This window comes from Salipiger sp. H15, from assembly GCF_040409955.1.
In the GTDB taxonomy this organism is placed as follows: domain Bacteria; phylum Pseudomonadota; class Alphaproteobacteria; order Rhodobacterales; family Rhodobacteraceae; genus Salipiger.
Window position 1 is genome coordinate 1,325,313 of record NZ_CP123384.1, and the last position, 52,647, is coordinate 1,377,959.

The following is a 52,647-nucleotide window of genomic DNA, read 5'->3' on the forward strand; positions in this document are numbered from 1 at the left end:
CCAGATGCCGCAGCACAGGTGAACCGGGATCGCGCCGACGACGTCGTCGATCTTCAGCTTGTCGAGGAACGGCACCGCGAAGACCACGAGCACGCCGCCGATGGCGCCGATGATGGTGGCCGCGCCGAGGCCCGGGGTGAGCGGCTCTGCGGTGATCGACACGAGGCCGGCCAGCGCGCCGTTCAGCACCATGGTGATGTCGGCCTTCTTGTAGAGCAGTTGCGTGGCGATCATCGCCGCGATGGCACCGCCGGCGGCTGCCGCGTTGGTGTTGGCGAAGATGCGGGAGATGTCAGCAACGTTGGCAGCGGTGTCCATGTAGAGCTGCGAGCCGCCGTTGAAGCCGAACCAGCCGAGCCACAGGATGAACGTGCCGAGGGTTGCGAGCGGCAGGTTGGAGCCCGGGAACGGGGTCACACGGCCGTCCTTGTACTTGCCGAGGCGCGGGCCGAGCACGAGGGCACCGGCGAGGGCTGCCCAGCCACCGGTCGAGTGCACGACGGTCGAGCCGGCGAAGTCGAGGAAGTCGGTCACGCCTTCGGTGCCCGGTGCCAGGAAGCCGCCGCCCCATTTCCAGGAGGCCTCGATCGGGTAGATGAAGCCGGCGAGGGCGACGCAGAACAGCAGGAACGGCCAGAGCTTGATGCGCTCGGCGAGGGAGCCGGAGACGATCGAGCAGGTGGTGGCGCAGAACATCAGCTGGAAGAAGAAGTCCGAGCCGACCGACGCGTAGGTGAGGTCGGTCTGGGTGTCGGCGAGGCCGACCGGCTCGAGCACGGTCGTCGAGAAGGCACCGAGGATGCCGTCGATCGACCAGCCGTCGCCCGGGTACATCAGGTTGTAGCCGACGAGGTAGTACATGACCGCGGCGATGGCGAAGAGCGCGACGTTCTTCATCAGCTGCATGGTCACGTTCTTCTGGCGCACGAGGCCGGCTTCGAGCATCGCGAAGCCGCAGCCCATGAACATGACCAGGAAGCCGGTCACGAGGAACATGAAGGTGGTGAGGATGTAGCCGATCTCTTCGTTCGGCGGCGTGACATCGGCGTCCTGCGCGAAGCCAAGGCTCGGCAGCGCGATCAGCGCGGCGACCGGAGCCAGCGTCTTGAGAAGTTTCATATCTTTGTTGTCCCTATCTGTCGGCCCGCCGCTCTCAGAGCGCGTCCGCATTGGTCTCGCCAGTCCGCACCCGCACGGCCTGCTGCACGTCGAGCACGAAAATCTTGCCGTCACCGATCTTGCCGGTCTGCGCGGTCTGCGTGATCGTCTCGACGACCTGGTCGGCCATCGAGCTTGCGACCACGATCTCGAGCTTGATCTTCGGAACGAAGTTCACCGCGTATTCGGCGCCGCGATAGATTTCCGTGTGACCGGACTGCGAGCCGAAGCCCTTGATTTCCGTGACCATCATGCCGCGCACGCCGATTGCGGTGAGCGCCTCGCGCACCTCCTCGAGCTTGAACGGCTTGATCGTTGCAATGATCAGTTTCACCTTGGTCCCTTTCGGTTCTTGCGGATCGCAGATGCGCACCGCATCTCCTCGTATGTGCATGGGCAGAAAGCCGCTGCCCGGGCGTCATTGGAAGGGAAAGCCCCTTGTGGGGACCCCGCTGCGCTCCTATGGAGGTCAGAAAATGAGCGAAAAAAGCGGATTTGTCTAAAATTTATGCAGACCAAAAAGACAAATATGTGACCGTTTCCCGGTCAACATCAGGCGGCAAACCCGTTATCCTCCCCCAAAACAGAGCGAAGGCCGGGCAGAGAGAAATGAGTGATTCAGGGCGGGGCAAGGGCCGTTTGGTGGCCGATCGCCGCTATCCCAATGGTGGCCAGAAGGGCGGCCAGACCGCCACCGGCAGGAGCCAGGGCGCAAGACCCTCCCGAAGTGGCAGCGCAGGTGGCGCAGGAGCAGGAAGCGGACGCCGGCGCACGCCGCCGCGGCGCCCGGCGAAGAGGCGGAACTTTCTCGTGGCTTTCGTGTTGGGCATCGTGTCTTTCGTGCTGAGCATCCTCTGGCGCATCACCTGGCGGGTCACCGCCGTGGTTGCGGTTCTCCTCGCCCTCGGCGTGGGCTATTTCTATACAAAGCTTCCCCCGGTGACCGAGTTGCTGGACGGGCGGGCGCGCGGGTCGGTCACGCTGATCGACCGCAACGGCGCGATCTTTGCCTGGCGCGGCGACCAGTTCGGCGGCGCGGTGACCGCGACGAGCGTGTCCAAGCACCTCAAGAACGCGGTGATCGCCACCGAGGACAAACGCTTCTACCACCATTTCGGCGTCTCGCCGCGCGGCGTCGCCAGCGCCATCCGCATCAACCTCGCCGAGGGGCGCGGCCCGCTCTCCGGCCACGGCGGCTCGACCATCACCCAGCAGACGGCGAAACTGCTCTGCATCGGCGTGGAATACGATCCGAGCGCCTGGAAATCCGAGGCCGACTACGTCTCGGACTGCCGCCAGTCCTCGCTGGCGCGCAAGGGCAAGGAAGCGCTCTACGCCATGGCGATGGAGCTGAAGTACACCAAGGACGAGATCCTCTCGATCTACCTCAACCGCGCCTACATGGGCGGCGGGGCCTACGGGGCGGAAGCCGCGGCCGAGCGCTATTTCGGCAAGAACGCCGCGACGCTCAACCCGCAGGAATCGGCGATCATCGCCGGGCTGCTGACCGCGCCCTCGACGCTTGCCCCCACCGCCGACCTCGAGCGCTCGCAGAAGCGCGCCGCGACCGTGCTGCGGCTGATGCGCGACCAGGGCTTCCTCAGCGCCGCCGAGGAAGAGCAGGCGCAGGCGCATCCCGCGACCCTGTCGGCCGAAGCGCAGGCCAAGACCGGCGGCTATTTCGCCGACTGGGTGATGTCGACCGGGCCCGAGTATTTCACCCGCGACACCATGGAAGACGTGGTGATCCGCACCACGCTCGATCCGAGGCTGCAGAAGGCCGCCGAGGACGCGATGAACGAGGTCTACACCAGCAAGGTCAAGGAAGGCTCCAAGGCCGAGGCGGCGATCGTCGTCATGTCCGCCGACGGCGCGGTGCGCGCCATGGTCGGCGGCCGCAAGACCGGCATCTCGGGCGGGTTCAACCGCGCCACGCAGGCCAAGCGGCAGACCGGTTCGGCCTTCAAGCCGTTCATCTACGCCACCGCGCTCGAACTGGGGCATTCGCCCTATGACACGGTGGTGGACGAGCCCTTCTGCATGAACATCCCCGGCTCGGGGCAATGGTGCCCGCAGAACTACTCGAAGTCCTACAAGGGCCGGGTGACGATGACCGATGCGCTGGCGCATTCGCTGAACATCCCGGCGGTGAAGATCTCCGAGTTGGTCGGGCGCGACCTCGTCAGCAAGGTCGCCTCGGGCTTCGGCATCAAGTCCGAGCTCAACACCTCGCCGGCCATGGCGCTCGGCACCTCCGAGGCCTCGCTGCTGGAAATGACCGGCGCCTATGCCGGCATCCTCAACGGCGGCTCGGCGGTGACTCCCTACGGGCTCGTCGACCTGCGCCTCAAGGGCGACAACGAGGTGCTCATGGGCACCGGCGGCGGCATCCGCGAGCGGGTGATCCAGCCCGAGGCCGCGGGCCAGCTGATCTGGATGATGGAGCACGTGGTCACCGAGGGCACCGGCGGACGGGCGCAGCTGCCCGGCCGCGAGGTGGCCGGCAAGACCGGCACATCGAACGACGCGCGCGACGCCTGGTTCATCGGCTTCACCGCCGATTACGTGGTCGGCGTCTGGATGGGCAACGACGACAACTCGCCGCTCACCGGGGTCACCGGCGGCGGCCTGCCGGCGGAGATCTGGCGCGAGACCATGCTGCGGGTCACCGACGGAACCGAGGTCAAGCCGCTGCCCGACGTCGAGCCCGAGGCACCGCAACGCGTGGCCCAGCCGCAGCCGCAGGCGCAGCGCGAGCCGCAGCGGGTGCGCCGCGACAACATCATCCAGCAGGTCATCCGCGATCTTCTGGGGGGGCGCTGAGGGCAGCAACTTCCTTCGAAGGAAGTTGCAAAAGCCTTCGAAGGCTTTTGCCCCGGGCTTGACCTGAGCCGCACAGGCGGACATGAGAGGCGAAATCCCGCAAAAGGAGCCGCCCTCATGTCCGCAGCCGCGTCCGACGACCGCCTGATCGTAGCCCTCGACGTGCCCAACGCCCTTGAGGGGCTGAGAATCGCCGAAGAGATCGGCGACGCCGTCTCCTTCTACAAGATCGGCCTTGGCATGCTCACCGGCGGCGGGCTGGCGCTGGCCAACGAGCTCAAGCAGGAGCACGGCAAGCGCATCTTCCTCGACATGAAGTTCTTCGACATCGGCCAGACGGTCGAGAACGCGGTGCGGGGCATCGCGCAGTTCGACCTCGACTTCCTCACGGTGCACGGCGATCCGCACGTGGTGCGCGCCGCCAAGGAAGGTGCGTCGGGCAAGGACCTGAAGATCCTCGCGGTGACCATCCTCACCTCGCTCGACCGGGCCGATCTGGATGCCAGCCTGATCCTGCCGGGCGACATCGAGGACCTGGTGGTCGAGCGCGCCGCCCGCGCCTTCGAGGCGGGGGCCGACGGCATCATCGCCTCGCCGAACGAGGCGGCGCGCATCCGCGCGCTGCCCGAGGCCGAGGGCCGGCTCATCGTGACGCCGGGCGTGCGCCCGGCAGGCAGCGCTGACGACGACCAGAAGCGTATCGCCACGCCCGCGAGCGCCATCGCCGCCGGGGCCGACCACATCGTCGTCGGCCGCCCGATCTGGCGCGCCCCCTCGCCGCGCGCCGCGGCGCTGGCGATCAATGCCGAGCTCGCCTCGCCGCAGGCGCAGCGCCCGAACAAGTCTTGATCGAAAGGCCGCGCGGGGCTAACCAGACGTCATGACACGTCCGATGCCCCTCGCGAATCTCTGGTGGCCCGCCTGACATAGGCGGCCGGACACATCATGTTTTCCAATCAGGCCGCCGCATCGGGCGGCCTTTTTGATGAACGAGATCCCATCAAGTCCCCCATGCGGCGACCTCCCTGTCCAGACACGGAGACCCCCATGGACCAGACCACCCTGACCCGACCCGAGACCGCCGACGCCTCCACGGCGCGGCCGGTCATCCTCACCGGCGACCGCACCACCGGCCCGCTGCACATCGGCCATTACGCCGGCTCGCTGAAGAACCGGCTGGCGCTGCAGGACACGCACCAGCAGTTCCTGCTGCTCGCCGACACGCAGGCGCTGACCGACAATGCCCATGACATCGGCAAGGTGCGGCGCAACGTGCTCGAGGTGGCCTGCGACTATCTCGCTGTGGGCATCGACCCCGGCAAGACCACGATCTGCCTGCAGTCGCACCTGCCGGCGCTGGCCGAGCTGTCGATGCTCTACCTCAACTTCGTCACCGTCGCCCGGCTCGAGCGCAACCCGACGATCAAGGACGAGATCCGCGCGCGCGGCTTCGGGCGCGACATCCCCGCCGGGTTCCTCTGCTATCCCGCCGCGCAGGCCGCCGACATCACCGCCTTCAAGGCCACGGTCGTGCCGGTGGGCGAGGACCAGGCGCCGCTCATCGAGCAGTGCAACGAGATCGTCCGGCGGGTGAACGCCGCGGCGGGGCGCGAGGTGCTGCCCGAGGCGCAGGCGCTGATCCCCGAGGCGGGCCGCCTGCCGGGCATCGACGGGCGCGCCAAGATGAGCAAGTCGGGCGGCAACGCGATCACGCTTTCCGCCTCGGAGGACGAGATCAGTCGCGCGGTGCGGGCGATGTTCACCGACCCGGATCACCTGCGGGTCGAGGATCCGGGCAGGGTCGAGGGCAACGTCGTCTTCACCTACCTCGACGCCTTCGACGCGGAGAGGGCCGAGGTCGCCGAGCTGAAGGAGCACTATCGGCGCGGCGGGCTTGGCGACGCGGTGCTGAAGCGGCGGCTCGAGGACATCCTGCAGGCGCTGCTCGCGCCGATCCGTGCGCGGCGGGCCGAGGTTGCCTCGGATCCCGCGCATCTGCACCGGATCATCCTCGAGGGCACGCAGGCGGCGCGCGAGGTCACCGAGGCGACCAAGCGCGAGGTGATGGACGCGCTGGGGCTGTTCCGGCTCTGAACGGGCGGGGCGGGGGGAGCGGCGCGGCTCCCCCTCAGTCCTCGTTGATGTCCCGGTGCCAGATCTTCGTCTGGCCCTCGCGCACGCCCATGAAGCGGCGCAGCAGTGCCCAGGCGAGCACCGCCAGCACCGCGCAGATCAGCAGCAGCATCGGCCAGCCGGTCGTGAGCCCCAGCAGCAGCAGCAGGCCCACCACCGCCGCGCCGATGGCGAAACCGAGGAAGACGAAGGCCGGGCTCAGCACCTCGAGCACGAGGAGCACCACCGCCGCCGCCATCCACACCCACCAGTGCTGGATCATGGCTTGCGTCCCTTCAGCAGGGTGAAGGCGTCGGCGAAGGCGTCGAGCGCGTTCGACGGCAGCACGATGGTCTGCTTGCCGTCGCCCTTGCCGAGCGCCACCAGCGCCTCGACCTGTTTCAGCGCCACCTGGTACTGCGCCGCCTCGAGCCCGTTCTTGGCGATCGCCTCGGCGACGACCTGCGTGGCATAGGCCTCGGCCTCGGCCGAGATGCGGCGGGCCTTGGCGGTCTGCTCGGCGGCGTAGAGATCGGCGTCGGCGGCCAACTCGACGGCGCGCTTGCGGCCCTCGGCCTCGGTCACCTGGGCGCGGCGGGCGCGCTCGGCGTTGAGCTGCTGCAGCATCGCCTCGCGGGTCTGCTGGTCAAGGTTCACGTCGAGGATCTCGGCCCGCGTCACCTCGATCCCCCAGTCATCCACCGCGTCCTCGACGTTGCCCTTGATCGTGGCGATCAGCGCGGCGCGGTTCGACTGCACCTCGTCGAGCTCCATCTTGCCGATCTCGGCGCGCACGATGCCCGCGACGGTGGTGGCGATGGCGGCATCCACGTCGCGGATGCGGTAGACGGTCTTTTCCGGCTCGAGGATGCGGTAGAAGACCGAGGTTTCGACCTGCACCAGCACGTTGTCGGCGGTGATCGCGTCCTGGCTGGCGGTGGGCAGCTGGCGCTCGAGGATCGAGACCTTGTGCGCGACGCGGTCGAGGAACGGCACGATGAAGTTGATCCCCGGCCCGAGCACGGCGCGGAGCCGGCCGAAACGCTCGACCACGTGCTTCTCGGCCTGCGGCACGATCCGCACCCCGAGGATCACGCAGAGGATCACGAAGGCGGCGAGCAGCAGAACCACGAGGTTCCCGCCCACCAGATCCAGTATCAGCTCGTCCGCACCCATCACCCGTCACTCCCCGGCACGGCGCGGCCCCGGCGTGGCACGCGCGATCAACAGTTGCTGAGGGGGCGCTGCCCCCTCGGCGCTGGCGCGCCTCACCCCCGGCGTATTTTGCAAGAGAAGAAGCGGCTTGCGCCGACTATGCCCTGCCGGATGCCGCATGGGAAAGGGGTTTTGCAAGGGCGGTGCGGGCAGGGGCGGACGGACCCGCGGGGCGCGGATGGGAACTGGCCGCGCGATCCTCGCGTTGTCCCCGCAACAGGAGAAACGCCATGACCGAGATGCGCACACAGATCGGCGATATGCGCTACAACGCCGCCGAGCAACAGTTCGAGGCCCTCGTGACCTTCCATTCCGATGCCGGGAGGGTCCGGGTTGCCAGCAGTTTCAGGGCCCCGGTGACCACCCAGCCCGACGCCGCGGAGCGGATCCTGGTCTCGCGCGCGCTGGCGCTGCTCGACCGCGAGGGCACGCTGCAGGCACGTACGCCGCCGCTGCCCTCGGAGCGGCAGCGCCGCCCGCGCGAGGCAGAGCCCCGGCGGATGCGTCTCGCCTGGCTGGCGCTGTTCCGCGCCGCCTGAGGCGGGACCTCAGCCGACCGTCGCGCGCTCGTCCATGTAGCCGCGCAGCACGATGCGGAAATGCGGGATCGCGTCCTCGCGCGCGATGAACTCGTCCGGACTCATCATCAGCCAGCCCTCGCCCTCGCCGCCCCAGACGATGTCGCCGCGGCGCTCGGCGGGCAGGTGCGCGGCGTAGTACCAGAGCCCGTCGCGCAGGTGTTCCCAGACCAGCGCCTCGGGCGGAAGCGACAGTCCGACCTCCTCGAGGGTTTCGCGCAGGGCGCAGTCGATGCCGCTCTCGCCGGGCTCGCGCGCACCGCCGGGAAAGTCGAGGTAGCCGGGCCAAGGGATACCCTCGGTGTGGTCGCGGCGCAGGATCAGCAGATCGTCACCGAGAAACAGGATCAGTTTGGCGCCTCTGAACTCCATCATGCCTCCTGGCAATGGCACTGGGGGCCGGGAATGGCCTATACTGCCGAGGTAACACCTGTTGCCGGAATTGCCACCCATGCCCGCGCTCTGCCGCGACTGCCTGACCGAATTCGACCATGGATCGCGCTGCCCGGCCTGTGGCCGCCCGCGGATCGTGCGCCATGACGAGCTCTGGGATCTGTCCATCGCCCACATGGATTGCGATGCGTTCTACGCCACGGTGGAGAAGCGCGAGAACCCCGAGCTGGCCGACAAGCCGGTGATCGTCGGCGGCGGCAAGCGTGGCGTGGTCTCGACCGCCTGCTACATCGCCCGCATCCGTGGCGTGCGCTCGGCCATGCCGATGTTCCAGGCGCTGAAGCTCTGCCCCGACGCGGTGGTGGTCAAGCCGCGCATGGAACTCTACGCAGAGGTCTCGCGGCAGATCCGCGCGCTGATGGAGGAGCTGACCCCGGCGATCGAGCCGCTGTCGCTCGACGAGGCCTTCCTCGACCTTTCCGGCACGGCGCGGCTGCACGGCCATCCGCCCGCGGTGATGATGGCGCGGCTGGTCAAGCGGATGCGCGAGGAGCTGGGGGTAACCGGCTCGGTCGGGCTCTCGCACAACAAGTTCCTCGCCAAGATCGCCTCGGATCTCGACAAGCCGCACGGGTTCTCGGTGATCGGGAGGGCCGAGACCGCGGCCTTCCTCCGGCCGAAGTCGGTGCGGCTGATCTGGGGCGTCGGCATGGCCTCGCAGGAGGCGCTGGAGCGGGCGGGCATCCGCACCTTCGAGGACCTGCTGCGCTGGGAGCAGCGCGACCTCATCGCGCGCTTCGGCTCGATGGGGCAGCGGCTCTGGCACCTCGCGCGCGGCGAGGACACGCGGCGGGTGACGCGCGACGCGCCGATCAAGTCGATCTCGAACGAGACCACTTTCAACGAGGACACCGGCGATCACGACCTGCTCGACGGGCACCTCTGGCGGATGTGCGAGAAGGTCTCGGACCGGGCCAAGGCCAAGGGGCTGGCCGGCCGGGTGGTGACGCTGAAGGTCAAGCGCGCCGATTTCAAGCTGATCACCCGGCGCCAGTCGCTCGACGATCCGACGCAGATGGCCGACCGCATCTACCGCGTGGCGCGCGGCATGCTCGACGGGCTCGAGCGGCAGGGGCCGTGGCGGCTGCTGGGGGCGGGGATTTCCGATCTGGTGCCCGCCGGGCAGGCCGACCGGGGCGGCGACCTGCTCGATCCCGATGCGGGCAGGCGCGCGGCGGCGGAGCGGGCGACGGATGCGATCCGCGCCCGGTTCGGCGATGCGGCGATCGTGAAGGGGCGCGCGCTGCGCTGACGGGACCTAGCTGCCGCGGGTGAGCAGCTCGTCCTCCTCGTCCTCGGGATCGTAGCCGAGCGCCTCGAGCCCGGCCTCGAGGTTGTCGGCAAGGTGCGGCGTGCCGATCAGGTAGTCGGCAGTCGGGGTCGAGGCCTCGGAGAGGGCGGTGCCGTAGGCCTCCTCCCATTCGTCGGCGTCGAAGGCCTCGCGGCCGATCCACATCACCGCGACGAGCGCGGCCTGTTCCTCTTCGCTCATGCGGTCGATGAAGCCGCGCAGCTCGCCCTCGGCCCGGTCGATCTCGCGGGCCATCAGGATCACGGCGGCAACCGTGCGGACGCTGATCTCTTCCATGGCGCGTCTCCTTTCTCGCCCACAGCCTGCCGCAAAGCGTACACCCCGACCTTGATCTGCGACAAGCGGGGCGTGGAGGGCAGGGGGTGCGGAGCGGAGCGCGTCAGTTCGGGAGCGCGAGCGCCCGGCCGAGGAAGTCGAGCGCGCCGTCGGCCAGCTGGTCATGCACCGCCCGGCGCTCGTCGGCGCTGCTGGCGCAGAGCTCGGGATCGCCGCCTTCCTCTTCCAGCAGCTTGGCGCCGTTGGGGGTGCAGCGGGCGAAGAAGTCGTAGGGATCGGCGCCTTCGAGCGGGACCACCTCGATGCCGGTCTGCGCGGCGACGCGCGCCTCGCCCGGCAGCGGCTGGTCGAGGCCGAAGATCCGCACGCTGGCCGCCTGCGGGGCAAGGCTGTCGGTGCGGAACTCGGCAAGGTACTCGGGGGCCACGGCCATCACCGCGCGCACGCGCGGGTCGCGGCGCGGCAGGGTCAGCGCCTGCGGATCGACGCTGGCCGGGTCGATGCCGCCGCTCGCGAACCAGTCGCAGTCGGTCGAGGGATGCGCGGTGAAGCAGTTCCGGACATAGGCGGCCTCGTCGATCATCCCGCCGGCGAGCATCATCGCCGCGGTGCCGCCAAGCGCCACCCCGGCGACCGCGACGCGGCTCTCGTCGATGCGCATCTGCCAGTCGGGATCGCTCAGCAGCAGGTCGAGCGCCTGACCCAGCTCGGCCGGGCGGCGCCAGATCTCGCCAAGCGCCGTGGCCGGGTCGCGCGGGCGCTGGCCGCTCACCTCGGCGACGATGTAGCCGCCCTCGGCAAGCCGCGCCGCCAGCCACGCGCCGCTGTCCTCGGACGAGCGCCGCCCGCCATGCGAGAGCAGCACGAGCGGCAGCTTGCCGGGCATCGGCGAGGCCTCGCGCTGCGCGGGGGTGCCCTCGAAGACGGCGTTGCGGCCGACCAGCTCGGAGGCGCCGCCGCCGGTCTGCGCCGGGTACCAGATGGTCATCGAAACGCCGCGGCCGAAATTCGCGTCGGGACGGATCATGTCGCTGACGCCGACACCGGTCTTGTCGCCCTCGGCGAAGCCGGGAGTCGCGAGCAGAGCCGCAAGAGCGAGGCCTGTCAGGCGGGCAAACATCCGATTTTCCTTGTCGAGTCGAACGAAAAGTCAGGTCTGCCTTGGCAATGGCACGATACGACCCTCGGGCGCCAGATCCTCGAAATCAAAATTGTCGAGTTTTTGGGCACGCCGGCCGGCTTTCTCGGCACTGATGCGGATCTCCGAGAGGTCGCGCGCGGCCATGCCGAAATGGCGGTCGAGGTTCTCGACCCGGTCTTCCAGCCGCTCGATGTCCTGGTGCAGAAGCCCCAGCTCGCGCCGGATCGCCCCGGCCTGCTCGCGCATCCGGGCATCCTTGAGCACCGCGCGCAGCGTGTTGAGCGTGGCCATGCAGGTGGTCGGCGAGACGATCCAGACCCGCAGCGAGAAGCCTTCGCGCACCACCTCGGGGAAGCTGGCGTGCAGCTCGGCATAGACCGCCTCGGAGGGCAGGAACATCAGCGCGGACTCGGCGGTCTCGCCATCGAGGATGTAGCGGTCCGAGATGTCGCGCAGGTGCTTGCGCACCGACATGCGAAAAGCCTGACCGGCGCGCTGCTTCGCTTCGGGCGTGTCGGCGCGGCGCAGCATCTCGTAGGCCTCGAGCGGGAACTTGGCGTCGATGACGATGTGCCCCGGCGGCTCGGGCAACTTGATCAGGCAGTCGGCGCGGCGGCCGTTCGACAGCGTCGCCTGCATCACGTAGCTGTCTGGCGGCAGCGCCTTCGAGACGATGTCGTTGAGCTGGATCTCGCCAAAGGCGCCGCGGGTCTGCTTGTTCGACAGGATGTCCTGCAGCGACAGCACGTCGCCGGAAAGCCGGGTGATGTTCTCCTGCGCCGCGTCGATCGTCTTCAGCCGCTCCTGCAGCTGGCCCAGCGAATGCGCGGTGCGGCGGGCGGTGCCATGCAGGTTCTCGGCCATGTTCTGCTGCACCTGCGCGAGGCGCTTTTCCATCAGTTGCAGCATGGCATTCTGGCTTTTCACCTGCGCCTCGGAGACATGGTGCAGCCCGCCGGCGAGCCGCTCCTGCCCTTCCGACAGCGCCTGCACCCGCTGCGACAGCTGGCTGAGCGGGTAGCCGAGCCGGGCGGCGCGGTTCGAGGCGCGGATCGACATGATGAGCAGCAGCGCAAGCAGGGCGACGCCCGCGGCGGCCCAGAGGCGCGGGTCATCGACGGCGATGCTCTGCCCGGCGATCTCGATCATGTGCGGCCGAACAGCCTCTCGATGTCCGACAGCTTCAGCTCGACATAGGTGGGGCGGCCGTGGTTGCACTGGCCGGAATGCGGCGTCGCCTCCATCTCGCGCAGGAGGGCGTTCATCTCCTCGGCGCGCATCCGGCGACCCGAGCGGATCGAGCCGTGGCAGGCGACGCGGCTGAGGATCGCCTCGAGCTTTTCCTGCACCAGCTGCGAGCTGCCGTAATCCGCCAGCTCGTCGAGGATGTCGCGGATCAGCGCCTCGGCATTCACCTCGCCAAGGATCGCGGGAGTCTCGCGCACCGCCAGCGCGCCGCCGCCGAAGGGCTCGATCGAGAGACCCATGTGCGCCAAATCCTCGGCGATGTCGAGCAGGCGCGACTGGTCGTCCTGCGACAGCTCGACGATCTCGGGGATCAGCAGCGCCTGCGCCGCGACGCCGCGCTCGGCCATCTGGCGCTTGAGCTTTTCATAGACCAGCCGCTCGTGCGCGGCGTGCTGGTCGACGATGACGATGCCGGTCTCGGTCTGGGCGATGATGTAGTTCTCGTGCACCTGACCCCGCGCCGCGCCGAGCGGCAGGTGCGCGGCCTCGGGCGCCTCGGGCATGTCCTCGACCACGCGGCCGGACCAGCTGCCGCCCATCTCGGCGAAGCCCTGCGCCTGCGGGATGCGCGGCGGGGCGGGGACGAAATTGGGGTCGGGCGCCTGCGCAGCATAGGCTGCGCTGCGCGCCCCGGCCGAGGGGCGGTCCATCTGGTAGACGCGCGGGCTGGCGACCCCCTCGGGGCGCGCGCCAAGCGGCGCGCCGCCGCCATAGGCGCCGAAGCTGCTCTCGCGCGGCAGCTCGGAGGGGACCTGCGCCGACTCGATGGGGCGGAAGTCGTGCCGCACCTCGGGGCGCAGCGCGGCCAGCGTGTCGGCCGCCACGGTGCTCGAGGCGCGGTGCCCGGCCCCGGCCAGCGCGTGGCGCAGCGCCGAGACGATGAGCCCGCGCACCAGCCCCGGCTCGCGGAAGCGCACCTCGGATTTCGCCGGGTGCACGTTGACGTCCACCAGATGCGGGTCGCAGTCGACGAAGAGCGCCACCGCCGGGTGCCGGTCGCGGCTCAGGTAATCGGCATAGGCCCCGCGCAGCGCGCCGAAGAGCAGCTTGTCCTGCACCGGGCGGCCGTTGACGAAGAGGTGCTGCGCAACCGAGGAACCGCGCGAATAGGTCGGCAGCGCCGCGTAGCCGGTGAGCCGGAAGCCGTCGCGCTCGGCGTCGATGGCCAGCGCGTTGTTGGTGAACTCGGCGCCCAGCACCTGCGCAAGCCGGCCTCTCAATGCGTCGAAGAGATCGCCCGAGACCGCGTCGGCACGGAAGCTCACCCGGTCCTTGCCGCCCGAGACGTCGCGCAGGGTGAAGCCGACCGAGGGCTCGGCCATGGCCAGCCGCTTCATCACGTCCGAGACCGACATCATCTCGGCCCGATCGGTGCGCAGGAACTTCAGCCGGGCCGGTGTGGCGAAGAAGAGATCGCGCAGGGTGACCACGGTGCCGGGGTTCAGCGCCGCCGGTTTCACCGCGCCCATCTGACCGCCCGACACGGCGATCTCGGCCCCGTCCTGCCCGGCGATGCGGCTCTGGATGGTCAGCCGCCCCACCGCACCGAGCGAGGGCAGCGCCTCGCCGCGGAAGCCGAAGCTGTGGATGTTCAGCAGGTCCGAGCCGTCGATCTTCGATGTGGCATGGCGCGACAGCGCCAGCGGCAGCTCGTCGGGACCCATGCCGCAGCCGTCGTCGCTGACCCGGATCAGCGTCTTGCCGCCGTCGGCGATCTCGACCGTGACACGGGTGGCGCCGGCGTCGATGGCGTTCTCGACCAGCTCCTTGACCGCAGAGGCCGGGCGCTCGACCACCTCGCCGGCGGCGATGCGGTTGATCGCGGCCTCGTCGAGCTGTCGAATGACGGGACGCATATTGGGGCTGTGGGTGTTCATGCCACCATACCTAGCAGGGATTTCGCGATTCTGGAACGGATTGCGCCGGGGCGGCGCGGTGCGGTCAGTCCGCCGCCAGCGGGGCCGCCCTGCCGCCCGAGACCTCTAGCGCATCACCGGGGGTGACCACCACCATCAATCCGCGCCGTCCGCCGTTCAGCACGATGCGCTCTGCCGCCATGGCGCTCGACTCGAAGGCGGTGGGCACGCGCTTCTTCTGCCCGAAGGGGCTGATCCCGCCGGTGTGCATCCCGGTCAGCCGTTCGGCCTTGGCAGGGTCCATCATCTGCGCCGACTTGCCGCCGAAGGCGCTGGCGACCCGCTTCATCGACAGCGACCCGCCCGACGGGAGCACGGCGCAGCAGGGCTTGCCGTCGACCTCGACCATCAGCGTCTTGAGCACCTTTTCCGGGTCCCAGCCGATCGCCTCGGCGGCGTGCAGGCCGATCTGCGCCTGCCCTGAGACGTAGTCGTATTCCAGCAGCTCGAACTCCACCTTGGCGCGCGTCAGCGCCTGCGTGGCCGGTGTGCCCTTGCTCATCCCCGATACCCCATCTGCCGGTCGATCCACGCGAGGATGACCGCCACCACCCGCGCCTGCTCTTTCTCGCTCAGCGCGCGCCCCGCCGCCAGCCCGTGCCATTTGGCAAGGCAGCCCCGGCAGCAGGTCGCCGTGGCATGCTGCGCGACGAAGACCGGGTGGCCGCGCATCGGTGTCTGCTTGCCGTCGTTCTTCGGCTGCGCCGGGGCGAGCCTCTCGGCGATGAAATCCCGCGCGTGCGACAGGATCACGTCGCGGCCCTTCTCGTCGGCATAGGCGCGCTCCTTCGGGCCGAGCCGGAAACGGCTGCGGAATGGCGAGCGGGCCAGCCGGTCGAAGAGCAGACCCGAGGCGCTCATTCCATGCTCTCGATATAGGTGCGCACCGCGTCCTGCACGTGGCGGAACCGGTCGCCGCCGAGGTGCTTGCCGCCGTACCAGCGGGTGACCACGATGATGTGGTCCTTCAGCCCCTCGCGCTCGAGCATGCGCAGGATCACCATGCCCGCGCCGCTCTCGCCGTCATCGTTCTTGATCGGCGCCTCGTCCGTCAGCAACCCCCAGGTGTTGTGCGTGGCCTTGGCGAACTTCTTGTTGCGCTTGAGCTCCTTGAGGAAGGCCTTGGCCTCTTCCTCCGAGGCGCAGGGCCCGCCCGAGACGGCGTATTTCGAGCCGCGGTCGCTTATGATGTTCTCGAGAATGCGCATGCCAGAGGCGTAAGCCGCGCCGCGCCAGCGCGCAAGCCTTCAGCCCGCGCGGTAGCCTCGCTCGATCTCCAGCAGCCGCTGCTTGCGCCAGAGCCCGCCGCCGTAGCCGGTGAGCGAGCCGTCGGCGCCGATCACCCGGTGGCAGGGGATCACCAGCGCGATCTGGTTGGCGCCGTTGGCCTGGGCCACCGCCCGCGTCGCCGTGGGCCGCCCCAGCGCCTGTGCCAGCGCGCCGTAGCTGCGCGTCTCGCCCGCCGGGATCTCGCGCAGGGCGCGCCAGACCGACTTGCTGAACTCCGGGCCGTGCAGCGCCAGCGGCGTGTCGAAGACGGCGCTTTCCCCGGCGAAGAACCGCGCCAGCTCCTCGCGGATCTGGTCGGAAGTCTCGAACCGCCCCACGCCGATCTCGTTCCCCGCGCCCTTGCGCAGCTTCTCGAGCTCGCGCGGCAGCGCCTTGCGGTCGATGAATTCCAGCAGGTGCAGGTGGCCCTTTGAGCAGACCGAGACCATGTCGCCGAGCGGCGTCTCGATCCAGTCCGCGCGCAGCAGCGCGTCGGGCTTCAGCGCCCCCGGCGCCACGCCGAGCGCCTTGGCAAAGCCCGCGCGGAAGGCGCTGGCGCTCTCGAACCCGGCATCAAGCTGCGCCTCGATCACCGGCGCGCCCGAGGCCAGCGCGGTGAAGCCCTCGCGCAGCCGCCGCTGCCGGGCCATCTCGAGGAAGGTCATGCCGAAGTTGCGCTTGAAGCTCCGCCGCACCGTCGAGGGATCGAGCCCCATGGCCACAAGGTCGGGCTCGGACCAGCGGAATGCGGGCCGCGCGTCGAGCGCCTCGAGCAGCCGGGCGATGACCGGGTCGCCCTTGGCCATGGGCGCCAGCGGGTGGCAGCGCTTGCAGGGGCGGAACCCGGCGGTGATGCACTCGCCCACGGTCTCGTGGAAGGTGCAGTTCGCGCGCAGGGGCTTGCGCGCGGGACAGGTCAGCCGGCAGAAGATGCCGGTCGAGGCGACGCAGACATAGGCCCGGCCATCGTAGGACGGGTCCCGGTCGAGCAGCGCCTGGTAGAGCGTGTCGGGATCTGGAAGGGCAAACAGCATGGCCCGACTCTAGCCGATCCGCGCGCGCCGCGCCGCCGGAAATCGGGCGTCTATTCGCCATCGCTCGCCGCGCCGCCGCAGCCCCTTGCCAAGCCGCGTCGGAACCCCAGATAAGACAGATAGCGAAATCGAGATATGAAGAGGACTCGCGCGATGAAGACCGAGCAAGTGGGCAGCGCCCTGCTGGAGACCTGGACCGTGGACGAGGTGGCCGGGGCCTTCGCCCGCAACGAGATCGTGCTCATCGACGTGCGCACGCCGCAGGAATACATGTTCGAGCACATCGAGGGCGCGCTGCTGATGCCCATGGCCTTCTTCAAGCCCGAGAAGCTGCCGGGGCAGGGCGAGAAGCGCATCGTGCTGCATTGCGGCTCGGGCGCGCGCTCCGAGCGGGTCGCCCGCGCCGCGCTGGCCGCCGGCATCGCCCGCATCGCCCACATGGAAGGGGGCTTCGGCGCCTGGAAGGGCAGCCACAAGCCCTACATCGGCACCAACATGGCGACCGGCGCGCCGGTCCCGGTCAGCTGAGCCGCCGCGCCCCGACCTTCTTCTCTTTCCAAATACGCCGGGGGGTGAATTGGCCGCAGGCCAAGAGGGGGGCAGCGCCCCCCTTTCCGCCCGCGTCAGCCGCGCCCCGTCACCCGGTCGAAGCGCTGGCGGGCGACGTCCTCGTCGCGCGTTGCCTTGCGGTCGGCGACCAGCGCCGCCTCGACGTAGCCGAGGTGGGCCTGCACCGCCGCCTTCGCCCCCGCCGCGTCGCGTGCCTGCAGCGCCGCGTTGATCGCCCGGTGCTGCTCGAGCAGCGCCTCGCGCGTGGTGCGCTGCTTGAACATGACGGTGCGGTTGTAGAACACCCCCTCGCGCAGCAGCTGGTACATCGAGCGCATCATGTGCAGCATGATGACATTGTGGCTGGCCTCGATGATCGCGAGGTGGAAGTCGGCGTCGAGCCGCGCCTCCTCGGCCGGGTTCCGCTTCAGGTGCGCCGCCGCCATCTTCTCGAAGAGCGCGTCGATCACCTTGAGATCCGAGGGCGTGCCATGTTCCGCCGCGCGCTCGGCGGCCAGCCCCTCCATGTCGCGCCGGAAGCTGAGGTAGTCGAAGACCGCCTCGTCATGCTTGGAGAATAGCTGGATCAGCGCGTCGGAGAAGGCCGAGCCCAGCACCTCGGTGACGAAGATGCCGGCCCCGGCACGGGTCTCGAGCAGGCCGCGCGCCTGCAGGTCGGCGACCGCCTCGCGCAGCGAGGGGCGCGACACGCCGAGCCGTTCCGAGAGTTCGCGCTCCGCCGGCAGGCGCTCGCCCGGGCGCAGGATGCCGCGCAGGATCAGCTCCTCGATCTGCCGCACCACGGCGCTGGAGAGTTTCTCGGACTGGACGGGGCGGAAGGGCATCGGAGACGTCCTGAAGGGCGGGAATTGGTCAGATCATATGACCGCAGGGGCCGCGTCTCAAGCGCGACGGAAGGAGAGGTCGGGCAAAGCCCTACCAGCGCGACAGCGCGTCCTCGTCCTCGTCCTTGGCGGCGACCCACGACGTGCCACTGGTGCCGCTTTCCTTCTTCCAGAAGGGCGCGCGGGACTTGAGGTAGTCCATCAGGAACTCCGCCGCCTCGAAGGCGTGGCCGCGGTGCTTCGAAGCCGTGGCGACCATCATGATACGCTCGCCCGGGCCCATGCGACCGTAGCGGTGGATCACCAGAACCTCGCCCAGATCCCAGCGCGCCTCGGCTTCGGCGGCGATCTTCTGAAGCGCCTTGAGGGTCATGCCGGGGTAATGCTCGATCTCCATGGTCTCGAGCGTGCCCGACACGTCGCGCACCACGCCGGTGAAGGTCACCACCGCGCCGAGATCGGCGCGGCCCGCGGCGAAAGCCTCGGCCTCGGCGCCGAAGTCGAAGGGCTCTTCCTGCACGGTGACGCGGATTGCCATCGGCTCAGCCCCCGGTCATCGGCGGGAAGAAGGCGACCTCGCGCACGCCGGCGAGCGGCGCGTCGAACTCCGACAGTTCCTGGTCCAGCGCGACACGCAGCGCCGAGAGGTCGGAGAAGGCCATGGCGTAGCGCTCCTCGCGCCCGCGCAACTCGGCGATGAGGTCGTTCACCGTGGCGGCCTCGGTCTCGTAGCGCTCCTTCGGCAGGCCGATACGCTCGCGCACCCAGGCGAAATAGAGCAGGTCCATCACTTCTCGTCCTTCAGGAACGGCAGGGCCTTCACGAAGTAGTCCCAGCCGGTGATCAGCGTCAGCGCCGCGGCGATCCACAGCAGCGTCAGGCCGAGGTGCCCGGTCCAGATCATCCCGGCCTCCTGCCAGCGCAGCCCGTGCGGATCGGCGCCGCCCGAATCGAGCGCGCGGGTGACCGTCTGCTGGTCCAGCGCCTCGACGCTGAGAGCAAGGTAATGCTCGAACACCCCCTGTGAAAAGAGCGTGGCGATGGCGATCATCTGGAACGTGGTCTTCCACTTGGCGAGCTTGGTCACCTTGAGCGTGCCGGCGACGTCGCCGAGATACTCGCGCAGGCCCGCGACGAAGACCTCGCGGAAGAGGATCATGGTCGCCGGCAGCACCAGCCAGGGCGACATCGAGGAATAGCCGACGATCACCATCAGCGCGATCACCACCATCGCCTTGTCGGCGATCGGATCGAGCATGGCTCCGATCTTGCTTTCCTGCCCCCAGAGCCGCGCGAGGTAGCCGTCGAACCAGTCGGTGACGGCGGCGCTGATGAACAGCAGCAGCGCGAACCAGTCGGCGAGCGGCCGCGAGAAATAGAGGAACATCACCGCCACGCCGGGGGCGGCGATCAGGCGGAGGGCGGTGAGGATATTTGGAAGGTTCCAGCGCATGCGACTTACGTAGCGCGCTTTTTGGGGAGGGGAAAGACGCCTCACGCCTCAGTGCTGCGGCGAAATCTCTCGACATAGGCGGCGCGTGCCTGCGGCAGCGGACGGTCGCGCAGCGAGGGGGCCAGATGGCGCTCGAGGAAGTGTCCGGTGGTGCGCAGGGCCTGCAGGATCTCGCCGTCGGGACCGGGGCCCTCGCCCTTGAGAATGTCGGGCAGGGGCAGCAGACGGTCGGCCCATTCCCCGGCTGCCTGGCGCGAGACGGCGCGGCCGGTGCGGGGCGAGACGAAGCACAGTTCCTCGTTGGTGCCGCGCACCGCGCAGGCCGAGAGGTCGAGCCCGAATCCCATCTCGTCGAGCAGCGCCATCTCCCAGCGCAGGTAGGCCAGCGGCCAGACCTCGCGCTGCGGCAGCAGGTCGAGCAGCGCCTCGGTCCGGGCGTAGAGGCGGGGATGCGGCTCGCGCTCGGGCAGCGAGAAGGCGAGCAGCGCGCAGACCGCGTTGAGCCCCGCCAGCGTCAGCCGGTCCGCCATGGCCTGCGCCGCGCGCGAGCGCTGCGGCTCGGCGGTGAAGGTGCCGAGGTGATCCTCGAGCCGCGCCTTCCACGTCAGGTCGAGCTGCGCCCCCGGCTGCAGCAGCGGCGCGACGCGCCGCGAGGCACCGCCGCGCAGCACGCCCAAGTGCCGCCCGTGGTCGGGGGTGAAGACCTCGAGGATCGCAGAGCTTTCGCCATGCCTGCGCGTGGTCAGAAGGATGCCGGTGTCGCGCCATTCCATGCGCGCACTCTCGGAGTTTGCAGGGATGGGGGCAAGGGGGCGCGCGAGGCGCCGCCGCGCGTCAACCCGCTGTCACGAAAGCCTGCCAATTGCGCCGTACCCTGCACGCGACGGTCGCGGCCCGCCGCTCTCACCCGAGTGTGAGAAGCCGTGGCTTGATCTCGCAATGACTCCGGAGGTGCAGTAGGATGGTCGGCCCGGGAGATGCCATGACCCAGAACCAACGCCTCACCGCCCTGCTCATTGCCCTGCTCGCGATCGGCGCGCTGTGGCTTCAGGTTTACGTGGGGCTGGCGCGGCGACCGGAGCAGACGGTGCTGGGCGAGTTCTGGCGACTCGGGCGCTACTTCACCATCCTGACCAACCTCATGGTGGCGGTGACCTTCGGCATGATCGCCGCGGGACACCGGGCGCAGACATGGTGGCTGGCGGCGATCACGCTCTGGATCCTCATCGTCGCCATCGTCTACCACGCGCTGCTGGCGCGGCCGCTGGACGGGCTGCGCTGGTGGTCGGACATGGCGGTGCACACCTTCGTGCCGATCGCCGTGGCGCTCTGGTGGCTGGCGCTGGCGCCGAAGGACGGGCTGCTGCCGCGCCACGCGCTCTGGTGGCTGCTCTGGCCGCTGGTCTACGTCAGCTACGCGCTGATCCGCGGCGAGTTCGACGGGCGGCACCCGTATTTCTTCATCGACCCGCACGAGGTCGGCTGGCCCGGGGTGGGGCTCTGGTGCCTTGCGCTGGGGATCAGCTTCTGGCTCGCTGGGCTCGGAGTCGTGGTGCTGGGGCGGCTGCTCAGCCGTCCATCTCCTCCAGCAGGTGACGCCCCTGACGGTCCTCAAGCTCAATGACCCAGAGATCGGGGTCGAAGTCGCGCTGTTTCGAGACCCGCGCGTCCACCTCGTATTCCGGCCCCTCGGCCAGCGTGGTCCAGCGCCGCGCGCCGGTCATCAGGTCCCATTCGCGGGTGAAGGCGGCGGCCTGCCCGTCGAGCGTGGCAAGCTTGACGATCACCGCCCCGGCGGTGTCGTCGCCATGGGCGGTCACGTAGGCTGGGATGTCCAGCAGCGACAGCCGCCGCAGGTAGGCGCCGACCCAGACATGGGTGGCGAGCCGCGGCTCAGGCATTGCCGTCCTTGAACTCGAGGCCCATCTCGGAATAGCGCTCGGCCTCTTCGAGCCAGTTCTCGCGGACCTTCACCTGCAGGAAGAGGTGCACCTTGCGGCCGAGGAATTCCTCGAGCTCGGCGCGCGAGGCCTGGCTGACCGACTTGATGGTCTCGCCCTTCTTGCCGAGCACGATGCCCTTGTGGCCGTCGCGGGTGACGTAGATCACCTGGTCGATGCGGGCCGAGCCGTCCTCGCGCTCTTCCCAGTGCTCGGTCTCGACCGTCAGCTGGTAGGGCAGTTCCTGGTGCAGGCGCAGGGTCAGCTTCTCGCGGGTCATCTCGGCGGCGATCATGCGCATCGGCAGGTCGGCGATCTGGTCCTCGGGGTAGAGCCAGGGGCTCTCGGGCACCTCCGACGCCAGCCACTTGCGCAGCGCGTCGACGCCGTGGCCGCGCTCGGCCGAGATCATGAAGGTTTCGGCAAAGGGATAGGCCTCGTTCATCTTCTGGGTCAGCGCCAGCAGGTCCTCGGCCTTCACCCGGTCGATCTTGTTGATCGCCAGCGCCACCTTGCGGCCGCGCGGGAGATCCTGCAGCCCCTCGAGGATGCGCTTCACCCCGTCGGTCAGCCCGCGATGCGCCTCGATCAGCAGCACGATGATGTCGGCATCCGAGGCCCCGCCCCAGGCCGCCGCCACCATGGCGCGGTCGAGCCGGCGGCGCGGCTTGAACAGGCCCGGCGTGTCGACGAAGACCAGCTGGCTCTCGCCCTCCATGGCCACGCCGCGGATTCGGGTGCGGGTGGTCTGCACCTTGTGGGTGACGATCGACACCTTGGCGCCCACCATGCGGTTGGTGAGCGTCGACTTGCCCGCGTTGGGCTCGCCGATGAGGGCGATGAATCCGGCACGTGTGGTCATTGGGGCGTTCCCGTTACTGACGATCCGTGGCCCTTACAGGCTTTTGCGGCGCGGGGCCAGAGCGGCCGCTGCGGATCAGGGTATAGCATCCCGAGACGACAATCAGCACCGCTCCTGCGAGCGTCCACAGATCCGGGTGCTCGCCGAAGAGCAGGTAGGCGAAAGTCAGCGCCACCAGCAGCCGCGAGTAGCGGAAGGGCGCGACCACCGAGACCTCGCCGGTGCGCATGGCGCGGGTGAGGGCGGTGTAGGCGGTGACGCCGACGACGCCGGTGGCCAGCAGCTTCAGCAGTTCGATCGCCTGCGGCAGGCGCGGCGGGGCGGGATCGAAGGGCAGCAGCAGCAGGCCTGCCACGGTGACGACGCCGAAGCCGAGGATGCCGAGCTGCCGCGCCGAGACCGCGGGCGGCGCCGCGCGGGTGTAGAGGTCGCGCATGGCAAAGCCGAACATCGCCGCGAGAGAGAGCAGCGCGTCGAGCCGGAACGCCTCGGGCGTCGGGCGCACGATCAGCAGCACGCCCATGAAGCCCACAGACATGGCGGCCCAGCGGCGCGGGCCGACCTTCTCGCCGAGTAGCAGCGCGGCGCCCGCGGTGACCACCAACGGCGCTGCCTGCAGGATCGACGAGGTGACCGACAGCGGCGTGTAGGCCAGCGCCAGCGCGAAGAAGAGCCGCCCCATGATCTCGAAGAAGGTGCGCAGCAGCAGGCTCGGGCGCAGCATCGCGGGATGCAGCACTGCCTCGCCCGCGCGCAGGGTCAGCAGGACGAAGAGCGTCACGCCGGTCAGGCCGAAGATCAGCGTCGCCTCGCCCGGCGGCAGGCCGGGGGCGACCGACTTGAAGAGCGCGTCCTCGACCGCGAAGAGCGTCATGGCCAGAACCATGAACCCCGCGCCGGTCGCGTTCGCGCTCACGCGCGGCGCGGCGGCATCAACCATTCTCGGAGACTTGTGCCAGCAGCGCCGCGGCGGCTTCCTGTTCGGCCTTGCGCTTCGAGCCCGCGGTGGCCTCGGCCTTCTGGCCCGAGGCGAGGCGCACCTCGATGGTGAAGACCGGCGCGTGGTCGGGGCCGGAGCGGGAAGTCTCCACGTAGGCGGGCGGGGTCATGCCGCGCGCCTGCGCCCATTCCTGCAGCGAGGTCTTGGCGTCGCGCGCATCCTGCTCGACGGTCGAGACGCGCTCGCCCCAGAGGCGCAGGATCATCTCGCGCACCTTGTCGAAGCCGCCGTCGAGGTAGACCGCGGCAATCACCGCCTCCATCGCGTCGCCGAGCAACGCCTGCTTGCGCCGCCCGCCCGACATCATCTCGGAACGGCCCAGCTTCAGCGCGGCGCCGATGTCGACCTCGCGCGCGACCTCGGCGCAGGCTTCCTTGCGCACCAGCGCGTTGAAGCGCGGCGCGAGCTGGCCCTCGCTGGCCTTGCGGTCCTCGCCGAGCAGCGCCTCGGCCATGACGAGGCCGAGCACGCGGTCGCCGAGGAACTCGAGCCGCTGGTTGTCTTCGCGGCCGGGGCCGGACATGGACGAATGGGTCAGGGCGCGCCGCAGCAGCTCGGGCCGGTCGAACCGGTGGCCAAGCCGCTGTTCCAGCGCTTCTATCTCGGCAGAACGCTTCATGTGATCTTGTGGAAGAACCGATCCGACCGCCAGGTCCAGAAGAACAGCATGGACCGGCCGGACGAGGAGAACATGACGCGGGTCGCCTTGCCGATGATATTCTCGAAGGGCACGTAGCCGACGCCGCCCGCGGCGTTGGGAACGCGGCTGTCGGCGGAGTTGTCGCGGTTGTCGCCCATCATGAAGAAGTGACCCTCGGGAACGGTGTAGATCGGCGTGTTGTCCGACCCCTGCATGCCGATGTTGAGGATATCATGCTTCACGCCGTTGGGCAGCGTTTCCGTCCAGCGCGACTTCTCGCAGACGCCGCCGTCGCCGACCGGGCCGTTCTCGCAGCGCGGACGCAGCCGTTGCGGGCCCTGCGGCTCGGCGGTCTCGGTGAAGGTGCCGTTGGCCTCGACCTCGACCGGGGTGTCGTTGATGTAGAGCAGGCCCTGCTTGACCTGGATCCGGTCGCCCGGCAGGCCGACCACGCGCTTGATGAAGTCGGTGCCGTTCACCGGGTGGCGGAACACCACCACGTCGCCGCGCTCGGGCTCGGAGCCGAAGAGGCGGGTGTTGTCGCCGTCGAGGAAGCCGCAGATGTCCTTGGCGTCGATGTTGATGCCGAAGGCGCCCAGCCGGATCGACGGGCAGGAGGCATAGGAATAGCCGTAGGTCATCTTGTTGACGAAGAGGAAGTCGCCGATCAGCAGCGTGTCCTTCATCGAGCCCGACGGGATCCAGAAGGGCTGGAAGAACAGCGTGCGGAACACGCCCGCGATGACCAGCGCCCAGAACACCGTCTTCACGGTCTCCCAGATTCCGCCCGATTTCTCTTCTTTCGCCATGGAAACCCGCCTTTGTGCCTCGGTTCCTTGGCTTCATGGGCGGGGCGCGTGTGAGTGTCAAGGCGGCGCTGAGGCCGGGCAAATCTCTTCGGGGAGATTTGCAAAACCCTTCGAAGGGTTTTGTGCGCGCGTTACCCCGCCGTGATGGGCCCCGCGAGGGGGCGCGCCTCGATCACCACGAAGGCCTGCGCCCAGGGATGGTCGTCGGTCAGGGTCACGTGGATGATGGCCTCGTGGCCGGGCGGGGTCATCGCGTCGAGCCGCTCCTTCGCCCATCCGGTGACATGCATCACCGGCTGTCCGGTGGGCAGGTTGGTCACCGCCATGTCCTTCCAGGAGATGCCCATGCGCAGCCCGGTGCCGAGCGCCTTGGAGCAGGCCTCCTTGGCCGCCCATCGCTTGGCATAGGTGCCGGCCACGTCCTTGCGGCGTTCGGCCTTGCGCTGCTCGGTCTCGGTGAAGACGCGGTTGCGGAAGCGGTCGCCGAAGCGCGCGAGCGTCGCCTCGATCCGGTCGATGTTCGCCAGATCCGTGCCGATTCCGAGGATCATCTGCAGGGCCGCTCCCGTGTTGCTCGCCCTGTCGGGGAACCCCATCGCGGCCGCTGTGTCAAGCGCAGTGCGCCGGAAGGCCGGGTCTGGCGGAGGCGCCACGCGCGGCGCGGGGCAGGGGGGCGGGCTGGCGCGTCTCGACCTCTGCCATGCGCGGCAGCGGCAGGTCGGCCAGTTCGCGCTGGCTCATCCGCGCGATGTCGGGGTGGTCGAGCGGGCCGCGGCGGACCGGCTCGGTGTGGTGGTGCGGCCCGAACAGGGCCTCGAGAATCTGTCTCATGTCGTATCCTTTCGTTTGGCTAAAAGATAAGCCTTCGATGCGCATATTTAATTGCACATCCTGCATGTCAGGGTTTAGCTCATGTGAATGAAGAGCCTGAACGCGCATTCCCTTCACGGGCTGCGGGTGATCGAGGCGGTCGCCCGGAACGGCACGCTGTCGCGCGCCGCGGCGGAGCTTGGCAGCTCGGTCGGGGCGGTCAGCCAGCAGGTCGCCCGCGCCGAGAAGGCGCTGGGATTGCAGCTGTTCGACAGGGCCCGCGAGGGGATGCTGGTGCGCCCCGAGGCGGCGGAGTTCCTGGCGCGACTCGGCGAGGGCTTCACCCGCGTCAGCCAGGCGGTCGAGGCGCTGGAGCACCGGCGCGACAAAGTGGTGACGATCTCGGTCGCGCCGATCTTCGCGACGCGCTGGCTGATCTGGCGGCTCAAGGAGTTCTACGCCCAGCACCCCGACATCAAGGTGCGCATCGACATCAATACCGGGCTCATCGACCCGCAGCGCGCCGACATGGACTTCGGCATCCGCATCGGGCCGGGGGACTGGCCGGGGGTGAAGGCCGAGCCGCTCTTCGACCAGCTCATCGTGCCGGTCTGCAGCCCCGAGATCGCCTGCATGCTGCGCACGCCCGCCGACCTGTCGCGCGTGCCGATCATCCGCGATCCCGCGGCGATGTTCGGCTGGGACGCCTGGCTGGGGCCGGAGGGAGTTTCAGAAGACATCCTCGGCGAGGGCCCCGAGTTCCCCGATTCCGCCATGTGCCTCGACGCGGCGATCTCGGGGCTGGGGGTGTTTCTCGCCTTCGAGGTGCTGGTGCACGACGCGCTGCGCATGGGCAGCCTCGTCATGCCCTTCCCGCGCTACCGGCGCACCGGGTTCCGCTACGCGCTGGTCTCGGCACCGGACCGGGTGCCGGGGCCGGACCAGCAGGCGTTCCGTCGCTGGCTGAAGAAGACGCTGCGCGAGGAAGGGCTGGGCGAGGGCTGACCCCCGCCCGGCGGGCGCTTACGCCCGCGCCTCGTCCATCAAGCGGCGCATCTCGGCGATCGCCGGGCCGAGGCCGAGGAAGATCGCCTCGCCGATCAGGAAATGGCCGATGTTGAGCTCGACCACCTCGGGGAAGCCGGCGATGGGCTTGACGGTGTCGTAGGTCAGGCCGTGACCGGCGTGGACCTCGAGCCCCAGCGAATGGGCAAAGGCAGCCATCTCGCGCAGGCGCTCCAGCTCGGCATCGCGCTCGTCGAACTTGCCCTCCGCGTGCAGGTCGCAATAGGCGCCGGTGTGCAGTTCGATCACCTGCGCGCCGATGCGGTGCGCGGCCTCTATCTGCGGCCGGTCGGGAGCGATGAAGATCGACACGCGGCAACCCGCCTCGCGCAGCGGCGCGATGAAATGCGCCAGCCGGATCTCCTCGCGCGCCACCTCGAGCCCGCCCTCGGTGGTGCGCTCCTCGCGCTTCTCGGGGACGATGCAGACCGCGTGCGGCCGGTGGCGCAGGGCGATGGCCTGCATCTCCTCGGTCGCGGCCATCTCGAAGTTGAGCGGCACCGAGAGCGTCTCCATCAGCCCGTCGATATCGGCGTCCGAGATGTGGCGGCGGTCTTCGCGCAGGTGCGCGGTGATGCCGTCGGCGCCCGCCTCCTCGGCGATCTTCGCGGCGCGCAGCGGGTCGGGATAGGCGCTGCCGCGGGCGTTGCGCACGGTGGCGACGTGGTCGATGTTGACGCCCAGTCTCAGGCGCCCGGCATAGGTGGTCATCGGATGTCCTCCGGGGGGTCGGTCTGCGCCGGACCCTAGTCGGACGCGCCGCCCTCGTCAGCCGCTTTCTGCTTCTTTTTCAGGGCGGCAAGCTTTTTCTTCAGCGCGCCGCGGCGGCGGTTCTGGTAGGCGCGGATCACCGGCACCGACAGGTAATAGGCGATGAGCCCGCAGATGATGCCGGGGAGGATGCCGCCGATCAGGTAGGGGTAGAACACCTCGTGGAAGAAGATCCGCAGGTTCGTCCAGTCGGTGGTGTCCTGGGTGAAGATCGCGCAGATGTTGTGCCAGAGGTCCTGGCCCGCGTAGGTGAACTTGTCGAGCAGCGAGGCGTGGTGCGGCGAGCGCCGGTCGATGCCCAGCAGGAAATACCCCAGTTCCAGCGAGACGATGCCGATCGGCACGTAGGTCAGCGGATTGCCGAAGAACGTCCCGAGCAGCGCCGCGATGATGTTCCCCCGCACGAGCCAGGCGATGGTCGCGGCGACCACGAAGTGCAGCCCGTAGAGCGGGGTGAACGTGGTGAACACTCCGGCAAAGATGCCGCGGGCGATCTTCTCGGGCGAGTCGGGCAGGCGGTGCAGACGATACTGGACGTAACGGGCGGCGCGCCCCCAGCCGCCGCGCGGCCAGAAGAATTCGAGCACGGCCCTCCAGACTGGCCGCTTGTCGCGCCGCTTGAAAACCAAAGGCGCCCTTCCCCTTTTTTTCTATTCCGCGGCGGCAGGCATGGCCGCCAGGGAGGAATCGCGATGGCGGCTGACGGAGGCCACGTCGCTTTCGGCTTCGAGTGCGGACATCACCGAATGGAGGTGCTCGGCATCCCTCAGTTCCACGTCGATCTGGATTCTGAAGAAGTCCGGTTTCCGGTCGATGAAGTGCAGGTTCGAGATATTGGCCCCGCGCTCTCCGATCAAGGTGCAAATGCGCCCGAGCACGCCCGCGTCATTCCCGACCGTGAGGTCGAGGCTCAGGTCATAGGCCGCGGGGTGCGTGCCCTCGGCCCAGTGCAGGTCGACCCAGCGCTCCGGCTGGTCCTCGTAGCGGGCCAGCGATTCGCAGTCGATGGCGTGCACGAAGACGCCCTTGCCGCGCTTGGTGATGCCGACGATCCGCTCGCCCGGCAGCGGCTGGCAGCAGCGCGCGCGGGTGAAGCCGGTGCCCGGCTCGAGGCCGATGACCGCGCGCTGCATCTCGACCTCGTGCTCGTCGGCCGGGGTGAGATCGGGATAGACCGCGTGCACCACCTCGCGCGTGGTCAATTCCGCGCTACCAAGACGCGCGAGCACCTCGTCCGCATCCTCGAGCCGCAGCGTCTTGGCGGCCTTTTCCAGCACCTTGTCCGTGGCCTTCTTGCCGACATGCTCGAAGGCCGAGCGCGCAAGTTCCTGGCCGAGCTTGATGAAGCGGCCACGGCCGGCCTCGCGCAGGGCGCGGCGGATGGCGCTGCGCGCCTTGCCGGTGGTGGCGATGTCGAGCCAGGTGGCCTGCGGCGTCTGGCCCTCGGCGGTGATGATCTCGACCGACTGGCCGTTCTTCAGCCGGGTCCAGAGCGGCACGCGGATGCCGTCGACCTTGGCGCCGACGCAGGCCGAGCCGATGCGGGTGTGGATGGCATAGGCGTAGTCGAGCGGCGTCGCGCCGCGCGGCAGCTTCACCACGTCGCCCTTGGGCGTGAAGCAGAACACCTTGTCCGAGTACATCTCGAGCTTCACCGCCTCGAGGAACTCGTCGTGATCCTCCTCGGCGTCGAACTGCTCGGTCAGCGACGAGATCCAGCGTGCGGGATCGACGGCGAACGGGTTCTCGGAGCGCACGCCGTCGCGGTAGGACCAGTGCGCGGCGACGCCGGTCTCGGCCACGTCATGCATCTGGCGGGTGCGGATCTGCACCTCGACGCGCTTGCCGTCGCGGCCCGAGACGGTGGTGTGGATCGAGCGGTAGCCGTTGGACTTCGGCTGGCTGATGTAATCCTTGAAGCGGCCGGGCACCGAGCGCCAGCGCTGGTGGATCACGCCGAGCGCGCGGTAGCAGTCCATCTCCGAGCGGGTGATGACGCGGAAGCCGTAGATGTCGGACAGGCGCGAGAAGCCCATGCCCTTTTCCTGCATCTTGCGCCAGATCGAGTAGGGCTTCTTGGCGCGGCCGAAGACCTCGGCCTCGATCGCCGCCACCTCGAGCTCGTGGCGCATGTCGCCGGTGATCCGGTGGATCACGTCGCCGGCTTCCTTCTGCAGGTTGATGAAGCGGCGGATGATCGAGGCGCGCCCCTCGGGGTTGAGCACGCGGAAGGCAAGATCCTCGAGCTCCTCGCGCATCCACTGCATGCCCATCCGGCCGGCCAGCGGCGCGTAGATGTCCATCGTCTCGCGCGCCTTCTGCACCTGCTTCTCGGGACGCATCGCCTTGATCGTCCGCATGTTGTGCAGCCGGTCGGCGAGCTTGACCAGAATCACCCGCAGGTCGCGGGACATGGCCATGAAGAGCTTGCGGAAGTTCTCGGCCTGCTTGGTCTCGGACGACGAGAGCTGCAGGTTGGTCAGCTTGGTGACCCCGTCCACCAGGTCCGCCACTTCCGACCCGAAGCGGTCGGCCACGTCCTGGTACGAGGCGCGGGTGTCCTCGATCGTGTCGTGCAGCAGTGCGGTGATGATGGTCGCGTCGTCCAGTTGCTGCTCGGTGAGGATGGCGGCAACGGCGACGGGATGGGTGAAGTAGGGCTCGCCGGAATGGCGGAATTGCCCCTCGTGCATCCGCAGGCCGTAATCATAGGCCTCGCGGATGAGCTTCTCGTTCGTCTTCGGATTGTAGTTGCGGACCAGTGCAACCAAGTCTTCCGCCGCGATCATGGGCGCCTATCCTTACCCTGGCCCGCTACAAGCGAGCCTCTCAGCTCTCTCCTTGCGCTTCCATCAGGGCGCGCAGGAGCTTCTCTTCCGACATGTCGTCATCGGCGGGCTTGTCCTGCTCGGCACCCATCAGAAGCGCCATGCTGTCCTCTTCGGGCTCGTCGACCTCGATCTGGGTCTGGTGCGACTCGATCAGGCGCTCGCGCAGCTCGTCGGCGGACTGGGTTTCCTCGGCGATCTCGCGCAGGGCGACCACCGGGTTCTTGTCGTTGTCGCGGTCGACGGTGATCGGCGCACCGGCCGCGACTTCGCGGGCACGATGAGAGGCGAGCATCACCAGCTCGAACCGGTTGGGAACCTTGTCGACGCAGTCTTCTACCGTGACGCGGGCCATGAGCGTTTCACCTTCGGTTGACCGTAAGAAATGCGACTACTACCGCGATGCCGAGGGATTGACAAGCGCAAACGCGGCGCCCTTGCGGCAGCGTTCGATCAGATTGGAACGACCTCCGCGCGGGCCTCCGCGGGCAGCGCGTCACACAGTTCCCGGACCGAGCGGCCGAGGATCGGGTGACGCCAATCCGCGGCGATGTCGCACAGCGGGACAAGCACGAAGCCGCGGTCCTGCAGGCGCGGATGCGGAAGAATCAGCCGGTCCGGGGTCACCCCCTGCTGCTGGTCGGCGGTGATTTCCCTCCAGCGCGTCTGCGTTGCCTCATCCGGCATCACGGTTTCGCCAACCGCCAGAAGATCGAGATCGAGCGTCCGGCTGCCCCAGCGGAGGGTTCTCTCGCGTCCGAAACGCGCCTCGACCCGGTGCAGCGCGGCAAGGATCTCGGCCGGGTTGCCGGAACCTGTCAACTGGGCGCAGGCGTTGCAGTAGTCCGGGCCAAAACCGGCAGGAAAACATGGGGTTGCGTAGAAGTTGCTGACCTTGACAACCTGGTAGCCCTCCCCCTCCAGCGCGGCGAGCGCAGCCTGCAGGGTTTCCCTTGGGGAACCGGCGTCCGACGGCAGGTTTGCCCCCAATGCGATCAGTATGTTGGGGTCCGAAACCAAGGGGACACTATCCTTCTGCATATATTGCTCTGCTTGAAAAGCTGTCCGAAACGCTTACTCTTATAACTGGGCGCCCCATTTTTCCATTTTTTCCACTCACGGATCCGGCGACCCGATTGCTCGAAAGGACATTTGATGTTTTACAAGGACGAACGGTTGGCGCTGTTCATTGACGGGTCGAACCTGTATGCAGCCGCCAAGGCCCTCGGCTTCGACATCGACTACAAGCTGCTAAGACAAGAATTCGTTCGCCGTGGCAAGATGGTGCGCGCCTTCTATTATACTGCGCTCCTCGAAAACGACGAATATTCGCCGATCCGCCCGCTGGTGGACTGGCTGCACTACAATGGCTTCACCATGGTCACCAAGCCCGCGAAGGAATACACCGACGCGCAGGGCCGCCGTAAGGTGAAGGGCAACATGGACATCGAGCTGACCGTCGATGCCATGGAACTGGCGCCGCGCGTCGATCACATCGTGCTGTTCTCTGGGGATGGAGACTTCCGGCCGCTGATCGAAAGCCTGCAACGCCAAGGCGTTCGCGTCTCGGTCGTCTCGACGATCCGCAGCCAGCCGCCGATGATCGCGGACGAGCTGCGCCGTCAGGCCGACAACTTCATCGAGCTCGACGAACTCCGGGACGTGATCGGTCGTCCGCCGCGTGAGCAGCAGGCGGAGCGCAACTTCGAGGTTGCCAACGGGAACTGATCCCTTGGTGAAGCAACCGGACGGCGGATTTTGTGGGGATGAGGTCCGCCGCCCATGATGGCTGAGGCTGCCAGTTACGGCGGCCTCTTCGTCGCGGCTTTCGGGGCCGCGACGATCCTGCCGTTCCAGTCCGAGCTGATCTTCGTCGGGCTGCAGCTGGGCTCCGGCCTGCCGGTCTGGGCGCTGGTTCTTGTCGCGAGCATCGGCAACACTCTCGGCTCGGTGGTCAACTACGCGCTTGGCGCGGGGCTCGAGCATTTCCGCCACCGCCGCTGGTTTCCCGTCACCGAGGCGCAGCTCGAGCGTGCGCAGCGCTGGTATGCGAAATGGGGCATCTGGTCGCTGCTGCTGAGCTGGGCACCGCTGGGCGACGGCTTCACCGTCGTCGCGGGGATCATGCGCACGCCGCTCTGGCTCTTCGTGCTGCTCGTCGCCGTGGCGAAAACCGGGCGCTACATCATCCTTGCCTGGCTGACCGCCGCGACCCTCGGCTGACCCTCTGGACCCGCGCCCGCAGAGCCACTAGGTCTGGGGCAACAGGAGACGCCGCCGTGACCCAAGTCGTGACCCAAGCCGTGACCAAAGCCTTGACCAAAGCCCCGCTCACCCTCTATCTAGCCGCGCCGCGCGGCTTCTGCGCCGGTGTCGACCGGGCGATCAAGATCGTCGAGATGGCGCTCGAGAAATGGGGCGCGCCGGTCTATGTCCGCCACGAGATCGTGCACAACAAGTTCGTCGTCGACGGGCTGCGCGACAAGGGCGCGGTGTTTGTCGAGGAGCTCGAGGATTGCCCGCCGGACCGGCCGGTGATCTTCTCGGCCCATGGCGTGCCCAAGGCGGTGCCCGCCGAGGCGGCGCGGCGCGAGATGGTCTACGTCGACGCCACCTGCCCGCTGGTCTCCAAGGTGCATATCGAGGCCGCCCGCCACCACGAGAACGGGCTGCAGATGATCATGATCGGTCACGAAGGCCACCCCGAGACCATCGGCACGATGGGCCAGCTGCCCGAGGGCGAGGTGCTGCTGGTCGAGACCGTCGCCGACGTGGCATCGGTCGCGGTGCGCGATCCCGAACGGCTCGCCTTCGTCACCCAGACCACGCTCTCGGTCGACGACACGGTCGACATCGTGGCGGCGCTGCGCGACCGCTTCCCGGCCATCGTCGGGCCGCACAAGGAAGACATCTGCTACGCCACCACCAACCGGCAGGAAGCGGTGAAGGCGATCGCGCCTGACTGCGACGCGCTGCTGGTGGTGGGCGCGCCGAACTCCTCGAACTCGAAGCGGCTGGTCGAGGTGGCGCGCAAGGCGGGCTGCGGCTACGCCCAGCTGGTGCAGCGCGCCGAGGAGATCGACTGGCGCGCGCTCGAGGGCATCCGATCGGTCGGCGTCACCGCCGGGGCCTCGGCTCCCGAGGTGCTGATCGACGAGGTCGTCGCCGCCTTCGGCGCGCGCTTCGACATGACCGTCGAGAAGGTCGAGACCGCGCAGGAGAACGTCGAGTTCAAGGTGCCGCGCGTGCTGCGCATGCCGGCGTGAGCCTGCCGGCCCTCTCGCTCGTCCTGCTGCCGCAGGAGCACGCGATCCTGCGCCTGCCGCCGGAGGCGGATTTCCCCGACTGGACCGGCCGCGAAGGCTGCGTCAGCGTCACCCGCGCGCCGGACGAGCTGTCGGTCGTCTGCCCCGCCGCCGCTGTCCCCGAGGGCATCGAGGGCAGCTTCGGCTGGCGCGCCTTCCGGGTCGACACGCTGGCCGGGCTCGACGAGCCGGGCGTCGTGCTGGCAGCGGTGAAGCCGCTCTCGGAGGCCGGGCTCGGGGTCTTTGTCCTGTCGACCTTCCTGCGCGACTACCTGCTGGTGAACGGCGCGCAGCTCGGCAGGGCCGAGGCGCTGCTCGTGGCCGCCGGGCATCGCGTCACGGCCGGCTGATCCCGGCTCCGGGCCCGCCCGTTGACAGGGGCGGGGCGATCGGGAAGCTTGCGGCCAGTTCACGTGCCGAAGGAGAGACCATGCCCCGCCACACCAGCCCGCGGAGCCGCGCATGAGTTCCGTTCCCCGCGCGCCGCTCTTCCTCGCCTTCCTCGGGCTGCTGCCCTTCCTGTGGTCGGTCGCCACCCGCTACAACGCCGCGCTCTACGACTGGTCCATCGCCCACCTCGGAAGCCGTTTCGTCGCGCCCTACCTGCAGCTTTCCTACGGCACGGTGATCCTCGCCTTCATGTCGGGCGTGCTCTGGGGCTTTGCCACCAAGGCGGGCGGGGCCAAGGCTGCGGTGGCCTACGCCCTGTCGGTGCTGCCCGCGCTCTGGGCCTTCGTCATGGTCGGCGGCGGGCCGGTGGCGGCGGCGACCAACCTCGTCTTCGGCTTCCTTGGCCTGTTGCTGCTCGACGCCGCCTTCCAGCTCTGGAACCTGGCCCCGCGCTGGTGGCTGGGGCTGCGGGTGCCGGTGACCGTGATCGCGGTGGCCTGCCTTTCGGTGGAGGCGTTCCTGTGACCGACGAGAGGACCCTGCGGTGAGCGACGAGGAGACCCTCCGGTGACTGACGAGGAGACCCTCCGGGTCTACGCCGCCAGGGCGCGGGACTACGAGGCCATGGCCGAGGGCAAGGTCTTCCCGACGTTGCCCGCCTTCCTTGCCGCGCTACCGACGGGCGGACGGGTGCTCGATCTCGGCTGCGGTCCAGGGCTCGAGGCGGCGCACATGGCGCGGGCGGGCTTCGTCGTCGAAGCGATGGACGCCGCCCCCGAGATGGTCGCCCTAGCCGCGGCGCGCCCGGGCGTGGACGCTTGGCAGGCCAGCTTCGACGAGCTGACGGCCGAACACCGCTACGATGGCATCTGGGCCGCCTTCAGCCTGCTGCACGCGCCGCGCGCCGACATGCCCCGGCACCTCGCGGCCATCGCCCGGGCGCTCAAGCCCGGCGGGCGGCTGGGGCTCACGCTGAAGGAAGGGCAGGGCGAGGCGCGCGACCGGCTCGGCCGCTTCTACAGCTACTATTCCGAGCCCGAGCTGCGGCACCTGCTCGCCGGGGCCGGTCTCTCCGTCACGTCGGTCACCCGGGGCGCGGGGAGCGGGCTTGACGGCACCGTGTCGCCATGGCTTAGCGTGCTCGCCCATGGCTGACCTATTTGCATATACCGACGGAGCCTGCTCCGGAAATCCCGGCCCCGGTGGCTGGGGCGTTCTCATGCGCGCGATGGAGGGCGAGACCGTCGCCAAGGAGCGCGAGCTCAAGGGCGGCGAGGCCGAGACCACCAACAACCGCATGGAACTGATGGCGGCGATCAGCGCGCTCGAGGCGCTCTCGCGCCCGTCGAAGATCACCGTCGTCACCGACAGCGCCTACGTGAAGAACGGCGTCACCGGCTGGATCCACGGCTGGAAGCGCAACGGCTGGAAGACCGCCGCCAAGAAGCCGGTGAAGAACGCCGAGCTCTGGATGCGGCTCGACGAGGCGCAGCGCCGCCACGACGTGACCTGGCAATGGGTCAAGGGCCACGCCGGCCACCCCGAGAACGAGCGCGCCGACGAGCTTGCGCGGGCCGGCATGGCCCCGTTCAAGGGCTGAGGAGGTGAGCCCGCTCGTCCTTCTCGACTACGCATCGGTGGTGATCTTCGCGCTGACCGGTGCGCTGGTCGCGAGCCGGGCGCAGCTCGACGTGGTGGGCTTTGCCTTCCTCGCCTGCCTCACCGCCGTCGGCGGCGGCACCACCCGCGACCTGCTGCTGAACCGCCACCCGGTGTTCTGGGTCGCCGAGCCCACCTATCTCGGCATCGCCTGCGCCGCCGCGCTGCTGGTCTTCTTCACTGCGCACCTGCTGGAAAGCCGGGCCAAGGCGATCCTCTGGCTCGACGCCGCCGCGCTGTCGGTCGCCGTGGCCGCCGGCAGCGGCATCGCCATGGCCGAAGGCGTGAGCTGGGGCGTGGTGCTGGTCATGGGGGTGATGTCGGGCTGCCTCGGCGGGCTGATGCGCGACGTCGTGGCCAACGAGGTGCCACTGCTGCTGAAGCAGGGCGAGCCCTATGCTACCTGCGCGCTCGGCGGGGCCGTCGCGCTGCTGGTCGCGACCTGGCTGGGGCTGCCGCCCTTCCTTGCCGCGATCATCTGCTCGGCGGTCACCTTCGCGCTGCGCGCCTCGGCCATCGCCTTCGGCTGGGGCATCCCGGTCTACAAGTCCCGCCCGCCGCGCGTCTGAGCGGGGCGGATGCGAGGGGCGCTGCCCCTCGCGCTCCCCGGCGTATTTTCCAAGAGAAGAAGGGCAGGGCGCGGACCTTGCCGGACCGCACCCCGCGCCGGGTCACTGCAGGTCGGCGAAGGCCTTCTGCAGGCGCTGCCCGGCTTCCTCGACGAGGGCGCGCGGCGCGGCGAGGTTGAAGCGCAGGAAGCTCTCGCCGCCGGCGCCGAAATCCGGGCCCGGGCTGGCGGCGATCTTCGCGATGTCGCGCACCCGGGCGTTGAATTCCTCGAAGCTCATGCCGGTGCCGGAGAAATCCACCCAGGCGAGGTAGGTCGCCTGCAGCGGCATCGAGCGCAGCCCGGGGATCGCATTGACCGCCGCGTCGAAGATCGCGCGATTGCGGTCCAGGTGCGCGACCTGCGCGTCAACCCATTGCGCGCCCTCGGGGGAATAGGCGGCGGCGGTCATGATCATGCCGAGCGCGTTGGGCTTGCTGTCGAGCGCCTCGAGCCGGTCCTGCATCGCCTTGCGCATCGCCGGATCGGAGATGGTCAGCGAGCCGACCCGCTGCCCGGCGAGGTTGAAGGTCTTGGAGGCGGCGGTCAGCGTCACCAGCCGGTCCGTGATTTCGGGCGCGGCGACGGCCATGGGCACGAAGGTCTCGCCGGGGTAGACGAGGTCGTGGTGCACCTCGTCCGACAGGAGCACCATGCCGTTGCGCGCGGCGAACTCGGCCACGGCGCGCAGCTCGTCCGCGGTCCAGACCCGGCCCGAGGGGTTCTGCGGCGAGCACCAGATCAGCATGGTCTCGTTGCCGGTGAGCCGGGCCTGCGCGTCCTCGAGGTCGAGCTCGTAGCGGTCGCCCTCGCGCTTCAGCGGGCATTCGGTGACCACGCGGCCGGCGCGGCGGATCTTCCGCGCGAACTCGTGGTAGACCGGCGAGAAGATCACCACGTTGTCGCCCGGCTGCGTGTAGACGTCGAGGCACATGGCGACGCCGTTGCCGAGCCCGTGGGTGGTGACGATCCAGTCCTGCTCGATCTGCCAGCCGTGGCGTTCCTGCATCCACCATTGCACCGCGCCGGTGTAAAGGCCGATGTCCGAGAAATAGCCGAAGATGCCGAGGTCGACCTGCGCCTGCAGCGCGTCGCGCACGCAGGGGGCGGTCGGGAAGTCGGAATCCGCGGTCCACATGGCGAGCCCGTCTTCCTGCGGCACGCCGAAGAGCTTCTGCATCAGGTCCCACTTGGCGGAGCCGGTGCCGCGGCGGTCGATCGGTTGGTCGAAGAGGTCTTTCATGCTGGGGCCGTCACTTTCTCGTCTGCGGTTTGCGCTGTGCTCAGGCGGACGCTAGCGGCTTGGCGCCCGAGTGCAAGGGTCGCAGCCCCGCGCATCTTGCGCGGTGACGCCGATTTGCCTAGATGAAGCGCATGAAACGCCCCATTCTCATCCATCCCGATCCGCGGCTGAAGAAGCTCTGCGCGCCGGTGCCCGACCTGTCGGACGAGCTGCGCGTGCTGGCCGACGACATGCTCGAAACCATGTATGACGCGCCGGGCATCGGGCTGGCCGCGCCGCAGATCGGCGTGCTGGAACGGGTGATCGTGCTCGACTGCACGCGCCCCGACGACGGCGAGACGCCGCGGCCGCTGGTGATGTTCAACCCGAAGGTCATCGCGAGCTCGGACGAGCGCAACGTCTACGAGGAAGGGTGCCTGTCGATCCCCGAGCAATATGCGGAGGTCGAGCGCCCGAAGCTGGTGCAGGTCGAATGGCTGGACCGCGACGGCAGGCTGCAGACGGAGGAGTTCGACGGGCTCTGGGCGACCTGCGTGCAGCACGAGATCGACCACCTCGACGGCAAGCTCTTCATCGACTACCTCAAGCCGCTCCGTCGCCAGATGATCACCCGCAAGATGGTCAAGCTGAAGCGCGAGAGGGCGAGGATTTGAGCCTGCTGCCGATCCTGCGCTGGCCGGATCCGCGGCTGTCGCAGCGCTGCGACGAGGTCGGCTCGGTCGAGGACGTGGCGGAGCTGGTCAGCGATCTCTTCGAGACCATGTACGACGCCCCGGGCCGCGGCCTTGCCGCGCCGCAGGTGGGCGCGATGGTCCGGGTCTTCGTCATGGACGCGGGCTGGAAGAACGGCGAGATGACCCCGCGCGCCTGCATCAACCCGGCGATCACCTGGGGCTCGGACGAGCGGGTGACCGGCGGCGAGGGGTGCCTCTCGATCCCCGGCGTGACCGCGCTGGTCGAGCGCCACGCGCGCATCCGCCTTGCCTATACCGACCTTACCGGCGAAGCGCAGGAGGTCGAGCTCTCGGGCTCCGAGGCGATCGTCGCGCAGCACGAGTACGACCATCTCGACGGGCTGGTGCATTTCGACCGGCTGGAGGCGGAGGCGCGCGCCGCGCTGATCGCCGATTACGAGGCCCTGGCATGAGGACGCCCGCATGACCGCCCGCCCCTGCATTCCCTGGCCCGACAAGCGCCTGCGCACCCCCGCGGCGCCGGTCGAGGCGATCACCGACGACATCCGCGCGATCTGGGACGACATGGTCGACACGATGGAGGCGATGCCGGGCGTCGGCCTCGCCGCGCCGCAGATCGGCGTGATGCTGCGGCTGGCGGTGGTCGATGCCTCGGAGGAGCGCGGCAAGGTGGTGCGCATGGCCAACCCCGAGATCCTGCACGCCTCGGTCAAGCTGCGCCCGCATGACGAGGCCAGCCCCAACCTGCCCGGCGTCTGGGCCATGATCGAGCGCCCGCGCGGCGTGACCGTGCGCTTCATGGACGAGGCGGGCGAGATGCAGGAGCAGGACTTCGTCGGGCTCTGGGCGACCTCGGTGCAGCACCAGGTCGATCACCTGAACGGCAAGATGTATTTCGACCACCTGAGCAAGGTGAAGCGCGACATGCTGATCCGCCGGTCGAAGAAGCGCGGCTGAAGGGCGCCTCTGCCCGGCGCCGCGCTGGCGGCACGGGCGGGATTTGCGCATTTGTCGAAGAGAAGAAGGGGCGGGCGCCGAAAGGTTGCCGCGCGGCCCGGCCTGTGTGGAATGACGGAAGGGAGCTGCCCGATGCGCGTGGTCTTCATGGGAACGCCGGAGTTTTCGGTGCCGGTGCTCGAGACGCTGGTCGCGGCCGGGCACGAGATCGCCGCCGTCTACAGCCAGCCGCCGCGGCCCGCCGGGCGCGGCAAGAAAGACCGGCCCTCGCCGGTGCAGGCCCGCGCCGAGGAGCTGGGGCTCGCGGTGCGCCACCCGGTGAGCCTGCGCAGCGCCGAGGCGCAGGCCGAGTTCGCCGCGCTGGGGGCCGACGTGGCGGTGGTCGTGGCCTACGGGCTGATCCTGCCGCAGGCGGTGCTCGACGCGCCCGCGAAGGGCTGCCTCAACATCCATGCCTCGCTGCTGCCGCGCTGGCGCGGCGCCGCGCCGATCCACCGGGCGATCCTGTCGGGCGATGCCGAGACGGGCGTGTGCATCATGCAGATGGAGGCGGGGCTCGACACCGGGCCGGTGCTGCTGCGCGAGGCGCTCGTGATCGGCATCGAGGAGACCACGGGCGAGCTGCACGACCGGCTCTCGGCGCTGGGATCGCGGCTGATCACCGAGGCGCTCGACCGGCTGGACGTGCTGTCGCCCGAGGAACAGCCCGAGGAGGGCGTGACCTATGCGCAGAAGATCGACAAGGCCGAGGCGGCGCTCGACTGGGCGCGGCCGGCGGAAGAGGTCAGCCGGCTGATCCGCGGGCTTGCGCCCTTCCCGGGAGCCTGGACCATGGTCGGGGGCGAGCGGATCAAGCTGCTGGGGGCGCGCGTGGTCGCGGGCGGCGGCGCGCCGGGCACGGCACTGGACGACGGCTTCACCATCGCCTGCGGCAGCGGCGCGGTGCAGGTCACCCGCGCGCAGCGCGCGGGCAAGGGGGCGCAGGATGCCGAGACCTTCCTGCGCGGCATGAGGATCCCCGCCGGCACGGTGCTGGGCGGGGCTTAGGCGCGAGGAGCTGGCATGGGCATTCTGGGGCTTCTGATCATCGGCGCGGCGGCGGGCTTCTTCGCCACGCGCTTCATGCGGGTGCAGACCGGCGTGGTGCAGACCGTGCTCATCGGCATGGGCGGGGCGCTGATCGGCGGGCTGGTGCTGCGCGGGCTGATCGTCATGGCCGGGGCGCTGGCTGGCCTCGTCGGGGCGGTCCTTGGGGCGATCCTGCTGATCTGGATCCTGCAGAGGTTCGGCACGCGCTGAGCTCGCCTCGTGGCCGGGATGTGCGCTCATGCCGGAGGGGCTGCGCGCCTGTGCCTGTTTGCTTGCGGGGACGGCTCGCCTAGCTCTTTGGGGACGAAACCGCAGGGAGCGCGCGCGACATGGGCCAGCTGGTCGAAGGTGTATGGCAGGACACGTGGTATGACACCGGCAAGACCGGTGGCAAGTTCGTGCGCTCCACCGCGAAGTTCCGCAACTGGATCACCGCGGACGGCAGCGCCGGTCCCACCGGCGAGGGCGGGTTCCGCGCCGAGCCGGACCGCTACCACCTCTATGTCAGCTACGCCTGTCCCTGGGCGCACCGGGCGCTGATCTTCCGCACGCTCAAGGGGCTCGAGGAGCTGATCCCGGTGAGCGCGGTGCATCCCGACATGCTGTCGGAAGGCTGGGAATTCCGCACCGATTTCGAGGGAGCGACCGGCGACCGGCTATACGACCTGCCGTTCCTGCGCGACATCTACCTCAAGGCCGATCCGAAGATCTCGGGCCGGGTGACGGTGCCGGTGCTCTGGGACCGCCAGCGCGGGACCATCGTCTCGAACGAGAGCGCCGAGATCATCCGCATGTTCAACTCGGCCTTCGACGGGCTGACCGGCAACACGGACGACTACTGGCCGGAGGAGCTGCGCGCGGCGATCGAGCCGGTCAACGCGCGGATCTACGACACGGTCAACAACGGTGTCTACAAGGCGGGCTTCGCCACCACCCAGTCGGCCTACGAGGAGGCGGTGCTGCCGCTCTTCGAGACGCTGGACTGGCTGGAGGAGCGGCTTTCGGGCCAGCGCTACCTGATGGGCGACCGGGTCACCGAGGCCGACTGGCGGCTCTTCACCACGCTGATCCGCTTCGACACGGTCTACCACGGCCACTTCAAGTGCAACCGTCGGCGGATCACCGACTACCCGGCGCTCTGGGGTTACGTGCGCGAGCTCTACCAGTGGCCCGGCGTCGCCGAGACGGTGCGGCTCGACCACATCACGCGCCACTACCACTACAGCCACGACACCATCAATCCGCACCGCATCGTGCCGATCGGGCCGGTGCTCGACCTCGAGGCGCCGCACGGGCGCGGGGATCTGGCCGCCGCGGTCTGAGCGCGCTCAGACCGCGCAGCGCGCGCCGTAATGCTCGACCATGGCGGCGAGATCCGACGGCTCGGTCGAGGTGGGCAGGTAGGCGCAGGCATTGGCGCAGTGGCGGAAGATCGAGCCGTCGGCAAAGACCGGCGAGTCGGTGACGAAGACCACGCGGCAGTCCGGCTGCCTGTAGGAGGCGAAATCGGCCACGGCCAGGGCGCTTCCCGAGGCGAGCATGAGATCGAGGACGATCACGTCCACCTGCTCGTCATGCATCACCCGCGTCGCGCTGTCCTGGTCGTCCACCACCCGGACGGCGGCGCCGACATCCTCGAGCTGGCGGCTCCAGGCCGAGGCGAGGAGCCGGTCACTTTGAACGATAAGTACTCTCATCCATCCTCTCCCGGCGGAAACATCCCCTTCCTGTCCGCGCCTGACCGTGCTCGCGCCCTTTTGAGACGCATTTTACCCCCCACCCTGTTGTCGGGCGGCTTCCTAAACAAAAGATTAATTTTGGTTTGAAGCCACAAGATTTTGCCCTGCGCCCGCGCCGCGATACGTGATCCGGAGGGAAATCCGTGCAGTTGCCAGCGGAACGCGGGCTGATAGGGTGACTTCAGTCCTTGTGCGAGGTGTTCATGCGTATCCTGCCTTTTCTCACCGCCCTCCTGCTGCCCGCCGCGGCCCTGGCCCAGGCGGAGCCGGTGCCCTGCGGCGGCGATTTCCGCGCCTTCCTGCGCGGCGTGTCCGACGAAGCGGTGGCGCAGGGGGCCGATCCGGCGCGGGCGGAGAAGTTCTTTTCCGGGCTGCGGCAGGATCCGAAGGTGCTCAAGGCCGACCGCGCGCAGGGCATCTTCCAAGCGCCCTTCATCGAGTTTTCCCGCAAGCTGATCTCGCAGGACCGGCTCGACAAGGGGCGGCGCAAGGCCGAGGAATGGGATGCGGTCTTCGACCGGATCGAGAGCGAGTACGGCGTCTCGCGCGGGGTGCTGCTGGCCTTCTGGGCCTTCGAGACCGACTACGGCGGCTACCAGGGCAATTTCAACACGGCCAACGCGCTGGCGACCCTGGCGCATGACTGCCGCCGGCCCGAGCTGTTCCGGCCGCAGCTGATCGCCGCCGAGACGCTCTACGAGCACGGCGATTTCGACCCGGCCAGCACCACCGGCGCCTGGGCGGGCGAGATCGGCATGGTGCAGATGCTGCCCCGCGACATCCTAGAGAACGGCGTGGACGGCGACGGTGACGGGCACGTGATGCTCAAGACCTCGGTGCCCGATGCGTTGCTGTCGGGGGCCAAGATGCTCTCGGGCCTCGGCTGGCGACCGAACGAGCCCTGGCTGCAGGAGGTCACGCTGCCCGCGGATTTCGACTGGTCGCAGAGCGGGCTCGAGACGACGATGAGCGTCGCGGAATGGGAGCGGCTCGGGATCGCTGGGCGCAACGGGGCGCTGGATGACGGGCGGCTGCAGGCCTCGATCCTGCTGCCGCAGGGGCGCGGCGGGCCGGCCTTCATGGCCTACCCGAATTTCCGCGTCTACTTCGAGTGGAACCAGAGCTTCACCTACGTGCTGACCGCGGCCTATTTCGCCACCCGGCTCGAGGGCGCGCCGGTCTACGATCCCGGCACCCCGGCGCCGGGCCTCTCGGGGCCGCAGATGCAGGAGCTCCAGCGCAAGCTGCAGGCGCGCGGGCATGACGTGGGCGAGGCGGATGGCATCCTCGGGGCGGGCACGCGCAGCGCCGTGCGCCGGGTGCAGGCCGAGCTGGGGCTGCCGGTGGACGGCTGGCCGACGGTCGACCTGCTGAGGGCGCTCTGAGCGGTGCCGCGCCGGTGCCGCGGCTTGGTGGAACCGGGTGAGGCCGCCGCAGGTTTGGCTTTCATGACATGGACGCTTCGACACCCCGCTCCGCTGGCCGCGCTCGCCGCGCTGGCCCTGACCGCAGCCTGCCTTCCGCAGGACGGGCCCGACCCTACCGATGCCGCGCAGGCCGGCATTCCCGAGGCCATGCAGGGCCGCTGGGGGCTGGTGCCCGCCGACTGCACCTCGACCAGGGGCGACGCCAAGGGGCTGATGGAGGTGAAGGAGGACACGCTCGTCTTCTACGAATCCCGTGCGGTCTTGGGCGCGGTCACCGACCGGTCGGAGGAGCGGCTCGAGGCCGCCTTCGACATGACCGGCGAGGGGATGAGCTGGCAGCGCGACATGGTGCTGGTCGCGAAGGGCGACACGCTGGTGCGGCAGGAGAGCGGCGAGGGGGCGATCCCGGAGCCGCTGACCTACCTGCGCTGCGGCTGAGCCGAAGCGCCTCCGGCGGGAGTATTTAGGGAAAGATGAAAGGGCAGGAGGGGGAGGCAGGCCGGGGGGACGGCCTGCCTTTCGTTGTCGCGGTGCCGGGTCAGGCCAGCGCCGCCTCGGCCGCGGCCGAGAGCCGCAGCAGCCGGTCTTCCGCCATCGGCGCGGCCATCAGCGAGATGCCGCAGCTCGGTGTGCCCGTGGGCAGCGTGGTGACGCAGAGCCCCATGACGTTGCCGACGCGGGTGTTGCGCAGGGTGAGCAGGTTCTCGGTGACGTAGTACTCGTCATCGCTCAGCAGCCTGTCGACCTTGGGCGGCAGGTTCGGCGCGGTCGGGCAGAGCACGGCGTCGAAGCCGGCGGTGGCCTCGGCCCAGGCGGCGCGGGCCTTCATCATCCGGTCCCAGGCGGTGATGTATTGCGCCGCGGTAAAGGCCTTGCCGCCCTCGAAACGCTCGCGGATCGGCGCGAACATCAGATCGCCGCGGTCGGTGATGTCAGGACCCCAGGTGGCCCAGGCCTCGGCGGTGTAGAGCACCGCGGCGTCGCCCATGGGGATCGCGACCTCGGGCACGTCGATCGGCACGATCTCGGCCCCGGCGGCCCTGAGCCGTTCGAGCGCGCTCGCGTAGGCGGCGGCGGGTTCGGGGCGCAGCCCGTCCATGACGATGGTGTCGAGCGCGGCAAGGCGGACACCCTCCAGCGTGGCGCCGGTCAGGTCGGGGGAGCGGCGGCCTTCCAGCGCGGCGAGCATCAGCGCCGCGTCCTCGACCGTGCGGCAGAGCGGGCCGACCGTGTCGAAGCGAGAGGCCAGCGGCACCGCGCCGACCAGCGGCAGGCGGCCCCAGGTGGTCTTGAGCCCGACGAGGTCGTTCCAGGCCGAGGGGATGCGCACCGAGCCGCCGGTGTCCGAGCCCACCGCCGCAGCGGCAAGGCCGAAGGCGACCGAGGCCGCGGCGCCCGAGGACGAGCCGCCCGCCACGGCCTCGGAATCGTTGACCGAGGGCGGGGTGGCGGTGACCGGGTTCAGCCCGAGGCCGGAGAAGGCCAATTCCGACAGGTGCGTCTTGCCGAGGCAGACGAGCCCCATGGCGGTGGCGGTCTGCAGCACCCTGGCATCGGTCTCGGGCACGCGGCCCTTCAGCAGCGCGGTGCCCGCCTCGGTCGCGACGCCGGCGGTGTCGAAGAGGTCCTTCCAGCTGACCGGCACACCGTCGAGCGGCGAGAGGCGCCGGCCGGTCTTGGCGCGTTCGCTTGCCGCCTTCGCCTCGGCCAGCGCGCGCTCGGGCGTCACCCGGGCGTAGATGCGATCCTTGAGCGGGTGCGCCGCGATCTTTTCGAGATATGCCTGCGCCAGCTCGACCGGGTCGACCTCGCCCCTGCCGATCGCCCGTCCCAGTTCCGCCGCGCTCTTGCCTGTCCAGTCCGTCATGCCGCTTTCCATTCTTTTGGGCCGCTTTCCTTTTTTCGGTCGGCGCGACGGTAGCGGCACGCAGGCGCATGGACAATCCCGGTCGCAGGACCATAGTACGCCCCATGACACAGGACAGCGATCTGCTCATCATCGGCGGCGGTCTCAACGGGCCCGCCCTCGCGCTGGCGGCGGCCAGGGCCGGGCTCAGCGCCACCGTCATCGACGCCCTGCCCGCCGAGACGCGGGCCGAGCCCGGCTTCGACGGCCGCGCCTATGCGCTGGCCCTCGCCTCGGTGCGGCTGCTGGCCAATCTCGGGCTCTGGGACCGGCTCGCGCCGAATGCCCAGCCGATGACCGCGATCCGCGTCACCGACGGGCGCGTCGGCGAGGCGGAGGTGTTTCTCGGGCTCGATTTCGCCTCGGCCGAGATCGAGGAAGGGCCCATGGGCCACATGGTCGAGGACCGTTTCCTGCGCCGTGCGCTGCTCGAGGCCATGGGGGCCGAGCCGCTGATCACCCATCGCGCCGCCTCGACGGTGATTGCGCAGGAGGTGGATGTCTCGGGCGTGACGGTGACGCTGGCGGATAGCGGCACGCTGCGCGGGCGGCTGCTGGTCGGCGCCGACGGGCGCAGCAGCGGCACGGCGGCGCGCGCGCGCATCCGGCGCATGGGCTGGACCTACGGGCAGACGGCGCTGGTCTGCGCCATCGCCCACGAGCTGCCGCATGAGGGTGTCGCGCACCAGTTCTTCATGCCGAGTGGTCCGCTGGCGATCCTGCCGCTGACCGGCAACCGCAGCTCGATCGTCTGGAGCGAGAAGGACGCGCTGGCCCGCGCCATCCACGCGCTGCCGGATGACGAGTACCTGCAGGTGCTGCGCCCGCGCTTCGGCGATTTCCTCGGCGAGATCACCCTTGCCGGGCCGCGCTACACCTACCCGCTGGGGCTGACGCTGGCCAATGCCTTCGTCGCCGAGCGGCTGGCGCTGGTGGGCGACGCGGCGCATGGCATGCACCCGATCGCCGGACAGGGGCTCAACGCCGGGCTGCGCGACGTGGCGGCGCTGGCGCATGTGCTGGCCCATGCGCAGCGCCGGGGCGAGGACGTGGCCTCGCCGCAGGTGCTGGCGCGCTACCAGAGCTGGCGGCGCTTCGACACGGCGGCGCTGGCGGCGGCGACCGATCTTTTCAACCGGCTCTTCTCGAACGACAACCCGATCCTGCGGGCCGGGCGTGATCTTGGCATGGCGCTGGTGCAGGGCATGCCCGGGCTGCGCCGCAATTTCGTGCGCGAGGCGGCGGGGCTCACCGGCGAGCTGCCGGATCTCATGGCGAAGTGAGACACGTCTGACTGGGACAAGCTCCTTCGAAGGAGCTTGCAAATCCCTTCGAAGGGATTTGGGTGCCGGGTCCGGGACAGGGTGGATGGATCCATCCGCCCTGTCCCGTTGAGGATCACTTGATCCGCTGGCCGTTGGCGAGGATCTGGCCTTGGCCGTTCACCTCGATCTTCGAGGTCTGGGTGTCGGGATCGGCGCCCGGCACGGTGAACATGCCCAGCATCATCCGCGCGCCCATGGCATCCTGCTGGCTCAGCAGCCCCATGGTGATCAGCTTGTCGATCAGCCCGTTGGCCCCGGTGAGCGAGAAGTTCACCTCACCCTCGGGGGCGGGCATGCCGCCGAAGCTCTCGGTGTCGGCCTGGTCGAAGGTGAAGTCGCCCTGGCCGGTGATCTTGGCCCCGGCGGCCGAGAGGGTCAGGCTGTTCAGCTTCAGCGCGTTGAGCTCGACCGGCGCGGTGTCCTCCTCCTCGAGCTTGGTCAGGCCCGCCGGATCGAAGACAGAGACCAGCGGCGTCACCTTGCCGGAGATGTCGAGCGCCAGCGTCGCCGGATCGCGCGGCAGCGTGGCACCCGGATCGAAGATGCCCCAGATCGCGTCCGACAGCGTCAGCCCGCCGAGCGTCACGCCGAAGCCCATGTCCTGCGGCGTGTCGGCCTTGGCCAGCGGCATCGACAGGTTCAGCCCGATCTGCTCGATCGCGGCGCTCACCGGGAAGGGCAGGCTGCCGCCCTCGGCCTCGTAGTTGAGCGCGTCGAGGTTCAGCGCGTAGCTCATGCGCGTGCCGTCGAGCGAGCCCTCCAGCGCGCCGCCCTGCGAGCTGCTGCTGCCGGTCGTCGTCTCGGCGCCGTCGGTGAAGGCAAAGCTGGTCTGGCCGCTGGCAAAGGCGACGCGGCCGCTGCCCTCGAAGCCGGCGCCCATGATCGCGGCGGGATCCGCCCCCGGGGCGGGTTCGGAGAGCACCGACTCGCCCTTGCTGGTCAGCCCGGCCAGCCGGCCCGAGATCTGCGCCGTGGAATTCGGCTGCTCGGGGTCGCTGCCCGCCATGTCGTAGCGCAGCTCGTCGGTCTCGTAGCTGTGGCTGTAGCGGCGCTTGCCCTCCGCGGTGACCACCGTCGAGCTGCCCGAGAGCGGCCCGGTGGAGAGGGTGGCGCTGAACACGTCGCGCGGCAGTTCCTCGCCCTCGGCGACGAGGCGGACGAGGTCGAGCCGCGTTGCCTCGGCGCTGTAGGTGTAGTCGAGCGCGCCGGGCGCGCCCGAGGCGATGAGGCCGAGCGCCTCCTGCGTCAGCTCAAGCGTCATCTCGATGGGATCGGTGCCCTCCTCGGTGACCGTGATGCCGATCGGCATCGGGTTCGGCAGGCGCAGCCCCACCGTGCCGTCGCCGAGATCCTCGAGCGTGATGTCCGCGAGCCCGATGGTGACGTCGCCGGCCGCCTGGCCCTCAGCCTCGGGGATGGCCATGCGCAGGGTCAGGTCGCCCAGCATCAGGTTGCCGCCGGCGGCACTCTCGGTGACCGAGACCTCGTAGCCCACGCCCTTGAGCAGGGTCGCGAGGTCGTCCCAGACCTGCGCGGGGGTGACGTCGGCCCGGGCGGGGGGAGACAGGATCAGCGCTGCCGCGCCGGCCCCGATGATCCCGGTCAAATATCTCATTTTCAATCCTTTCCGCCCTGGGCCGCACTCAATGACGTAGAGTTCGCCTTCCCGCCGCCCCGGGTCAAGAGGCTGGACCGGAGATAGGTCAGTGTTTACCAAGGGTGAGACTGGGCAAACGATGGGGCAATCCATGGATATGACTGGGAAAACCGTGATGATCACCGGTGCGAGCCGGGGGATCGGTGCCGCGGCGGCGCGACTCTTTGCGCAGGCGGGGGCCAACGTGGCGCTGGTGGCACGCGGTCGCGAGGCGGTGGCGGAGCTCGCGGGCGAGATCGGGCCGAAGGCGATCGCCATCCCCTGCGACATCTCGCGCTACTGGGAAGTGGACCAGGCGGTGCAGGCCTGCGTCTCGGCCTTCGGGCGGATCGACGTGTTGATCAACAATGCCGGGGTGATCGAGCCGATCGCGCCGCTCGCGGGGGCCGATCCGGGTGCCTGGGGTCAGGTGATCGACATCAACCTCAAGGGCGTCTACCACGGCATGCACGCGGCGCTGCCGCTGATGCTGGCGGCCGGGGGCGGCACGGTGCTGACCATCGGATCGGGCGCGGCGCATCAGCCACTCGAGGGCTGGTCGGCCTATTGCGCGTCGAAGGCCGGGGCGCTGATGCTCACCCGCATGGCCGATGCCGAGTTCCGCGCGCGCGGCATCAGGGCGATCTCGCTTTCGCCCGGCACGGTGGCGACGCAGATGCAGCGCACGATCAAGGCCTCGGGCGTCAACCCCGTGAGCGAGCTGGAATGGGAAGATCATATTCCCCCCGAGTGGGTGGCGAAGGCGCTGCTCTGGATGTGCGGGCCCGAGACGGATGCGCATCTCGGTGGCGAGATCTCGCTCCGCGACGAGGCAGTGCGCAGGGCGATCGGCGTCGCATGATCACACTCACGCAGGACGGCGGCTACTGGCTGGCGGTGATCGACCGTCCCGAGAAGGCGAATTCCCTGACGCCGGAGATGCTGGAGCGTCTCTGCGAGTTCGCCGAGGCGGCGCAGGAGGCACAGGTGCTGGTGATTACTGGGACCGGCAAGGTGTTCTCGGCCGGTGCCGATCTCGAGGCGGCGCGGGCGGGGCTCGCGACCTCGCCGCTCTGGGAGCGGCTGTCGGGCGCGATCGCGGCGTTGCCGGGGCTGACTATCTGTGCGCTCAACGGGACGCTCGCCGGGGGAGCCATGGGCATGGCGCTGGCCTGCGATCTGCGCATCGCCGTGCCGGGGGCGAAGGTCTTCTACCCGGTGATGAAGCTCGGCTTCCTGCCGCAGCCGTCGGACCCGGCGCGGCTGGCGGCCCTGGTCGGACCCGCGAGGGCGAAGATGATCCTCATGGCCGGGCAGAAGGTTCCGGTGGAGGAGGCGCAGGGCTGGGGGCTGATCGACCGGATCGTCGCGCCCGAGGATCTGCTGGCCACGGTGCGCGCGCTGGCCGAGGACACGCTCGCCGCGGACCCCGCCCATGCGGCGGCGATCAAGGCACTGATCCGCTGAGGTTGTGACGGCGGCTCCGAGGGCCGTCGTCACGGCGTTTCCAGCTTGCGAACGGCAGATGCGGCGCCCGCGAAGGGAGCGCCGGGTCACGCGGCGCGGCCCACCGAGGCGGGAGCCCGCTCGGCGCCGCCCAGGTCGAACTCGCTGACCAGCGCCGAGAGACGCTGCGCGCCCTCGGCAAGCTCGGTCGAGGCGTCGCGGCTGGCGTCGGCGACCTCGGTGTTCTGCGAGGTGAGATCGCGCAGCTGGATCATGGCATTGTTCACGCCCTGCAATTCGCGACTCTGTGCCTCGGCGGCGGCGCTGATGTTCGAGAGCACCTCGTCGACACGGAGGATCTGCTCGAGGATCGCCTGCAGCGCCTCGCCGGTTTCACCGACGAGGCTCACGCCGCCGCTGACCTCGCGGGCGCTTTCCTCGATCAGTTCCTTGATCTCGAGCGCGGCATCGGCGGAGCGGCTGGCGAGCCCCTGAACCTCCATCGCGACCACGGCGAAGCCCTTGCCGAATTCGCCGGCGCGGGCGGCCTCGACGCCGGCATTGAGTGCCAGCAGGTTGGTTTGGAACGAGATGTCCTCGATCACCGCGGTAATCTGGGCGATCCGCCCCGAGCTTTCGGCGATCCGGTCCATGGCCGCGACTGCCTTGCGCACCACCTCGCCGGAGCGGTCGGCGCGTCCCTTCGCCTCGTCGGCGAGATCCTTCACGTCCTTGAGCGCGCCATTCGTCTCGGCCAGCGTGCTGGTGAGGCCCGAGACGGTCTCGGCGGTGTTGCTGATCGTCGCGACCTGTGTGGTCGTGCGGTCGGCGAGGTCGGCGGCGGAACTGCGCATCCCGCGCGAGCGCTGCTCGATCTCGCCGACGGTGCCAGAGACGGCGCGCATCACCTCGCGCAGCCGGGACGTCGCCGTGTTGAAATCGTTTCGGATCGCATCGTATTCCTCGGCCAGCGGCTCGTCGAAGCGCAGCGTCAGGTCTGCCCGGGCCAGGCCGTTGAGCCCCTCGGTGACCAGGTCGACCACCTGCTGGTGGCGGGCATTGAGCTGCGCCTCGTCCTCGGCGCGCTTCTCGATCGCCGCGCGGGAGAGCTGCTTGAAGCGGTAGATCGACTGGGCCATGCGCCCGATCTCGCCGCGGCTGTGGATGTAGGGCACCCAGGCCTCGAACCGCCCCTCGACGAATTCCATCATCACCAAGCTGAGCCGTCCCAGCCGGCGGGTGACGAACTCGGCCACGCCGATGGCAAAGCCGGTCAGGGTCAGCGCGGCAAGCAGGGTCAGCGCGCCGGTGATCAGCAGGACGCGCCGCGCGGTATCGGCGGTGGAGAGTGCCAGTGCGGCCGTTTCGCCGCTGAGCCTTGTCTCGAGCGCCCGCAGCGCGTCGATCCATGCTGTCGAGGCGGCGAACCAGTCGGGTGCGGTGAGCGCCCCGCGCGCGCCGCCATAGGGGAGGGACCCAATGGTCTCGACCATTGGGGCAAGTGCCTTCGCGGCCGGGCTGGCGTGAAGATCCTCGATCATCTTGGCGTCCTGAAGGACCTTGGCTGCGCGCGACAAGTAGGCGTTCTCGCGCGCCGTGAGTTCCATGAACCGGCGGTGAATTTGCGGCGGAAAATTCTCGGTTCCGAGGCCCGTGGCTCCCATGGCCCGGGCCAGCCCGGCGGCCTCCTTGGCAAAGCCGATCTCTTCATGCGCCTCCATCAGCGCCCCGGTCGCCGGCGAGCGCGCGATGTCGCGCATCTGGCCCCCCGCGGAGAGCAGAAGATCGACGAGGCGGGTGTAATACCCGGCCAGTTGCGGCACGGTCAGGGCGAAACGGTCGATTTGAGCGCGCGTTTCCGCCAGCGCGGCAAGCTCCTTGTGCGCGGCGGCCATCGGCTCGGCGGCGGCCATCTCGGTTTCGGGAATCCTGTCGCTGAAACGGGCGAGAAGGGCGTCCGTGGCCTCGCGTTGGTGCGCCAGGTCGGCGGCGAAGTTCCTGCCGCGCGACGAGGTGAACCCGGCGGAATAGCCACGCTCCTTCTGAACTTCATGAATGAGGTCAGACAATGCCTCGGTCTCCGCCGCGATCCGCGCGACGCGTTCGAGCGTTTCGGCATTGTCGCTCAGCCGCAGGATTTCCTGCCCGGAAAAGTAGAGAACAAGTGCAAGCAGCGGCCCCAGGGCGCCGAGAAGCATCAGTCGCAGGCTCATGGTCGACTCCGTCCAGTGGGGCATCCTCGGGACATCTGGCGCGGGAGTGATGAAATCTTGCTGAACCGCCGGCCGGGGCCGGATCGGAAAATGTATCTAAATTGAATTGTTCCCCGGCACCCCGCCGGACTCGGGCGGGGTGCCGGGGCTCAGGTCGCAGCTTACTCGAGCGCCGCGGTCACCGCGGCCTTGGCATCGCCGCCGTCGCGGGTGGTCACGCCGTCGAGCCAGCCGTCCAGAACGCCCGGGTTGGCCTTCAGCCAGGCGGTGGCCGCCTTGTCGGGGTCGGTGCCGTCATTGAGGATCGCGCCCATGATCTCGTTTTCCATCTGCAACGAGAATCCGAGGTTGGTCAGCAGCTTGCCGACATTGGGGCATTCCGCGACATAGCCGGCGCGGGTGTTGGTGTAGACCGTGGCGCCGCCGAAATCGGGGCCGAACCAGTCGTCGCCGCCCGAGAGGTACGTCAGGTCGAAGTTGGCGTTCATCGGGTGCGGCTCCCAGCCGAGGAAGACGATCGGCTCGTCGCGCTTCGAGGCGCGGTCGACCTGCGCGAGCATCCCCTGCTCGGAGCTTTCCTTGACGTCGAAGTCCTTCAGCCCGAAGGCATCGGCCGCGATCATGTCGAGGATCAGGCGGTTGCCGTCGTTGCCGGGCTCGATGCCGTAGATGGTCTCCTTGAGGTCATCCGCATGGGCGGCGATGTCGGCGAAGTCCTTGATTCCCATCGCGGCCCCGGCGGCGTTGGTGGCGAGCGTGTACTTCGCCCCCTCGAGGTTGGCGCGCACGGTGTCGACGCTGCCCTTCTCGCGGTAGGGGGCGATGTCGCCCTCCATGGTGGGCATCCAGTTGCCGAGGAACACGTCGACGTCGCCGCGATCCATCGAGGTGTAGGTGACCGGC

The 52,647-nt window shown here is 69.2% G+C and carries 63 protein-coding genes (2 of these 63 running past the window's edge); 27 read left to right on the forward strand and 36 right to left on the reverse strand.

Going from position 1 to position 52,647, the window contains the following annotated elements; genetic code table 11:
- Positions 1-1,119: the 5' portion of an ammonium transporter gene (locus PVT71_RS06390; protein WP_353473668.1), read on the reverse strand. The gene continues 219 nt to the left of window position 1, outside the view; 1,119 of the gene's 1,338 nt are visible here — the first part of the coding sequence; the start codon lies at positions 1,117-1,119; its stop codon lies off the left edge, out of view.
- Between the two features lie 34 nt (positions 1,120-1,153).
- The gene (locus PVT71_RS06395; protein WP_353473669.1) at positions 1,154-1,492 is read right to left on the reverse strand and encodes a P-II family nitrogen regulator; all 339 of its coding nucleotides are present in this window, start codon (positions 1,490-1,492) and stop codon (positions 1,154-1,156) included.
- A gap of 275 nt (positions 1,493-1,767) precedes the next feature.
- Between PVT71_RS06395 and PVT71_RS06400 the strand changes: the two genes are divergently transcribed.
- The 3 genes from PVT71_RS06400 (at position 1,768) to trpS (ending at position 6,075) form a co-directional block, all read left to right on the forward strand.
- Positions 1,768-3,981 carry a PBP1A family penicillin-binding protein gene (locus tag PVT71_RS06400; RefSeq protein ID WP_353473670.1) on the forward strand — a complete coding sequence of 738 codons (2,214 nt, stop codon included), beginning with the start codon at positions 1,768-1,770 and terminating at the stop codon, positions 3,979-3,981.
- 117 nt (positions 3,982-4,098) lie between these two features.
- Positions 4,099-4,830 (forward strand): orotidine-5'-phosphate decarboxylase, encoded by a 732-nt coding sequence (gene pyrF / locus PVT71_RS06405; RefSeq protein ID WP_353473671.1) that lies wholly within the window; start codon positions 4,099-4,101, stop codon positions 4,828-4,830.
- 198 nt (positions 4,831-5,028) lie between these two features.
- Entirely contained in the window at positions 5,029-6,075 is a 1,047-nt protein-coding gene (gene trpS / locus PVT71_RS06410) for a tryptophan--tRNA ligase (protein ID WP_353473672.1), read from the forward strand.
- Positions 6,076-6,109: 34 nt separating this feature from the next.
- On the opposite strand, the gene PVT71_RS06415 is transcribed toward trpS, so the two are convergent.
- Both PVT71_RS06415 and PVT71_RS06420 read right to left on the reverse strand, forming a co-directional pair.
- Positions 6,110-6,376 (reverse strand): hypothetical protein, encoded by a 267-nt coding sequence (locus PVT71_RS06415; protein WP_353473673.1) that lies wholly within the window; start codon positions 6,374-6,376, stop codon positions 6,110-6,112.
- Positions 6,373-7,269, reverse strand: a complete 897-nt coding sequence (locus PVT71_RS06420; protein WP_353473674.1) for an SPFH domain-containing protein — start codon at positions 7,267-7,269, stop codon at positions 6,373-6,375. Before PVT71_RS06420 ends, PVT71_RS06415 begins: the two co-directional genes overlap by 4 nt.
- A 269-nt stretch (positions 7,270-7,538) precedes the next feature.
- Here PVT71_RS06420 and PVT71_RS06425 point away from each other — a divergent pair, with 269 nt between their 5' ends.
- Positions 7,539-7,847, forward strand: a complete 309-nt coding sequence (locus tag PVT71_RS06425) for a hypothetical protein (RefSeq protein WP_353473675.1) — start codon at positions 7,539-7,541, stop codon at positions 7,845-7,847.
- 9 nt (positions 7,848-7,856) lie between these two features.
- Here the strand turns inward: PVT71_RS06425 and PVT71_RS06430 are convergent, their stop codons facing one another.
- Positions 7,857-8,261 carry an NUDIX domain-containing protein gene (locus PVT71_RS06430; RefSeq protein WP_353473676.1) on the reverse strand — a complete coding sequence of 135 codons (405 nt, stop codon included), beginning with the start codon at positions 8,259-8,261 and terminating at the stop codon, positions 7,857-7,859.
- 76 nt (positions 8,262-8,337) lie between these two features.
- Here PVT71_RS06430 and PVT71_RS06435 point away from each other — a divergent pair, with 76 nt between their 5' ends.
- Positions 8,338-9,591: a DNA polymerase IV gene (locus PVT71_RS06435; protein WP_353473677.1), complete on the forward strand. Its 1,254-nt coding sequence runs from the start codon at positions 8,338-8,340 to the stop codon at positions 9,589-9,591.
- Positions 9,592-9,597: 6 nt separating this feature from the next.
- On the opposite strand, the gene PVT71_RS06440 is transcribed toward PVT71_RS06435, so the two are convergent.
- From PVT71_RS06440 to PVT71_RS06475, 8 genes are all read right to left on the reverse strand, one after another.
- The gene (locus PVT71_RS06440) at positions 9,598-9,927 is read right to left on the reverse strand and encodes a DUF3775 domain-containing protein (RefSeq protein WP_353473678.1); all 330 of its coding nucleotides are present in this window, start codon (positions 9,925-9,927) and stop codon (positions 9,598-9,600) included.
- A gap of 103 nt (positions 9,928-10,030) precedes the next feature.
- Positions 10,031-11,047 (reverse strand): hypothetical protein, encoded by a 1,017-nt coding sequence (locus tag PVT71_RS06445; protein WP_353473679.1) that lies wholly within the window; start codon positions 11,045-11,047, stop codon positions 10,031-10,033.
- A 30-nt stretch (positions 11,048-11,077) separates the two neighbouring features.
- Positions 11,078-12,217, reverse strand: coding sequence for a DNA recombination protein RmuC (rmuC, locus tag PVT71_RS06450; RefSeq protein WP_353473680.1), 1,140 nt, complete (start codon positions 12,215-12,217; stop codon positions 11,078-11,080).
- Positions 12,214-14,193, reverse strand: coding sequence for a DNA mismatch repair endonuclease MutL (gene mutL, locus PVT71_RS06455; protein WP_353473681.1), 1,980 nt, complete (start codon positions 14,191-14,193; stop codon positions 12,214-12,216). The genes rmuC and mutL overlap by 4 nt, the downstream gene beginning before the upstream one ends.
- 64 nt (positions 14,194-14,257) lie before the next feature.
- A complete protein-coding gene (locus PVT71_RS06460) occupies positions 14,258-14,734 on the reverse strand; it encodes an aminoacyl-tRNA deacylase (protein ID WP_353473682.1) in 477 nt (158 codons plus the stop codon).
- Entirely contained in the window at positions 14,731-15,093 is a 363-nt protein-coding gene (locus PVT71_RS06465; RefSeq protein ID WP_353473683.1) for a DUF4186 domain-containing protein, read from the reverse strand. Before PVT71_RS06465 ends, PVT71_RS06460 begins: the two co-directional genes overlap by 4 nt.
- Positions 15,090-15,440 (reverse strand): YigZ family protein, encoded by a 351-nt coding sequence (locus PVT71_RS06470; protein ID WP_353473684.1) that lies wholly within the window; start codon positions 15,438-15,440, stop codon positions 15,090-15,092. Before PVT71_RS06470 ends, PVT71_RS06465 begins: the two co-directional genes overlap by 4 nt.
- 39 nt (positions 15,441-15,479) lie before the next feature.
- A complete protein-coding gene (locus PVT71_RS06475) occupies positions 15,480-16,535 on the reverse strand; it encodes a trifunctional transcriptional activator/DNA repair protein Ada/methylated-DNA--[protein]-cysteine S-methyltransferase (protein ID WP_353473685.1) in 1,056 nt (351 codons plus the stop codon).
- 153 nt (positions 16,536-16,688) lie between these two features.
- Here PVT71_RS06475 and PVT71_RS06480 point away from each other — a divergent pair, with 153 nt between their 5' ends.
- Positions 16,689-17,063, forward strand: a complete 375-nt coding sequence (locus tag PVT71_RS06480) for a rhodanese-like domain-containing protein (protein WP_353473687.1) — start codon at positions 16,689-16,691, stop codon at positions 17,061-17,063.
- A 95-nt stretch (positions 17,064-17,158) separates the two neighbouring features.
- Here PVT71_RS06480 and PVT71_RS06485 read toward each other — a convergent pair whose 3' ends face one another.
- The 5 genes from PVT71_RS06485 to recO form a co-directional block, all read right to left on the reverse strand.
- Positions 17,159-17,929: an FCD domain-containing protein gene (locus tag PVT71_RS06485; RefSeq protein ID WP_353473688.1), complete on the reverse strand. Its 771-nt coding sequence runs from the start codon at positions 17,927-17,929 to the stop codon at positions 17,159-17,161.
- 91 nt (positions 17,930-18,020) lie between these two features.
- Complete coding sequence (locus tag PVT71_RS06490; RefSeq protein ID WP_353473689.1) at positions 18,021-18,467, reverse strand: molybdenum cofactor biosynthesis protein MoaE; 447 nt, start codon at positions 18,465-18,467, stop codon at positions 18,021-18,023.
- Between the two features lie 4 nt (positions 18,468-18,471).
- Entirely contained in the window at positions 18,472-18,717 is a 246-nt protein-coding gene (gene moaD, locus PVT71_RS06495; RefSeq protein ID WP_353473690.1) for a molybdopterin converting factor subunit 1, read from the reverse strand.
- Complete coding sequence (gene pgsA, locus PVT71_RS06500; RefSeq protein WP_353473691.1) at positions 18,717-19,382, reverse strand: CDP-diacylglycerol--glycerol-3-phosphate 3-phosphatidyltransferase; 666 nt, start codon at positions 19,380-19,382, stop codon at positions 18,717-18,719. Before pgsA ends, moaD begins: the two co-directional genes overlap by 1 nt.
- 41 nt (positions 19,383-19,423) lie before the next feature.
- Entirely contained in the window at positions 19,424-20,155 is a 732-nt protein-coding gene (gene recO, locus PVT71_RS06505; RefSeq protein ID WP_353473692.1) for a DNA repair protein RecO, read from the reverse strand.
- A 209-nt stretch (positions 20,156-20,364) separates the two neighbouring features.
- On the opposite strand from recO, the gene PVT71_RS06510 reads away from it, so the two are divergent.
- The gene (locus PVT71_RS06510) at positions 20,365-21,006 is read left to right on the forward strand and encodes a Pr6Pr family membrane protein (RefSeq protein WP_353473693.1); all 642 of its coding nucleotides are present in this window, start codon (positions 20,365-20,367) and stop codon (positions 21,004-21,006) included.
- On the opposite strand, the gene PVT71_RS06515 is transcribed toward PVT71_RS06510, so the two are convergent.
- From PVT71_RS06515 to PVT71_RS06545, 7 genes are all read right to left on the reverse strand, one after another.
- On the reverse strand, positions 20,951-21,283 hold the full coding sequence (locus tag PVT71_RS06515; protein WP_353473694.1) for a DUF1491 family protein: 333 nt from the start codon (positions 21,281-21,283) through the stop codon (positions 20,951-20,953). The two genes, PVT71_RS06510 and PVT71_RS06515, sit on opposite strands and share 56 nt — an antisense overlap.
- On the reverse strand, positions 21,276-22,184 hold the full coding sequence (era, locus tag PVT71_RS06520) for a GTPase Era (RefSeq protein ID WP_353473695.1): 909 nt from the start codon (positions 22,182-22,184) through the stop codon (positions 21,276-21,278). Before era ends, PVT71_RS06515 begins: the two co-directional genes overlap by 8 nt.
- 13 nt (positions 22,185-22,197) lie before the next feature.
- A complete protein-coding gene (locus PVT71_RS06525; protein ID WP_353473696.1) occupies positions 22,198-23,124 on the reverse strand; it encodes a DMT family transporter in 927 nt (308 codons plus the stop codon).
- Positions 23,117-23,803: a ribonuclease III gene (rnc, locus tag PVT71_RS06530; protein ID WP_353473697.1), complete on the reverse strand. Its 687-nt coding sequence runs from the start codon at positions 23,801-23,803 to the stop codon at positions 23,117-23,119. Before rnc ends, PVT71_RS06525 begins: the two co-directional genes overlap by 8 nt.
- Positions 23,800-24,633, reverse strand: a complete 834-nt coding sequence (lepB, locus tag PVT71_RS06535; RefSeq protein WP_353473698.1) for a signal peptidase I — start codon at positions 24,631-24,633, stop codon at positions 23,800-23,802. Before lepB ends, rnc begins: the two co-directional genes overlap by 4 nt.
- Before the next feature lie 131 nt (positions 24,634-24,764).
- Positions 24,765-25,184 carry a holo-ACP synthase gene (gene acpS / locus PVT71_RS06540; protein WP_353473699.1) on the reverse strand — a complete coding sequence of 140 codons (420 nt, stop codon included), beginning with the start codon at positions 25,182-25,184 and terminating at the stop codon, positions 24,765-24,767.
- A 58-nt stretch (positions 25,185-25,242) separates the two neighbouring features.
- The gene (locus PVT71_RS06545; RefSeq protein WP_353473700.1) at positions 25,243-25,464 is read right to left on the reverse strand and encodes a hypothetical protein; all 222 of its coding nucleotides are present in this window, start codon (positions 25,462-25,464) and stop codon (positions 25,243-25,245) included.
- Between the two features lie 87 nt (positions 25,465-25,551).
- On the opposite strand from PVT71_RS06545, the gene PVT71_RS06550 reads away from it, so the two are divergent.
- Entirely contained in the window at positions 25,552-26,448 is an 897-nt protein-coding gene (locus tag PVT71_RS06550) for a LysR substrate-binding domain-containing protein (protein ID WP_353473701.1), read from the forward strand.
- 18 nt (positions 26,449-26,466) lie between these two features.
- On the opposite strand, the gene PVT71_RS06555 is transcribed toward PVT71_RS06550, so the two are convergent.
- The 5 genes from PVT71_RS06555 to folK all read right to left on the reverse strand — a co-directional run bounded on the left by PVT71_RS06555 (position 26,467) and on the right by folK (position 31,148).
- Positions 26,467-27,219 (reverse strand): pyridoxine 5'-phosphate synthase, encoded by a 753-nt coding sequence (locus PVT71_RS06555; RefSeq protein ID WP_353473702.1) that lies wholly within the window; start codon positions 27,217-27,219, stop codon positions 26,467-26,469.
- 35 nt (positions 27,220-27,254) lie between these two features.
- Positions 27,255-27,908 (reverse strand): DUF2062 domain-containing protein, encoded by a 654-nt coding sequence (locus tag PVT71_RS06560; protein WP_353473703.1) that lies wholly within the window; start codon positions 27,906-27,908, stop codon positions 27,255-27,257.
- Positions 27,909-27,929: 21 nt separating this feature from the next.
- Positions 27,930-30,068: a bifunctional (p)ppGpp synthetase/guanosine-3',5'-bis(diphosphate) 3'-pyrophosphohydrolase gene (locus PVT71_RS06565; protein ID WP_353473704.1), complete on the reverse strand. Its 2,139-nt coding sequence runs from the start codon at positions 30,066-30,068 to the stop codon at positions 27,930-27,932.
- A gap of 40 nt (positions 30,069-30,108) precedes the next feature.
- Positions 30,109-30,462: a DNA-directed RNA polymerase subunit omega gene (rpoZ, locus tag PVT71_RS06570; protein WP_194134961.1), complete on the reverse strand. Its 354-nt coding sequence runs from the start codon at positions 30,460-30,462 to the stop codon at positions 30,109-30,111.
- A gap of 98 nt (positions 30,463-30,560) precedes the next feature.
- Complete coding sequence (folK, locus tag PVT71_RS06575; RefSeq protein ID WP_353473705.1) at positions 30,561-31,148, reverse strand: 2-amino-4-hydroxy-6-hydroxymethyldihydropteridine diphosphokinase; 588 nt, start codon at positions 31,146-31,148, stop codon at positions 30,561-30,563.
- 114 nt (positions 31,149-31,262) lie between these two features.
- On the opposite strand from folK, the gene PVT71_RS06580 reads away from it, so the two are divergent.
- From PVT71_RS06580 to PVT71_RS06615, 8 genes are all read left to right on the forward strand, one after another.
- Positions 31,263-31,835, forward strand: a complete 573-nt coding sequence (locus PVT71_RS06580) for an NYN domain-containing protein (RefSeq protein ID WP_353473706.1) — start codon at positions 31,263-31,265, stop codon at positions 31,833-31,835.
- A gap of 54 nt (positions 31,836-31,889) precedes the next feature.
- On the forward strand, positions 31,890-32,330 hold the full coding sequence (locus PVT71_RS06585; protein WP_353473707.1) for a YqaA family protein: 441 nt from the start codon (positions 31,890-31,892) through the stop codon (positions 32,328-32,330).
- A 92-nt stretch (positions 32,331-32,422) separates the two neighbouring features.
- Positions 32,423-33,373, forward strand: coding sequence for a 4-hydroxy-3-methylbut-2-enyl diphosphate reductase (gene ispH, locus PVT71_RS06590; protein ID WP_353473845.1), 951 nt, complete (start codon positions 32,423-32,425; stop codon positions 33,371-33,373).
- Positions 33,370-33,762, forward strand: coding sequence for an ACT domain-containing protein (locus tag PVT71_RS06595; protein WP_353473708.1), 393 nt, complete (start codon positions 33,370-33,372; stop codon positions 33,760-33,762). Before ispH ends, PVT71_RS06595 begins: the two co-directional genes overlap by 4 nt.
- A 112-nt stretch (positions 33,763-33,874) precedes the next feature.
- Positions 33,875-34,327: a DUF3429 domain-containing protein gene (locus PVT71_RS06600; protein WP_353473709.1), complete on the forward strand. Its 453-nt coding sequence runs from the start codon at positions 33,875-33,877 to the stop codon at positions 34,325-34,327.
- Between the two features lie 42 nt (positions 34,328-34,369).
- Positions 34,370-34,957: a class I SAM-dependent methyltransferase gene (locus PVT71_RS06605; RefSeq protein WP_353473710.1), complete on the forward strand. Its 588-nt coding sequence runs from the start codon at positions 34,370-34,372 to the stop codon at positions 34,955-34,957.
- Positions 34,950-35,402 carry a ribonuclease HI gene (gene rnhA, locus PVT71_RS06610; protein ID WP_353473711.1) on the forward strand — a complete coding sequence of 151 codons (453 nt, stop codon included), beginning with the start codon at positions 34,950-34,952 and terminating at the stop codon, positions 35,400-35,402. The genes PVT71_RS06605 and rnhA overlap by 8 nt, the downstream gene beginning before the upstream one ends.
- A 4-nt stretch (positions 35,403-35,406) precedes the next feature.
- Positions 35,407-36,030, forward strand: a complete 624-nt coding sequence (locus PVT71_RS06615) for a trimeric intracellular cation channel family protein (protein WP_353473712.1) — start codon at positions 35,407-35,409, stop codon at positions 36,028-36,030.
- Between the two features lie 102 nt (positions 36,031-36,132).
- Here the strand turns inward: PVT71_RS06615 and PVT71_RS06620 are convergent, their stop codons facing one another.
- Positions 36,133-37,311, reverse strand: a complete 1,179-nt coding sequence (locus tag PVT71_RS06620; protein ID WP_353473713.1) for a PatB family C-S lyase — start codon at positions 37,309-37,311, stop codon at positions 36,133-36,135.
- A gap of 131 nt (positions 37,312-37,442) precedes the next feature.
- Between PVT71_RS06620 and def (PVT71_RS06625) the strand changes: the two genes are divergently transcribed.
- The 6 genes from def (PVT71_RS06625) (at position 37,443) to PVT71_RS06650 (ending at position 41,374) form a co-directional block, all read left to right on the forward strand.
- The gene (def, locus tag PVT71_RS06625) at positions 37,443-37,964 is read left to right on the forward strand and encodes a peptide deformylase (protein WP_353473714.1); all 522 of its coding nucleotides are present in this window, start codon (positions 37,443-37,445) and stop codon (positions 37,962-37,964) included.
- Positions 37,961-38,458 (forward strand): peptide deformylase, encoded by a 498-nt coding sequence (gene def, locus PVT71_RS06630; RefSeq protein ID WP_353473715.1) that lies wholly within the window; start codon positions 37,961-37,963, stop codon positions 38,456-38,458. The genes def (PVT71_RS06625) and def (PVT71_RS06630) overlap by 4 nt, the downstream gene beginning before the upstream one ends.
- A gap of 10 nt (positions 38,459-38,468) precedes the next feature.
- The gene (def, locus tag PVT71_RS06635; RefSeq protein WP_353473716.1) at positions 38,469-38,963 is read left to right on the forward strand and encodes a peptide deformylase; all 495 of its coding nucleotides are present in this window, start codon (positions 38,469-38,471) and stop codon (positions 38,961-38,963) included.
- A 132-nt stretch (positions 38,964-39,095) separates the two neighbouring features.
- Positions 39,096-40,010 carry a methionyl-tRNA formyltransferase gene (gene fmt, locus PVT71_RS06640; protein ID WP_353473717.1) on the forward strand — a complete coding sequence of 305 codons (915 nt, stop codon included), beginning with the start codon at positions 39,096-39,098 and terminating at the stop codon, positions 40,008-40,010.
- A gap of 15 nt (positions 40,011-40,025) precedes the next feature.
- The gene (locus PVT71_RS06645; protein WP_353473718.1) at positions 40,026-40,262 is read left to right on the forward strand and encodes a GlsB/YeaQ/YmgE family stress response membrane protein; all 237 of its coding nucleotides are present in this window, start codon (positions 40,026-40,028) and stop codon (positions 40,260-40,262) included.
- Between the two features lie 119 nt (positions 40,263-40,381).
- The gene (locus tag PVT71_RS06650; RefSeq protein ID WP_353473719.1) at positions 40,382-41,374 is read left to right on the forward strand and encodes a glutathione S-transferase family protein; all 993 of its coding nucleotides are present in this window, start codon (positions 40,382-40,384) and stop codon (positions 41,372-41,374) included.
- Between the two features lie 6 nt (positions 41,375-41,380).
- Here PVT71_RS06650 and PVT71_RS06655 read toward each other — a convergent pair whose 3' ends face one another.
- A complete protein-coding gene (locus PVT71_RS06655; RefSeq protein ID WP_353473720.1) occupies positions 41,381-41,749 on the reverse strand; it encodes a response regulator in 369 nt (122 codons plus the stop codon).
- Between the two features lie 245 nt (positions 41,750-41,994).
- Between PVT71_RS06655 and PVT71_RS06660 the strand changes: the two genes are divergently transcribed.
- Together PVT71_RS06660 and PVT71_RS06665 are read left to right on the forward strand one after the other, a co-directional pair.
- A complete protein-coding gene (locus PVT71_RS06660; RefSeq protein ID WP_353473721.1) occupies positions 41,995-43,176 on the forward strand; it encodes a lytic murein transglycosylase in 1,182 nt (393 codons plus the stop codon).
- Positions 43,177-43,239: 63 nt separating this feature from the next.
- A complete protein-coding gene (locus tag PVT71_RS06665; RefSeq protein WP_353473722.1) occupies positions 43,240-43,656 on the forward strand; it encodes a hypothetical protein in 417 nt (138 codons plus the stop codon).
- Between the two features lie 100 nt (positions 43,657-43,756).
- On the opposite strand, the gene PVT71_RS06670 is transcribed toward PVT71_RS06665, so the two are convergent.
- Entirely contained in the window at positions 43,757-45,085 is a 1,329-nt protein-coding gene (locus PVT71_RS06670) for an amidase family protein (RefSeq protein ID WP_353473723.1), read from the reverse strand.
- 68 nt (positions 45,086-45,153) lie between these two features.
- Here PVT71_RS06670 and PVT71_RS06675 point away from each other — a divergent pair, with 68 nt between their 5' ends.
- Positions 45,154-46,407: an FAD-dependent monooxygenase gene (locus PVT71_RS06675; RefSeq protein ID WP_353473724.1), complete on the forward strand. Its 1,254-nt coding sequence runs from the start codon at positions 45,154-45,156 to the stop codon at positions 46,405-46,407.
- Positions 46,408-46,522: 115 nt separating this feature from the next.
- Here PVT71_RS06675 and PVT71_RS06680 read toward each other — a convergent pair whose 3' ends face one another.
- Positions 46,523-48,064 (reverse strand): DUF2125 domain-containing protein, encoded by a 1,542-nt coding sequence (locus tag PVT71_RS06680; protein WP_353473725.1) that lies wholly within the window; start codon positions 48,062-48,064, stop codon positions 46,523-46,525.
- Between the two features lie 133 nt (positions 48,065-48,197).
- Here PVT71_RS06680 and PVT71_RS06685 point away from each other — a divergent pair, with 133 nt between their 5' ends.
- Positions 48,198-48,947, forward strand: a complete 750-nt coding sequence (locus PVT71_RS06685; RefSeq protein WP_353473726.1) for an SDR family oxidoreductase — start codon at positions 48,198-48,200, stop codon at positions 48,945-48,947.
- Positions 48,944-49,552: an enoyl-CoA hydratase/isomerase family protein gene (locus tag PVT71_RS06690; protein ID WP_353473727.1), complete on the forward strand. Its 609-nt coding sequence runs from the start codon at positions 48,944-48,946 to the stop codon at positions 49,550-49,552. The genes PVT71_RS06685 and PVT71_RS06690 overlap by 4 nt, the downstream gene beginning before the upstream one ends.
- A gap of 86 nt (positions 49,553-49,638) precedes the next feature.
- Here the strand turns inward: PVT71_RS06690 and PVT71_RS06695 are convergent, their stop codons facing one another.
- Together PVT71_RS06695 and PVT71_RS06700 are read right to left on the reverse strand one after the other, a co-directional pair.
- Positions 49,639-51,744, reverse strand: coding sequence for a methyl-accepting chemotaxis protein (locus PVT71_RS06695; protein WP_353473728.1), 2,106 nt, complete (start codon positions 51,742-51,744; stop codon positions 49,639-49,641).
- 161 nt (positions 51,745-51,905) lie between these two features.
- Positions 51,906-52,647 carry the 3' portion of a choline ABC transporter substrate-binding protein gene (locus tag PVT71_RS06700; RefSeq protein WP_353473729.1) on the reverse strand. 188 nt of this gene lie beyond the right edge of the window, so 742 of the gene's 930 nt are visible here — the last part of the coding sequence; the start codon falls outside the window, past its right edge; it ends in the stop codon at positions 51,906-51,908.

Bases quoted from the DNA above. Each gene is read 5' to 3' on its own strand.
- acpS (WP_353473699.1), bottom strand. From the start codon at position 25,184: ATGATCCTCGGAATCGGCACGGATCTGGCGAACATCGACCGGATCGAG.
- PVT71_RS06490 (WP_353473689.1), bottom strand. From the start codon at position 18,467: ATGGCAATCCGCGTCACCGTGCAGGAAGAGCCCTTCGACTTCGGCGCC.
- PVT71_RS06445 (WP_353473679.1), bottom strand. From the start codon at position 11,047: ATGTTTGCCCGCCTGACAGGCCTCGCTCTTGCGGCTCTGCTCGCGACT.
- PVT71_RS06680 (WP_353473725.1), bottom strand. From the start codon at position 48,064: ATGAGATATTTGACCGGGATCATCGGGGCCGGCGCGGCAGCGCTGATC.
- PVT71_RS06690 (WP_353473727.1), top strand. From the start codon at position 48,944: ATGATCACACTCACGCAGGACGGCGGCTACTGGCTGGCGGTGATCGAC.
- PVT71_RS06695 (WP_353473728.1), bottom strand. From the start codon at position 51,744: ATGAGCCTGCGACTGATGCTTCTCGGCGCCCTGGGGCCGCTGCTTGCA.
- PVT71_RS06485 (WP_353473688.1), bottom strand. From the start codon at position 17,929: ATGCCCTTCCGCCCCGTCCAGTCCGAGAAACTCTCCAGCGCCGTGGTG.
- fmt (WP_353473717.1), top strand. From the start codon at position 39,096: ATGCGCGTGGTCTTCATGGGAACGCCGGAGTTTTCGGTGCCGGTGCTC.
- trpS (WP_353473672.1), top strand. From the start codon at position 5,029: ATGGACCAGACCACCCTGACCCGACCCGAGACCGCCGACGCCTCCACG.
- PVT71_RS06420 (WP_353473674.1), bottom strand. From the start codon at position 7,269: ATGGGTGCGGACGAGCTGATACTGGATCTGGTGGGCGGGAACCTCGTG.
- PVT71_RS06415 (WP_353473673.1), bottom strand. From the start codon at position 6,376: ATGATCCAGCACTGGTGGGTGTGGATGGCGGCGGCGGTGGTGCTCCTC.
- PVT71_RS06565 (WP_353473704.1), bottom strand. From the start codon at position 30,068: ATGATCGCGGCGGAAGACTTGGTTGCACTGGTCCGCAACTACAATCCG.
- PVT71_RS06585 (WP_353473707.1), top strand. From the start codon at position 31,890: ATGATGGCTGAGGCTGCCAGTTACGGCGGCCTCTTCGTCGCGGCTTTC.
- PVT71_RS06430 (WP_353473676.1), bottom strand. From the start codon at position 8,261: ATGATGGAGTTCAGAGGCGCCAAACTGATCCTGTTTCTCGGTGACGAT.
- PVT71_RS06460 (WP_353473682.1), bottom strand. From the start codon at position 14,734: ATGAGCAAGGGCACACCGGCCACGCAGGCGCTGACGCGCGCCAAGGTG.
- PVT71_RS06620 (WP_353473713.1), bottom strand. From the start codon at position 37,311: ATGAAAGACCTCTTCGACCAACCGATCGACCGCCGCGGCACCGGCTCC.
- PVT71_RS06465 (WP_353473683.1), bottom strand. From the start codon at position 15,093: ATGAGCGCCTCGGGTCTGCTCTTCGACCGGCTGGCCCGCTCGCCATTC.
- PVT71_RS06600 (WP_353473709.1), top strand. From the start codon at position 33,875: ATGAGTTCCGTTCCCCGCGCGCCGCTCTTCCTCGCCTTCCTCGGGCTG.
- PVT71_RS06525 (WP_353473696.1), bottom strand. From the start codon at position 23,124: ATGGTTGATGCCGCCGCGCCGCGCGTGAGCGCGAACGCGACCGGCGCG.
- def (WP_353473716.1), top strand. From the start codon at position 38,469: ATGACCGCCCGCCCCTGCATTCCCTGGCCCGACAAGCGCCTGCGCACC.
- lepB (WP_353473698.1), bottom strand. From the start codon at position 24,633: ATGGCGAAAGAAGAGAAATCGGGCGGAATCTGGGAGACCGTGAAGACG.
- PVT71_RS06675 (WP_353473724.1), top strand. From the start codon at position 45,154: ATGGACAATCCCGGTCGCAGGACCATAGTACGCCCCATGACACAGGAC.
- era (WP_353473695.1), bottom strand. From the start codon at position 22,184: ATGACCACACGTGCCGGATTCATCGCCCTCATCGGCGAGCCCAACGCG.
- PVT71_RS06435 (WP_353473677.1), top strand. From the start codon at position 8,338: ATGCCCGCGCTCTGCCGCGACTGCCTGACCGAATTCGACCATGGATCG.
- PVT71_RS06510 (WP_353473693.1), top strand. From the start codon at position 20,365: ATGACCCAGAACCAACGCCTCACCGCCCTGCTCATTGCCCTGCTCGCG.
- mutL (WP_353473681.1), bottom strand. From the start codon at position 14,193: ATGAACACCCACAGCCCCAATATGCGTCCCGTCATTCGACAGCTCGAC.
- PVT71_RS06470 (WP_353473684.1), bottom strand. From the start codon at position 15,440: ATGCGCATTCTCGAGAACATCATAAGCGACCGCGGCTCGAAATACGCC.
- PVT71_RS06655 (WP_353473720.1), bottom strand. From the start codon at position 41,749: ATGAGAGTACTTATCGTTCAAAGTGACCGGCTCCTCGCCTCGGCCTGG.
- PVT71_RS06670 (WP_353473723.1), bottom strand. From the start codon at position 45,085: ATGACGGACTGGACAGGCAAGAGCGCGGCGGAACTGGGACGGGCGATC.
- PVT71_RS06665 (WP_353473722.1), top strand. From the start codon at position 43,240: ATGACATGGACGCTTCGACACCCCGCTCCGCTGGCCGCGCTCGCCGCG.
- PVT71_RS06685 (WP_353473726.1), top strand. From the start codon at position 48,198: ATGGATATGACTGGGAAAACCGTGATGATCACCGGTGCGAGCCGGGGG.
- folK (WP_353473705.1), bottom strand. From the start codon at position 31,148: ATGCAGAAGGATAGTGTCCCCTTGGTTTCGGACCCCAACATACTGATC.
- PVT71_RS06545 (WP_353473700.1), bottom strand. From the start codon at position 25,464: ATGAGACAGATTCTCGAGGCCCTGTTCGGGCCGCACCACCACACCGAG.
- PVT71_RS06645 (WP_353473718.1), top strand. From the start codon at position 40,026: ATGGGCATTCTGGGGCTTCTGATCATCGGCGCGGCGGCGGGCTTCTTC.
- PVT71_RS06425 (WP_353473675.1), top strand. From the start codon at position 7,539: ATGACCGAGATGCGCACACAGATCGGCGATATGCGCTACAACGCCGCC.
- rpoZ (WP_194134961.1), bottom strand. From the start codon at position 30,462: ATGGCCCGCGTCACGGTAGAAGACTGCGTCGACAAGGTTCCCAACCGG.
- PVT71_RS06475 (WP_353473685.1), bottom strand. From the start codon at position 16,535: ATGCTGTTTGCCCTTCCAGATCCCGACACGCTCTACCAGGCGCTGCTC.
- rmuC (WP_353473680.1), bottom strand. From the start codon at position 12,217: ATGATCGAGATCGCCGGGCAGAGCATCGCCGTCGATGACCCGCGCCTC.
- PVT71_RS06480 (WP_353473687.1), top strand. From the start codon at position 16,689: ATGAAGACCGAGCAAGTGGGCAGCGCCCTGCTGGAGACCTGGACCGTG.
- pgsA (WP_353473691.1), bottom strand. From the start codon at position 19,382: ATGCGCTGGAACCTTCCAAATATCCTCACCGCCCTCCGCCTGATCGCC.
- PVT71_RS06580 (WP_353473706.1), top strand. From the start codon at position 31,263: ATGTTTTACAAGGACGAACGGTTGGCGCTGTTCATTGACGGGTCGAAC.
- PVT71_RS06400 (WP_353473670.1), top strand. From the start codon at position 1,768: ATGAGTGATTCAGGGCGGGGCAAGGGCCGTTTGGTGGCCGATCGCCGC.
- def (WP_353473714.1), top strand. From the start codon at position 37,443: ATGAAACGCCCCATTCTCATCCATCCCGATCCGCGGCTGAAGAAGCTC.
- PVT71_RS06660 (WP_353473721.1), top strand. From the start codon at position 41,995: ATGCGTATCCTGCCTTTTCTCACCGCCCTCCTGCTGCCCGCCGCGGCC.
- pyrF (WP_353473671.1), top strand. From the start codon at position 4,099: ATGTCCGCAGCCGCGTCCGACGACCGCCTGATCGTAGCCCTCGACGTG.
- PVT71_RS06650 (WP_353473719.1), top strand. From the start codon at position 40,382: ATGGGCCAGCTGGTCGAAGGTGTATGGCAGGACACGTGGTATGACACC.
- moaD (WP_353473690.1), bottom strand. From the start codon at position 18,717: ATGGACCTGCTCTATTTCGCCTGGGTGCGCGAGCGTATCGGCCTGCCG.
- recO (WP_353473692.1), bottom strand. From the start codon at position 20,155: ATGGAATGGCGCGACACCGGCATCCTTCTGACCACGCGCAGGCATGGC.
- rnc (WP_353473697.1), bottom strand. From the start codon at position 23,803: ATGAAGCGTTCTGCCGAGATAGAAGCGCTGGAACAGCGGCTTGGCCAC.
- PVT71_RS06440 (WP_353473678.1), bottom strand. From the start codon at position 9,927: ATGGAAGAGATCAGCGTCCGCACGGTTGCCGCCGTGATCCTGATGGCC.
- PVT71_RS06550 (WP_353473701.1), top strand. From the start codon at position 25,552: ATGAAGAGCCTGAACGCGCATTCCCTTCACGGGCTGCGGGTGATCGAG.
- rnhA (WP_353473711.1), top strand. From the start codon at position 34,950: ATGGCTGACCTATTTGCATATACCGACGGAGCCTGCTCCGGAAATCCC.
- PVT71_RS06515 (WP_353473694.1), bottom strand. From the start codon at position 21,283: ATGCCTGAGCCGCGGCTCGCCACCCATGTCTGGGTCGGCGCCTACCTG.
- PVT71_RS06555 (WP_353473702.1), bottom strand. From the start codon at position 27,219: ATGACCACCTATGCCGGGCGCCTGAGACTGGGCGTCAACATCGACCAC.